Origin of the sequence: Pseudomonas sp. Xaverov 259 (genome assembly GCF_019352915.1) — a bacterium.
GTDB lineage: Bacteria > Pseudomonadota > Gammaproteobacteria > Pseudomonadales > Pseudomonadaceae > Aquipseudomonas.
The window spans coordinates 204,101-260,587 of sequence record NZ_JAAAFV010000033.1 but is presented as its reverse complement, the minus strand read 5'-3'; the positions used below and the strand labels follow the sequence as shown (position 1 = coordinate 260,587).

The 56,487-nt window shown below is 59.0% G+C and carries 57 protein-coding genes (1 of these 57 running past the window's edge); 29 read left to right on the top strand and 28 right to left on the bottom strand.

The genetic code is table 11. The annotated features are described in order from the left end of the window. The 3 genes from phnE to phnC form a co-directional block, all read right to left on the bottom strand. On the bottom strand, window positions 1-49 hold the beginning of the coding sequence (gene phnE, locus K0H48_RS15360) for a phosphonate ABC transporter, permease protein PhnE (protein WP_017136208.1). The gene continues 734 nt to the left of window position 1, outside the view; the window shows 49 of its 783 coding nt (coding positions 1-49); it begins with the start codon at window positions 47-49; its stop codon lies beyond the left edge, outside the window. A 126-nt stretch (window positions 50-175) separates the two neighbouring features. Next, window positions 176-1,177 carry a phosphonate ABC transporter substrate-binding protein gene (gene phnD, locus K0H48_RS15355; RefSeq protein ID WP_219268115.1) on the bottom strand — a complete coding sequence of 334 codons (1,002 nt, stop codon included), beginning with the start codon at window positions 1,175-1,177 and terminating at the stop codon, window positions 176-178. A gap of 32 nt (window positions 1,178-1,209) precedes the next feature. Further along, entirely contained in the window at window positions 1,210-2,043 is an 834-nt protein-coding gene (gene phnC, locus K0H48_RS15350; protein WP_219268114.1) for a phosphonate ABC transporter ATP-binding protein, read from the bottom strand. A 506-nt stretch (window positions 2,044-2,549) separates the two neighbouring features. On the opposite strand from phnC, the gene K0H48_RS15345 reads away from it, so the two are divergent. Together K0H48_RS15345 and K0H48_RS15340 are read left to right on the top strand one after the other, a co-directional pair. After that, the gene (locus K0H48_RS15345) at window positions 2,550-2,966 is read left to right on the top strand and encodes an NUDIX domain-containing protein (RefSeq protein WP_219268113.1); all 417 of its coding nucleotides are present in this window, start codon (window positions 2,550-2,552) and stop codon (window positions 2,964-2,966) included. A gap of 308 nt (window positions 2,967-3,274) precedes the next feature. Next, complete coding sequence (locus tag K0H48_RS15340; RefSeq protein WP_219268112.1) at window positions 3,275-3,550, top strand: DUF6124 family protein; 276 nt, start codon at window positions 3,275-3,277, stop codon at window positions 3,548-3,550. Window positions 3,551-3,847: 297 nt separating this feature from the next. On the opposite strand, the gene K0H48_RS15335 is transcribed toward K0H48_RS15340, so the two are convergent. The 10 genes from K0H48_RS15335 to ccmA all read right to left on the bottom strand — a co-directional run bounded on the left by K0H48_RS15335 (window position 3,848) and on the right by ccmA (window position 11,194). Then, a complete protein-coding gene (locus tag K0H48_RS15335) occupies window positions 3,848-4,240 on the bottom strand; it encodes a hypothetical protein (RefSeq protein ID WP_200432735.1) in 393 nt (130 codons plus the stop codon). 15 nt (window positions 4,241-4,255) lie between these two features. Continuing rightward, window positions 4,256-5,440 (bottom strand): c-type cytochrome biogenesis protein CcmI, encoded by a 1,185-nt coding sequence (ccmI, locus tag K0H48_RS15330; protein WP_219268111.1) that lies wholly within the window; start codon window positions 5,438-5,440, stop codon window positions 4,256-4,258. After that, a complete protein-coding gene (locus K0H48_RS15325; protein WP_017136200.1) occupies window positions 5,433-5,906 on the bottom strand; it encodes a cytochrome c-type biogenesis protein in 474 nt (157 codons plus the stop codon). Before K0H48_RS15325 ends, ccmI begins: the two co-directional genes overlap by 8 nt. Next, window positions 5,903-6,439, bottom strand: a complete 537-nt coding sequence (locus K0H48_RS15320; protein ID WP_219268110.1) for a DsbE family thiol:disulfide interchange protein — start codon at window positions 6,437-6,439, stop codon at window positions 5,903-5,905. The genes K0H48_RS15325 and K0H48_RS15320 overlap by 4 nt, the downstream gene beginning before the upstream one ends. Then, complete coding sequence (locus K0H48_RS15315) at window positions 6,436-8,424, bottom strand: heme lyase CcmF/NrfE family subunit (protein WP_056857148.1); 1,989 nt, start codon at window positions 8,422-8,424, stop codon at window positions 6,436-6,438. Before K0H48_RS15315 ends, K0H48_RS15320 begins: the two co-directional genes overlap by 4 nt. 3 nt (window positions 8,425-8,427) lie before the next feature. Further along, window positions 8,428-8,883 carry a cytochrome c maturation protein CcmE gene (gene ccmE, locus K0H48_RS15310; RefSeq protein ID WP_017136197.1) on the bottom strand — a complete coding sequence of 152 codons (456 nt, stop codon included), beginning with the start codon at window positions 8,881-8,883 and terminating at the stop codon, window positions 8,428-8,430. Then, complete coding sequence (gene ccmD, locus K0H48_RS15305) at window positions 8,880-9,056, bottom strand: heme exporter protein CcmD (protein WP_159955052.1); 177 nt, start codon at window positions 9,054-9,056, stop codon at window positions 8,880-8,882. Before ccmD ends, ccmE begins: the two co-directional genes overlap by 4 nt. Then, window positions 9,053-9,808 (bottom strand): heme ABC transporter permease, encoded by a 756-nt coding sequence (locus tag K0H48_RS15300; RefSeq protein WP_219268109.1) that lies wholly within the window; start codon window positions 9,806-9,808, stop codon window positions 9,053-9,055. Before K0H48_RS15300 ends, ccmD begins: the two co-directional genes overlap by 4 nt. Window positions 9,809-9,893: 85 nt before the next feature. Continuing rightward, window positions 9,894-10,562, bottom strand: coding sequence for a heme exporter protein CcmB (gene ccmB, locus K0H48_RS15295; protein WP_014717701.1), 669 nt, complete (start codon window positions 10,560-10,562; stop codon window positions 9,894-9,896). Then, the gene (gene ccmA, locus K0H48_RS15290; RefSeq protein WP_138451781.1) at window positions 10,559-11,194 is read right to left on the bottom strand and encodes a cytochrome c biogenesis heme-transporting ATPase CcmA; all 636 of its coding nucleotides are present in this window, start codon (window positions 11,192-11,194) and stop codon (window positions 10,559-10,561) included. Before ccmA ends, ccmB begins: the two co-directional genes overlap by 4 nt. Window positions 11,195-11,394: 200 nt before the next feature. Here ccmA and K0H48_RS15285 point away from each other — a divergent pair, with 200 nt between their 5' ends. Both K0H48_RS15285 and K0H48_RS15280 read left to right on the top strand, forming a co-directional pair. Then, the gene (locus tag K0H48_RS15285; protein ID WP_219268108.1) at window positions 11,395-12,972 is read left to right on the top strand and encodes a flagellar hook-length control protein FliK; all 1,578 of its coding nucleotides are present in this window, start codon (window positions 11,395-11,397) and stop codon (window positions 12,970-12,972) included. Further along, window positions 12,969-13,298 (top strand): EscU/YscU/HrcU family type III secretion system export apparatus switch protein, encoded by a 330-nt coding sequence (locus K0H48_RS15280; protein WP_056857152.1) that lies wholly within the window; start codon window positions 12,969-12,971, stop codon window positions 13,296-13,298. Before K0H48_RS15285 ends, K0H48_RS15280 begins: the two co-directional genes overlap by 4 nt. 129 nt (window positions 13,299-13,427) lie before the next feature. On the opposite strand, the gene glp is transcribed toward K0H48_RS15280, so the two are convergent. Both glp and moaB read right to left on the bottom strand, forming a co-directional pair. Continuing rightward, window positions 13,428-14,615 (bottom strand): gephyrin-like molybdotransferase Glp, encoded by a 1,188-nt coding sequence (gene glp, locus K0H48_RS15275; RefSeq protein ID WP_219268107.1) that lies wholly within the window; start codon window positions 14,613-14,615, stop codon window positions 13,428-13,430. Between the two features lie 22 nt (window positions 14,616-14,637). Further along, entirely contained in the window at window positions 14,638-15,177 is a 540-nt protein-coding gene (gene moaB / locus K0H48_RS15270; protein WP_138816073.1) for a molybdenum cofactor biosynthesis protein B, read from the bottom strand. A 76-nt stretch (window positions 15,178-15,253) separates the two neighbouring features. Between moaB and mobA the strand changes: the two genes are divergently transcribed. After that, window positions 15,254-15,856, top strand: coding sequence for a molybdenum cofactor guanylyltransferase MobA (gene mobA, locus K0H48_RS15265; RefSeq protein ID WP_219268106.1), 603 nt, complete (start codon window positions 15,254-15,256; stop codon window positions 15,854-15,856). A gap of 79 nt (window positions 15,857-15,935) precedes the next feature. Next, window positions 15,936-16,157, top strand: a complete 222-nt coding sequence (locus K0H48_RS15260; protein WP_017136187.1) for a YgdI/YgdR family lipoprotein — start codon at window positions 15,936-15,938, stop codon at window positions 16,155-16,157. A 56-nt stretch (window positions 16,158-16,213) separates the two neighbouring features. Here K0H48_RS15260 and K0H48_RS15255 read toward each other — a convergent pair whose 3' ends face one another. The 3 genes from K0H48_RS15255 to K0H48_RS15245 form a co-directional block, all read right to left on the bottom strand. Further along, window positions 16,214-17,104, bottom strand: a complete 891-nt coding sequence (locus K0H48_RS15255) for a pseudouridine synthase (protein WP_219268105.1) — start codon at window positions 17,102-17,104, stop codon at window positions 16,214-16,216. A 71-nt stretch (window positions 17,105-17,175) separates the two neighbouring features. Beyond that, a complete protein-coding gene (locus K0H48_RS15250; protein ID WP_003189932.1) occupies window positions 17,176-17,511 on the bottom strand; it encodes a hypothetical protein in 336 nt (111 codons plus the stop codon). 118 nt (window positions 17,512-17,629) lie between these two features. Continuing rightward, window positions 17,630-18,541 carry a LysR family transcriptional regulator gene (locus tag K0H48_RS15245; protein WP_058422857.1) on the bottom strand — a complete coding sequence of 304 codons (912 nt, stop codon included), beginning with the start codon at window positions 18,539-18,541 and terminating at the stop codon, window positions 17,630-17,632. A 191-nt stretch (window positions 18,542-18,732) separates the two neighbouring features. On the opposite strand from K0H48_RS15245, the gene K0H48_RS15240 reads away from it, so the two are divergent. From K0H48_RS15240 to K0H48_RS15200, 9 genes are all read left to right on the top strand, one after another. Continuing rightward, window positions 18,733-19,716 (top strand): aldo/keto reductase, encoded by a 984-nt coding sequence (locus K0H48_RS15240; RefSeq protein WP_219268104.1) that lies wholly within the window; start codon window positions 18,733-18,735, stop codon window positions 19,714-19,716. A gap of 50 nt (window positions 19,717-19,766) precedes the next feature. Beyond that, window positions 19,767-20,930, top strand: a complete 1,164-nt coding sequence (locus K0H48_RS15235; RefSeq protein WP_219268103.1) for an argininosuccinate synthase domain-containing protein — start codon at window positions 19,767-19,769, stop codon at window positions 20,928-20,930. 55 nt (window positions 20,931-20,985) lie between these two features. Next, on the top strand, window positions 20,986-21,750 hold the full coding sequence (locus K0H48_RS15230; RefSeq protein WP_219268102.1) for a hypothetical protein: 765 nt from the start codon (window positions 20,986-20,988) through the stop codon (window positions 21,748-21,750). Window position 21,751: 1 nt separating this feature from the next. After that, window positions 21,752-22,414, top strand: coding sequence for an adenylyl-sulfate kinase (cysC, locus tag K0H48_RS15225; protein WP_219268101.1), 663 nt, complete (start codon window positions 21,752-21,754; stop codon window positions 22,412-22,414). Between the two features lie 23 nt (window positions 22,415-22,437). Next, on the top strand, window positions 22,438-23,760 hold the full coding sequence (gene lysA, locus K0H48_RS15220) for a diaminopimelate decarboxylase (RefSeq protein ID WP_219268100.1): 1,323 nt from the start codon (window positions 22,438-22,440) through the stop codon (window positions 23,758-23,760). A gap of 34 nt (window positions 23,761-23,794) precedes the next feature. Beyond that, complete coding sequence (locus tag K0H48_RS15215; protein WP_219268099.1) at window positions 23,795-25,066, top strand: ATP-grasp domain-containing protein; 1,272 nt, start codon at window positions 23,795-23,797, stop codon at window positions 25,064-25,066. 138 nt (window positions 25,067-25,204) lie between these two features. Then, window positions 25,205-28,189, top strand: coding sequence for an amino acid adenylation domain-containing protein (locus K0H48_RS15210; RefSeq protein WP_219268098.1), 2,985 nt, complete (start codon window positions 25,205-25,207; stop codon window positions 28,187-28,189). Between the two features lie 81 nt (window positions 28,190-28,270). Continuing rightward, entirely contained in the window at window positions 28,271-29,494 is a 1,224-nt protein-coding gene (locus tag K0H48_RS15205) for an ATP-grasp domain-containing protein (protein WP_219268097.1), read from the top strand. Next, window positions 29,487-30,755 (top strand): MFS transporter, encoded by a 1,269-nt coding sequence (locus tag K0H48_RS15200; protein ID WP_219268096.1) that lies wholly within the window; start codon window positions 29,487-29,489, stop codon window positions 30,753-30,755. Before K0H48_RS15205 ends, K0H48_RS15200 begins: the two co-directional genes overlap by 8 nt. 40 nt (window positions 30,756-30,795) lie before the next feature. Here K0H48_RS15200 and K0H48_RS15195 read toward each other — a convergent pair whose 3' ends face one another. Further along, a complete protein-coding gene (locus K0H48_RS15195) occupies window positions 30,796-31,032 on the bottom strand; it encodes a glutaredoxin family protein (protein WP_219268095.1) in 237 nt (78 codons plus the stop codon). 88 nt (window positions 31,033-31,120) lie between these two features. Continuing rightward, a complete protein-coding gene (locus K0H48_RS15190; RefSeq protein WP_219268094.1) occupies window positions 31,121-32,329 on the bottom strand; it encodes an ammonium transporter in 1,209 nt (402 codons plus the stop codon). A 371-nt stretch (window positions 32,330-32,700) separates the two neighbouring features. Between K0H48_RS15190 and K0H48_RS15185 the strand changes: the two genes are divergently transcribed. The 8 genes from K0H48_RS15185 (at window position 32,701) to K0H48_RS15150 (ending at window position 41,487) form a co-directional block, all read left to right on the top strand. Then, window positions 32,701-33,015 carry a YqjD family protein gene (locus K0H48_RS15185; RefSeq protein WP_017136182.1) on the top strand — a complete coding sequence of 105 codons (315 nt, stop codon included), beginning with the start codon at window positions 32,701-32,703 and terminating at the stop codon, window positions 33,013-33,015. Between the two features lie 5 nt (window positions 33,016-33,020). Then, window positions 33,021-33,410, top strand: a complete 390-nt coding sequence (locus K0H48_RS15180) for a phage holin family protein (RefSeq protein ID WP_017136181.1) — start codon at window positions 33,021-33,023, stop codon at window positions 33,408-33,410. Next, entirely contained in the window at window positions 33,407-33,739 is a 333-nt protein-coding gene (locus K0H48_RS15175) for a hypothetical protein (protein ID WP_017136180.1), read from the top strand. The genes K0H48_RS15180 and K0H48_RS15175 overlap by 4 nt, the downstream gene beginning before the upstream one ends. 92 nt (window positions 33,740-33,831) lie before the next feature. Next, the gene (locus K0H48_RS15170) at window positions 33,832-34,995 is read left to right on the top strand and encodes an EAL domain-containing protein (RefSeq protein WP_219268093.1); all 1,164 of its coding nucleotides are present in this window, start codon (window positions 33,832-33,834) and stop codon (window positions 34,993-34,995) included. Between the two features lie 71 nt (window positions 34,996-35,066). Beyond that, a complete protein-coding gene (locus K0H48_RS15165; RefSeq protein WP_219268092.1) occupies window positions 35,067-36,398 on the top strand; it encodes a deoxyguanosinetriphosphate triphosphohydrolase in 1,332 nt (443 codons plus the stop codon). Window positions 36,399-36,564: 166 nt separating this feature from the next. After that, window positions 36,565-36,960 (top strand): response regulator, encoded by a 396-nt coding sequence (locus tag K0H48_RS15160; RefSeq protein WP_219268091.1) that lies wholly within the window; start codon window positions 36,565-36,567, stop codon window positions 36,958-36,960. A 256-nt stretch (window positions 36,961-37,216) separates the two neighbouring features. Continuing rightward, window positions 37,217-37,843 (top strand): response regulator transcription factor, encoded by a 627-nt coding sequence (locus K0H48_RS15155; protein WP_138817427.1) that lies wholly within the window; start codon window positions 37,217-37,219, stop codon window positions 37,841-37,843. Window positions 37,844-37,851: 8 nt separating this feature from the next. Beyond that, the gene (locus K0H48_RS15150; protein WP_219268090.1) at window positions 37,852-41,487 is read left to right on the top strand and encodes a transporter substrate-binding domain-containing protein; all 3,636 of its coding nucleotides are present in this window, start codon (window positions 37,852-37,854) and stop codon (window positions 41,485-41,487) included. A gap of 25 nt (window positions 41,488-41,512) precedes the next feature. On the opposite strand, the gene K0H48_RS15145 is transcribed toward K0H48_RS15150, so the two are convergent. Then, complete coding sequence (locus tag K0H48_RS15145; RefSeq protein WP_219268089.1) at window positions 41,513-41,995, bottom strand: GAF domain-containing protein; 483 nt, start codon at window positions 41,993-41,995, stop codon at window positions 41,513-41,515. Further along, window positions 41,992-42,882, bottom strand: coding sequence for an ATP-binding protein (locus tag K0H48_RS15140; protein WP_138816083.1), 891 nt, complete (start codon window positions 42,880-42,882; stop codon window positions 41,992-41,994). Before K0H48_RS15140 ends, K0H48_RS15145 begins: the two co-directional genes overlap by 4 nt. 162 nt (window positions 42,883-43,044) lie before the next feature. Here K0H48_RS15140 and K0H48_RS15135 point away from each other — a divergent pair, with 162 nt between their 5' ends. Beyond that, window positions 43,045-45,354 (top strand): response regulator, encoded by a 2,310-nt coding sequence (locus tag K0H48_RS15135; protein WP_219268088.1) that lies wholly within the window; start codon window positions 43,045-43,047, stop codon window positions 45,352-45,354. Here the strand turns inward: K0H48_RS15135 and K0H48_RS15130 are convergent. From K0H48_RS15130 to msrB, 3 genes are all read right to left on the bottom strand, one after another. Beyond that, the gene (locus K0H48_RS15130) at window positions 45,308-45,799 is read right to left on the bottom strand and encodes a MarR family winged helix-turn-helix transcriptional regulator (protein WP_219268087.1); all 492 of its coding nucleotides are present in this window, start codon (window positions 45,797-45,799) and stop codon (window positions 45,308-45,310) included. The two genes, K0H48_RS15135 and K0H48_RS15130, sit on opposite strands and share 47 nt — an antisense overlap. Further along, entirely contained in the window at window positions 45,796-46,281 is a 486-nt protein-coding gene (locus K0H48_RS15125) for a glutathione peroxidase (RefSeq protein WP_219268086.1), read from the bottom strand. The genes K0H48_RS15130 and K0H48_RS15125 overlap by 4 nt, the downstream gene beginning before the upstream one ends. A gap of 204 nt (window positions 46,282-46,485) precedes the next feature. Next, window positions 46,486-46,878 (bottom strand): peptide-methionine (R)-S-oxide reductase MsrB, encoded by a 393-nt coding sequence (gene msrB, locus K0H48_RS15120; RefSeq protein ID WP_200432762.1) that lies wholly within the window; start codon window positions 46,876-46,878, stop codon window positions 46,486-46,488. A 202-nt stretch (window positions 46,879-47,080) separates the two neighbouring features. Here msrB and K0H48_RS15115 point away from each other — a divergent pair, with 202 nt between their 5' ends. Both K0H48_RS15115 and htpX read left to right on the top strand, forming a co-directional pair. Further along, window positions 47,081-48,292, top strand: coding sequence for a pyridoxal phosphate-dependent aminotransferase (locus K0H48_RS15115; RefSeq protein WP_017136168.1), 1,212 nt, complete (start codon window positions 47,081-47,083; stop codon window positions 48,290-48,292). A gap of 305 nt (window positions 48,293-48,597) precedes the next feature. Next, window positions 48,598-49,485 (top strand): protease HtpX, encoded by an 888-nt coding sequence (htpX, locus tag K0H48_RS15110; protein ID WP_138816088.1) that lies wholly within the window; start codon window positions 48,598-48,600, stop codon window positions 49,483-49,485. Between the two features lie 134 nt (window positions 49,486-49,619). Here htpX and K0H48_RS15105 read toward each other — a convergent pair whose 3' ends face one another. Beyond that, window positions 49,620-50,276: a thiopurine S-methyltransferase gene (locus K0H48_RS15105; protein WP_219268085.1), complete on the bottom strand. Its 657-nt coding sequence runs from the start codon at window positions 50,274-50,276 to the stop codon at window positions 49,620-49,622. A 103-nt stretch (window positions 50,277-50,379) separates the two neighbouring features. Between K0H48_RS15105 and K0H48_RS15100 the strand changes: the two genes are divergently transcribed. Continuing rightward, entirely contained in the window at window positions 50,380-51,147 is a 768-nt protein-coding gene (locus K0H48_RS15100; RefSeq protein ID WP_219268084.1) for a class III extradiol ring-cleavage dioxygenase, read from the top strand. Window positions 51,148-51,271: 124 nt separating this feature from the next. Here K0H48_RS15100 and K0H48_RS15095 read toward each other — a convergent pair whose 3' ends face one another. After that, window positions 51,272-52,945, bottom strand: a complete 1,674-nt coding sequence (locus tag K0H48_RS15095; protein WP_027606997.1) for a DEAD/DEAH box helicase — start codon at window positions 52,943-52,945, stop codon at window positions 51,272-51,274. 424 nt (window positions 52,946-53,369) lie between these two features. Here K0H48_RS15095 and K0H48_RS15090 point away from each other — a divergent pair, with 424 nt between their 5' ends. Further along, a complete protein-coding gene (locus K0H48_RS15090) occupies window positions 53,370-54,161 on the top strand; it encodes a crotonase/enoyl-CoA hydratase family protein (RefSeq protein WP_219268083.1) in 792 nt (263 codons plus the stop codon). A 133-nt stretch (window positions 54,162-54,294) separates the two neighbouring features. Here the strand turns inward: K0H48_RS15090 and K0H48_RS15085 are convergent, their stop codons facing one another. Beyond that, entirely contained in the window at window positions 54,295-55,050 is a 756-nt protein-coding gene (locus K0H48_RS15085) for a spermidine synthase (RefSeq protein ID WP_138816092.1), read from the bottom strand. 124 nt (window positions 55,051-55,174) lie between these two features. On the opposite strand from K0H48_RS15085, the gene K0H48_RS15080 reads away from it, so the two are divergent. Then, on the top strand, window positions 55,175-56,487 hold a 1,313-nt coding region (locus K0H48_RS15080), incomplete at its 3' end, for a class II 3-deoxy-7-phosphoheptulonate synthase (protein WP_219268205.1).

The window sequence follows — 56,487 nt, the reverse complement described above, 5'->3', positions numbered from 1 at the left end:
ATTGCGGCCAGGTTCTTTTACCCACTGCTTCGGCATGTAAAGTCGTCATGGTTGTCCTCGATCAAAATGTGGGAGCTGGCTTGTCGGATCGCCGCACCGCTGCGATAGCGGTGTATCAGGCAACACATTGGTAACTGCCAGACCGCTATCGCAGGCAAGCCAGCTCCCACAGGGGTTAGCCGTTTGCCGCGGTCTTCTTGTCCAGCTCGGAGATGCGCTGTTGCAGCTTGGCCAGGTCGGCGTCGATATCGGCGAGCTTCTTGGCTTTGTCGGCCGCCTCAAGCTTGTCGTCTGCATTGATGGTGGTGCGCTGCTTGAACAGTTCAAGCTGGCGGATCGGCAACAGCTGGTCGTCGTTGGAGGCGAGGAACTTGCCCAGTTGCATGTTCTTCAGCACCGCCTTCTCTTCGTCGGTGTCGCCGTAGTGGGCGAAGAAATCACGGATCTTGGTTTTCTCGCTGTCCGTCAGCGCCTTGCTCCACACCATCGGGTCGGCCGGGATCAGCGGCGATTTCCAGATCACCTTGAGCATTGCGGCTTTGTCCGGCTGGGTGACTTCCAGGCGGTCCCAGCTTTCGGTGTTGAAGGTGGCCACGTCCAACTGCCCCTTAGCCACGCTGAGTGCGTTGACTTCATGGCTGGAGTTAAGCGTGCGTTTGAACGCGGTGGCGGCATCCACATGGTTCTTGGCGAACACGTAGTAGCCCGGTACCAGGTAACCCGAGGTGGAGTTCGGGTCACCGTTGCCGAAGGTCAGGTTCTTGGCGTTCTTGAGCATGTCGTCGACGTTGTTGATCGGGCTGTCCTTGCGCACGATCAGCACGCTCCAGTAACCGGCGGCGCCGTTGGCGGCGGCGGTCTGGGCGAAGATTTCGCCGTTGGAACGGTCCACCGCTTCCATCGCCGCCTTGTTACCCAGCCAGGCCACGTCGACTTTGTTAAAGCGCATGCCCTGGATCAACCCGGCGTAGTCGGAGGCGAAGGTGGCGTTGATGATCAGGCCGGTCTTCTTCTGCATGTCATCCAGAAACGGCTGCCACACACTCTTGAGGTTCTGCGAAGACTCGGTGGACATGATGCCGAAGTTGATGGCTTTGTCGGCGGCCTGGGCAGTGCCCATGGCGGCGCCGGCCAGCAACACCGCAGACAGAAACACTTGGCCGATACGGTTCAACATGGACGGGATTCCTGTGGGTCGTGAGTTGGGTTTCAAGCGCGCGCCATGGCCAGCCGAGGCGTGGCGACGGCTGTGCGGGTCTGGTCGGAAAACATCAGGCTGGTGTCGACGTCGGCACCGTACAAATCGTTGAGGAACTGGCTGCTCATGGCGCTGCCCTGCCCGTCGAAATGAATGCGCCCACCTTTAAGGGCCACGGCACGCGGGCAATAACGCATGGCGTAATCGACTTGATGCAGGGTCACCACCACGGTCTTGCCGTCGCGGCGGTTGATGTCAGCGAGGATCTCCATGACCTTGCGCGCCGACTCCGGGTCCAGCGAGGCAATCGGCTCATCGGCGAGGATGACTTCGGCGCGCTGGGTCAATGCACGGGCAATCGCCACACGCTGCTGCTGGCCGCCGGACAAGGTCGAGGCACGCTGCCCGGCCAGGTCGGCCAAGCCCACGCGGGCGAGGGATTCGAGGGCAAACGCCTTTTCCTCGGCATTGAACAAACCCAGGTTGCCGCGCCAGCGCGGCATGCGGCCCAGGCAACCGAGCAGTACGTTGTCGAGCACGCTCAGGCGGTTGACCAGGTTGAACTGCTGGAAGATGTAGCCGATGTCTGCGCGCAACCGCCGCACCTTGCCATTCAAGCGCCCACTGGCCTGCACCTCCCGGCCCAAGACCTTGACGCTGCCGCCGTTGCTCTTGTCGCAACAGGCCAGGCCGGCCAAATGGCGCAACAGCGTGGACTTGCCGGAACCGGAAGCGCCAATCAGCGCGACCATCTCACCGGATGCAATGGTGAGTTCGAGGTCGACCAATGCGGATTTCTTCGCAAAGGTCTTGTTCAAGTGATCGACATGGATAGCGTGAGTCATGGGCTTCTCTGTCTGGTTTGAACAGCCACACAAGGGCTGCGGTTGAGTTCAAACGACAGTAGGCGCGGGAGGTGTCAGTGCTATTACTTGCACATGACTGGCGGGCGGCGGTTTGATGAAGGTTTTGTGAAAGGTTGGATGCGACCCTGAGAGGTCTTGTTGTGGCGAGCAGGCTTGCCCTGCGTTGGGCTGCGCAGCAGCCCCAATAAGACTACCGCGCTTATTCAGGCAGAACGCGTCCTCAGGTTTCAGGGCCGCTTCGCAGCCCAACGCAGGGCAAGCCTGCTCGCCACAGGGGATGGGCTTGCCTTAAGGTATTCAGTGCTCCTGCGATGACCGATCGTTCCCACGCTCTGCGTGGGAATGCCGCCTGGGACGCTCTGCGTCCCGAACCCTGCGCAGGGGTGACGCAGAGCGTCACGGGATGCATTACCACGCGGAGCGTGGGAACGATCTATTGCTTCACGCCCATATAAATTGTCCCAAAACATGGAAGACAAACCTCAATGATCATCGCCAAGGCTTGCCCCATCGTCCTGCGAACAAGACAGACTTTGGAAATCCTGGCCTTCGAACACCCCCTTGCCGGTTTCCAACTGGTCAAGGGCAGCGTAAAGCCAGGCGAAACCACAGAGGCCGCCGCCATCCGAGAACTGCGCGAAGAGTCCGGAATAAACGGCCGCGTAATACGGAGCTTGGGCACCTGGTATTCAGAGAACACCGGCCATACCTGGGCTTTTCACCAATGCCAGGCTTCGGTAGAGCTTGCGGATACCTGGACCCATTTTGCTGAAGATGATGGAGGTCATGAATTTCGATTTTTCTGGCACCCATTGAGCAGTGAACTTACCCATGAATGGCACCCAATCTTTAAGGGCGCGCTGACTACATTGATAAAAAGGCTTGGTGATAACGAAAGCTGAACAAGGCTTTCCCTACGCTTAATCATTTAACCGCTCTGCATTATATGGACCGAGTCATACGCAGGAGGGCCAAGCCCTGCCGGGTTTCCCATTCCCCGGTCGACCAACCTGCGTATGGCTCACCCTCTTTAGCTGCCCTCTTGTTAGGACATGCCCTACAAAGTTTTCGGGTTGCGTCCGAGCAAAGCCCACCGCTAACCTTCTCGAGTCGTTGCAAAATCAACGACCGGGTGTGGAAGCCCGAATGATCCAGGCGCATTAGCGCCCACAGAAGTGAGCGCTTTTTTCATAACTCACGGAGTATCCGTATGAAAAAAGTAACGCCTAATCCAATATCGTCTACCCCGGATGAAACCTCACAAGCCACAAAGAACCTCATCTTCTCCGTCCGCCCCGGCCTCAGCACCGAAGTTGCCTTGAGTAATGCCAGCGAAATGCTGGAATCGGCGACGGTGTGTGCCTACGACTGTGCCGAGCATTTGGATGGATCAAGCCGCAAGCAGGTGCTGGCGGTGGTGCAGATGGTTGAGATTGCGCAGCTGCTGGTGGATCAAGCGCTGAATCGGGAGTGCCCCGTGGCCTGATGGCTGAGGCGATGCTCGTTCCCACGCTCTGCGTGGGAAAGCCGCCTGGGACGCTCTGCGTCCCCAAGTGGGCCTGACGCAGAGCGCCACCGGATGCATTCCTTTGCTGCGCGTGGGAACGATCAAATTCGAACGATCAAAGGGGATCCACTGTGGGAGCTGGCTTGCCTGCGATAGCGGTGGGTCAGTTGGCAGATGGGTAGCGGATACACCGCTATCGCAGGCAAGCCAGCTCCCACAGGGGATTGCGTTTCAAGTTGAGTAATAAAAAAGGCGACCTTTCAAAGGTCGCCTTTTTTATTGCGCGTATTGCTTGCTCAACCCCGGCGGCACGCCGTGTATGTCGGTGTCTTCCCACGGCCCGTTCGGGCTGATGGAGCGGCTCCAGCCGTTGCTCCAGCGGTAGTAGGTGCGCTGGCGGTAGAAGGTGTCGGGCTGTTCGTCCAGCACGTACACCTGCATCTTGCCGTCCCAGTGGCTGGCGGCGCCCGGCGGTGGGGCGAAGGTCGGTGATTTGCTTGGCACCGGCTTCGGCGGCGGCGTTACCGGGCCGGAAGGCTGGGTGCTTGGCTGGGTCGCCGGGCCAGACGGCGGGATAGTCGGGCCGGTGGGCGCGGGAGGCCGATGGACCGCACAAGCGCTCAAGCCGAGTACCAGGCTGAGCAGGGTGATGCGTGCAAATGCGGTCATAGGCGTTTCCTCGAATTATTTGTCCGGAGTGTCAATGGTCAGCTGCTGCAGCGCAGTGGTGCTGCTGGCCAAGGGTTGGCTGCGGCCGATCCACTCGCCAGTGGTCGGTTGACCGGCCCGGGATATGCGCGCAACCAGTTGGACTTCGGGGAAGTTCGACAGTTTCAACTGCGGCATCATTGCGTCCGCATCGCCCAGTTCGACGGTGACCGGCAGTTCAGCCACGGTGACGCGCTTGGCCGCCAACGGCGCCGGTGGGCCGTTTACCGCACGAGCGAAGATAAACACGCTGTCGGTGGGCAGGGCTTTGGCCTTCACCTCAGGTGCCAGGTCCACGCGGACTTTCATCACGGTTTTTGCCGCCACCGTGCCACCGCTTTCCTTGAGCTTCTCGGCCGCGCGGTCGATACCGCCTTGCAGCGCGACCCGGGAGTTGTCTTCCGCTGGCAACTGCGCCAACAGGCGGTTCCAGTAATCGATGGCTTCCTGATAACGCTGGCCTTCAAAGGCGGCGATACCCAGCAGGCCAAGGCTGGTGACTTCTTTGGGGTCGAGCTTCAAGGCTTCATCGGTCAGCGCCTGCACCTTGGGCGACCATTGTTTGTTGTCGGCAAAGTACTGCGCCTGCGCCCATTGGCCGAGCAGTTCGGGCTGGCGCCCGGCGAGTGCGACAGTGCGTTCGAAGATCTTGGCGGCATCGGCCGAACGGTCCTGAGCCATGTAGGCGCGGCCGAGGAAGTACAAGCCTTCCGCCGAGTCCGGCTGGGCGGCGGCGGCGCGCTCCAGGCGGCGGGTCATGTCTTGCATCGACACCGGCGGCTGGGAAAATTCGCGGGTCAGTTCGACCTTGTCGCTCGCCCCGTAATGCAGGTACAGCGCAACGCCCAGGACCGGCACGAGAAACGCGGCCAAAAACGGCAGTGGTTTGCCCAGGCGCGATTCACGCGGCTTTTCTACGCCTTCAGTGTCGGCCAACAATTCACGCGCAGCCTCGGCACGGCCGGTGTCGAGTTGCGCGGCATTCAGCACACCTTCGTCCTGCTGCACTTGCAGCTCAGCCACGCGTTCCTGGTAGAGCGCCACGTTCAGTGCGGTGCGATCCTCTTCACGCTGGGCACGGCGGCCGCGCAGTACAGGGATCAACAGGAAACTCAGGGCAATCAGGAGCAGCAACCCTGCTGCGAGCCAAAAATCAATCATCAGTCTTGGTGTCCAGCAATTGGTCGAGGCGTTTGCGTTCATCCGGGGAGAGCGCATCGGAACCATCAGTAGGCGCGGCGCGGCGGCGGCGCACGATCACGGCCATCACCACCACACCGGCCAGCAACAGCCCGGCGGGGCCGAACCAGAGCAGCGCGGTCTTACCGGTGAGGGCCGGTTTGTAGCGCACGAAATCACCGTAGCGGTCGACCATGAAGTCGATGATCTGCTGGTTGTCCTTGCCCTCCCCCAGCATGCGGAAGATCTCTTTGCGCAGGTCAGCGGCGATCGGGGCGTTGGAGTCGGCGATGTCCTGGTTCTGGCATTTGGGGCAGCGCAGTTCCTTGGTCAGTTCGCGGAAACGCTCGCGGTCACCGTCCTTGGCGAATTCGTAGGTGTCGATGGCCGCATGGGCGACGCCAACCAGTCCAAGCGCCAAAACAGCAGCGGCTAACAGACGCTTCATGGTTTGGCCTCATCGACCAGCGCCTGGTACTTGGCGGCCAGTTGCTCGCGCCAGACCACTTCGTCGATCACGCCGACGTACTTGTCGCGGATCACACCCTTGGCATCGATAAAGAAGGTTTCCGGCGCGCCGTACACGCCGAGGTTGAGGCCCAGGTTGCCGTCCTCATCGCGGATATCCAACTGGTAAGGGTTATGGAACTCGGCCAGCCACTTCAAGGCCGCCGCATTGTCGTCCTTGTAGTTGATGCCGTAGATCACCACGCCCTGCTCGGCCAACTTGTTGAGCACCGGGTGCTCGACGCGGCAGGAGATGCACCAGGTGCCCCACACGTTGACCAGCGCCGGTTTGCCCAGCAGGTCGGCCTGGGTCAGGGTTTTATCGCCCTGTACCGTCGGCAGGCTGAACGCCGGGAAGGGTTTGCCGATCATCGCCGAAGGCAACTCGGCCGGGTCCAGGTACAAGCCACGATACAAAAACACTGCCATCACCAGAAAGGCCGCCAGTGGCAACACCATCAACCAACGCTTCATGCCGCCGCTCCTTGCAGGCCGAGGGCTTCACGCACCCGGCTTTTGACCTTGACCCGATAACGCCGATCCAGCGCGGCGAGTAACCCGCCGAAACCGGTGAGCAAACCGCCGAACCAGATCCAGCGCACGAACGGTTTTACATGCACGCGCACCGCCCAGGCGCCGTCGCCCAACGGCTCACCCAGCGCCACATACAGGTCGCGGGTGAAACCGGCGTCGATACCCGCTTCGGTCATCATCGAACTTTGTACGGTGTACAGGCGTTTTTCCGGGTGCAACACGGCCACTTCCTTGCCGTTGCGCACCACACGCACCGTGCCTTTGTCGGACGTGAAGTTCGGGCCTTCGAAGTGCTTGGCGCCTTCGAAGATAAAGTGGTAACCGGCCAGGTCCATGGACTCACCCGGCGCCAGGCGCAGGTCGCGCTCGGCGCTGTTCTGGCTGGACAGCACCACGCCAAGGGCACACACGGCGATGCCGATGTGGGCGACCTGCATGCCCCAGTAGCTGCGGGTCAATGTTGGCAGACCTTTGATCAGGCCTTTGTGGCGGGTCTTGTCGAAGATATCGCGCACACCGGCCAGCAATACCCAGGCGGCGAGCAGGAAGGTAGCGAGCACCGCCCAGTTGAAATCGCCATAGGCAAACCCGGCGATCACCGCCAAGGCCACGCTGCCCAGCAGCACCGGCATCAGCATGCCGGCCAGCCATTTCACCGGCGTGTCTTTCCAACGCACCAGCACACCCACGGCCATGACCACCATCAACAGGCCCATCAACGGGATAAACAACGCGTTGAAGTACGGCGGGCCGACGGACAGCTTGGCGCCGCTCAGAGCGTCCAGCACCAAGGGGTACAGGGTGCCGAGCAGGATCATCGACGCGGCCACCACCAATACCAGGTTATTGCCCAGCAACAGGGTTTCACGCGACCACAGGTTGAAGCCGACCTGGCTCTTCACCACCGGCGCGCGCAGCGCAAACAGGGTCAGCGAGCCGCCGACTACAAACAGCAGGAAGATCAGGATGAATACGCCGCGCTCCGGGTCGGACGCAAACGCATGCACCGAGGTCAGCACGCCCGAACGCACCAGGAAAGTACCCAGCAGGCTGAGGGAAAATGCGGCGATGGCCAGCAACACCGTCCAGCTTTTGAACACGCCGCGTTTTTCGGTGACCGCCAGCGAGTGAATCAAAGCGGTGCCGACCAGCCAAGGCATGAACGAAGCGTTTTCCACCGGGTCCCAGAACCACCAGCCGCCCCAGCCGAGTTCATAGTAGGCCCACCACGAACCGAGGGTGATACCGATACCGAGGAACGCCCAGGCGACGATGGTCCACGGCCGCGACCAGCGCGCCCAGGCCGCATCGAGGCGCCCGCCGAGCAAGGCGGCGATGGCAAACGCAAAGGCCACGGAGAAACCGACGTAGCCCATGTAGAGCATCGGCGGGTGCACGATCAGGCCAATGTCCTGCAGCAACGGGTTGAGGTCATGCCCGTTCGCCGGGATCTGCGGCAAGATGCGCGTGAACGGGTTGGAGGTCATGATCAAAAACAGCAGGAAGCCGATGCTGATCATGCCCATCACCGCCAACACGCGGGCCAGCATGACTTGCGGCAGTTGGCGCGAGAACACCGACACGGCAAAGGTCCAGCCCCCGAGGATCAACGCCCACAGCAGCAACGAACCTTCGTGGGCGCCCCACACGGCGCTGAACTTGTAGTACCAAGGCAGCGCGCTGTTGGAGTTATTGGCGACGTAGGCGACGGAAAAGTCGTCGGTCATAAAGGCATAGGTCAGGCAGCCAAAGGCGAACACCAAAAAGGCAAACTGGCCCCAGGCGGCCGGCTGCGCCAGGCTCATCCACAGGCGGTCACCGCGCCAGGCACCGAGTAATGGCACCACGGCCTGGACGATGGCGAAGCACAGGGCGAGGATCATCGCCAACTGGCCCAGCTCCGGAATAAACAGTGCGGACGTCATGGCTTAGCCCTCCTTGGCAGGTGCTGGGGCCGATTGGCCGCTGTCTTTCAACGCCTTGGTCACTTCCGGCGGCATGTATTTCTCATCGTGCTTGGCCAGCACTTCATCGGCCACCACCACGCCGTCGGCGTTGAGTTTGCCAAGGGCGACGATGCCCTGGCCTTCGCGGAACAGGTCCGGGAGGATGCCGCGATAGGTGATGGTCACGGCTTTGTTGAAGTCGGTGACCACAAAGGTCACGTCGAGGGAATCACCGGAACGCTTCAAGGAGCCCTTCTCGACCATGCCGCCAGCGCGGATGCGCGTGTCGACAGGCGCTTCGCCATTGGCGATCTGGGTCGGGGTGTAGAACAGGTTGATGTTCTGCTGCAAGGCGCTCAGGGCCAGGGTCACGGCAATGCCGACGCCGGCCATGATGGCAAGGATGATCAACAGACGCTTTCTACGCAGCGGATTCACTTATCGGTCTCCCGGCGCAAACGACGCGCCTCTTGTTGCAGGTAACGCTTGCGGGCCAGGATCGGCGCGGCGACGTTGAGGGCCAGCACCGCCAGGCAGATGCCATAGGCCGTCCAGACATACAGGCCGTGATGGCCCATGGCGAGAAATTCACTGAACGAGTTAAAGCTCATGCGCGGGCTCCCAGGCTGTTTTGCACTTCGGCCTTGACCCAGCTGGTGCGGGCTTCACGCTTGAGCACTTCGAGGCGCATGCGCATCAGCAATACGGCGCCAAAGAAGCAGTAGAACCCCAGCACCATCAGCAGCAGCGGCGCCCACATTTCCACGGGCATCGCCGGTTTTTCGGTGAGAGTAAAGGTGGCGCCCTGGTGCAGGGTGTTCCACCACTCCACCGAGTACTTGATGATCGGGATGTTGATCACGCCGACGATGGCCAGCACCGCGCAGGCCTTGGCCGCGCTGTCGCGGTTGCTGATCGCGTTGCCCAGGGCGATGAGGCCGAAGTACAGGAACAGCAGGATCAGCATGGAAGTGAGCCGCGCGTCCCACACCCACCATGAACCCCAGGTCGGTTTGCCCCAGATCGCGCCGGTGACCAGCGCCACGGCGGTCATCCATGCGCCGATGGGCGCGGCGCATTGCAGGGCTACGTCGGCCAGTTTCATCTTCCACACCAGGCCGACGATGCCGCACACGGCCAGCATCACATAGCAGGATTGGGCCAGCATGGCGGCGGGCACGTGGATATAGATGATGCGAAAGCTGTTGCCTTGCTGGTAGTCCGGCGGCGCGAAGGCCAGGCCCCAGACCAGGCCGATGCCGATCAGCAAAATGGCGGCGACGCTCAACCACGGCAGCAGCTTGCCGCTGATGCCGTAAAACCATTTGGGCGAGCCGAGCTTGTGAAACCAGGTCCAGTTCATTGCTGTTTCCATCACGGTGGCTGTGCGTCATTGCGCAAAGCTCAGGGTCTTTACTGGCCAAGACATAACTCTTGGCCAGACCTCATTATTCGCCGACGCTGATCTTCAGGCCAGCCGCTATAGCAAAGGGTGTCAGGGTTACCGCCAGGGCGGTCAGGCTGCCAAGCCACAGGAGGTAACCGGTCGCCGGCATGCCCATGAGCGCGGCCTGCAAGGCACCGCTGCCCAGGATCAACACCGGGATGTACAAAGGCAGAATCAGCAGGGCCAGCAACAGGCCGCCCCGCTTCAAACCGACGGTCAACGCTGCGCCCACCGCCCCCAACAGGCTGAGCACCGGCGTACCGAGTAACAAGGACAGGAGCAACACCGGCAGGCACTCAACGGGCAAGCCGAGCATCATCGCCAGCAGCGGCGAGAGCAATACTAGCGCCAAGCCGGAAAAAACCCAGTGTGCCAGCACCTTGGCCAGTACCAGAAGTGGCAAGGGGTGCGACGAAAGGACCCACTGTTCGAGGGAGCCGTCTTCGAAATCACTGCGAAACAGCCCGTCCAGCGAGAGCAAGACCGATAAAAGCGCCGCTACCCACACCAATCCTGGGGACAAGGTTTGCAACAGTTTAGTCTCGGGGCCGACTGCCAGCGGGAACAGCGCGATGACGATGGCGAAAAATACCAAAGGGTTGGCCAATTCGGCCGGGCGACGGCACAACAGGCGGGCTTCACGGGCAACTAACAGCGCAAAGACGCTCATGCCGACCACCGCCCTAAATCCAGGTCGCGGTAACCGGCGGGCCTGCGCGCCAGCGTGTGGTGAGTGGTGAGCAGCACCAAGCCACCCTGTTCACAGTGCTGGGCCAAGTGTTCTTCGAGCTGGGCGACGCCCTGCTTGTCGAGCGCGGTGAAGGGTTCGTCGAGAATCCACAGCGGCGGGCCAGGCAGATACAAGCGTGCCAGTGCCACGCGGCGCTGCTGGCCGGCGGACAAGGTATGGCAGGGAACGTCTTCGAAGCCTTTGAGGCCGACCGCGGCGAGTGCCTGCCAGATGGCATCGCGGGGCGCCGGATGATGCAGGGCGCTGAGCCAGCTGAGGTTTTCTTCCGGCGTGAGCACGTCCTTGATGCCGGCGGCGTGGCCGATCCAGATCAGGTTGCGCGCAAGCTCGGTGCGTTGTTCGTTGAGGGGCTTGCCGTTGAGTCGAACCTCACCGGCCGTCGGCTGCATCAAACCGGCCAGCAGGCGCAGCAAACTGGTCTTGCCGCTGCCGTTGGGGCCGCTGATCTGCACCATGTCGCCGCCCGCCAGCCGCAGTTCGAGATGCTCGAACAGCAGGCGCAGGTCGCGTTCACAGGCAAGCGCTACGGCTTCTAGAAGAGGGCTGGTCAAAAGATCGCGGGCCTTTACGGTTCAAGTCGGCGGTGCAGCGGCCGTTATAGAGAAATGCACAATAACGGCTTTGGCGACCGATTTTAGAGAGCTGGATCAAATAGTTGTGAGGTTTTTACCGCTCTCTTTGCAGACGGGCGGCATTATACATGTGATGCCCTACTCTAAAGAGGGCAATTTCCCCAGAGACGACGCGCACGATGACCGGTGAGATCAACCTTCCTACGCTGCCGCCAGCACCGACGCCCGGGCCTGCCCCGCTGCCGCCGACCGGCGAGTTGTTGAAACTGCTGGAGCCGCAGACCGGCCTGATCGACCCTGGGAAAACCGTCAACGCCGAGGTGATTGCGCTTAAACAAGGCGGCGATGCGTTTCAGCTGTTGCTCAAGTTGACCCTCGAAGGCGGCCGCCAGACCTTGGTACAGGCCAGCAGTGCCCAGCCGTTGCCGCTGGGCAGCAACGTGGCCGTCAGCCAGACGCCGACCGGTAACCTGACCATCAGCTTGCAACAAGCCTTGAGCGCCAATGTGGCCGCCCTGACCCGCATCGACACCACGCAAATACCGGTGGGCACGCTGTTGCAGGCCAAGGTGCTGACCACCCAGATGCTGCCGCAAGGCACCGCGCAACCGGCGATCTATCGCTCGCTGGTCAGCGTACTCAATAACGCCCTGGCCGGCACCACGCTGAGCCTGGAAAGCCCGCAGCCGCTGCGGGTCGGCAGCTTGCTCAGCGCCGTAGTGCAGAATGCGCAAAGCCTGAATTTCGTGCCATTGAGCGGGTTCAAGGATCAGTTGGCCGTGACGCAACAACTGTCGACCCAGCAAAGCCGCCAAGGCTCGCTGGATGTGCTGTTCACCGCGCTGCAAAGCCTGCCCGCCGACGACACCACCTCCAGCGACCTGCGCGCCGCCGCCGCGCGCTTGCTCAACGCCCTGCCCGACCTGGCGCAAGTCAGCAACCCCAAGGTGCTGGCGCAGTTGGTACAGAGTAGCGGCGTGTTTCTTGAGGCCAAATTGCTCGCAGGGCAAGACCCGCAAATTCCGCCTCTGGACATGAAGGGCGCCCTGCTGCGCCTGGTTGCCGATCTATTGCCGGCCCTGCCCGCCGCGACGAATCTGAATGCCATCCTCGCCGCCAATACGCTGGCCCAGGTACTGCCCAATTTCGTCCGCAACCCGCTCAGCACCCTCGGCCAGATCGGCGCACGGCAAGCCCCGGCAGGGTTTCCGCTGCCGGACCGGCTGATGGCCAAGCTGGCAGGCGAAGGCGACCTGGAAAACCTGCTGCGCCTGGCCGCCGGGGCTATTTCCCGGCTGCAAAGCCACCAGCTATCGAGCCTGGAGCAAACCGGCACCACCGCCGATGGCCGGCTGCAAACCACCTGGCAGCTGGAAATCCCCATGCGCACCTTGCAGGACATTGTGCCGTTGCAGGTCAAGTTCCAGCGTGAAGAACCGTCGCCGGACAAGGACCAACCGGAGCGCAAGGACAAGAAAGACCCCAAGCAAATGCTCTGGCGCGTCGAGCTGGCCTTCGACATGGAGCCGCTGGGGCCGTTGCAGGTGCAGGCGCAACTGACTCAGGGCAAATTGTCCAGCCAACTGTGGGCCTCGCGCCCGTTTACGGCCAGCCTGATTGAAAGCCACTTGGGCAGCTTGCGCGAGCGTCTGGTGACTTCGGGTATCAATGTCGGCGACCTGGACTGCCACCTCGGCACGCCGCCACGCGGGCCACGAACCGGATTGGAGCAACGCTGGGTGGATGAAACCGCATGAAAAACTCCCTTCCGCCACGCCAGGCGATTGCCCTCAAGTACGACGGCCAGCAAGCGCCGACCCTGACGGCCAAAGGCGACGATGCCTTGGCCGAAGCCATTTTGAAGTTGGCGCGGGAAAATGAAGTGCCGATCTATGAGAATGCCGAACTGGTGAAACTGCTGGCGCGCATGGAATTGGGCGACAGCATCCCCGAGGAGCTGTACCGCACGGTGGCCGAGATTATTGCGTTCGCGTGGACGCTCAAGGGTAAATTCCCGGTGGGCTATGACCCGAATGCCGAGCCGGTGGAGCGGGATGTGACTGAGCGTGGGGATGATTACTGAGTGTTATCAGATGTACACAAATCAAATGTGGGAGCGGGCTTGCTCGCGAAGGCGGTGTGTCAGTCACACCTGGGTTGACTGACACACCGCCTTCGCGAGCAAGCCCGCTCCCACACTTTTGAAAGGTGTCTAGTTCAGGACTTCACTCAAGGGAATGAAATTGACGCGGTCGCCAATCTCGAGTGTCGTGCCCTCCAACACCTCCACAAACCCTTCGGCCCACGCCGCGCTGCGCAGCACGCCGGAGCTCTGGTTGCGGTAGATAATCGCCCGGCCCTGCTCGATACGACCACGCAGGTACTCGCGACGGTTACCCGGCCGGGGCCATACAAACCCCACCGGCACTTCAAACCGCAGCGGCGCCACATCTTGCACGCCCTGGCGGCGCAGCAGATAAGGCCGGGCCAGCAGTGCAAAGGTCACCAGGGTCGACGCCGGGTTGCCGGGCAGGCCGATCACCGGCACACCGCGAAAGTGCCCGAAGGTCAACGGTTTGCCTGGCTTGATCGCAAGTTTCCACAGGGCCAGTTCGCCCTCTTCGCGCAGGGCGATGCCGAGGAAGTCCGCCTCGCCTACCGAGACACCGCCGGTGGACAGGATCAGGTCGACACTGCCCAGGCTGGTCAGGCGTGTGCGGGTCTTTTCCAGGTCATCCGGAAGAATCCCGGCATCGATCACTTCACACCCCATGCGCACAAGCCAACTGCACAACACACGCCGGTTGCTGTTGTAGATCTGCCCCGGCCCCAGCGGCAGGCCGGGTTCGATGAGTTCGTCACCGGTGGACAGCACGGCCACGCGCACGCGGCGCACCACACTTAAACAGGCATGCCCGAGGGAGGCTGCCAGGCCCAGCTCTATCGGGCCCAGGCGGGTGCCGGCGTTTAACACCAACTCGCCGACCGTGGTTTCCTGGCCCTGGGGGCGGATGTTTTGGCCGGCCCGCAAACGCTCGGTGAAGCTCACGCGGTCGTCGGCGTGGACCACGGCGTTTTCCTGCATCTCCACGCAATCGGCGCCTTCGGGCACGGGCGCGCCGGTAAAGATGCGCGCGCAGGTGCCAGCCGCCAGTGGCTGCGGTGCCTGGCCGGCGAAGATGCGCTGGCTGACGGGCAGCGGCTCGCCGGTCCAGTCCGACAGCTGCAAGGCGTAGCCGTCCATGGCGCTGTTGGGCCAAGGCGGCAGGTCGAGGGTGGAGACCAAATCTTGCGCCAATACGCGGCCATCACACTCGGCCAAGGGCTGCACGTCGTGCTCGCGAATCGGTGTTGCTTCAGCCATGTCCAGTAGTTGCTGCAGCGCTTGTTCCACCGGCATCAGTGCACCGGACTTGCCAGGCTTACCCACGTGATTCGCAGGGTTCGGCCTGCTTCAGGTGCGGCACAAAGTTGCACGGGCGGTGACGGTTATCCAGCTGCTCGGCGAGGATCCCGTCCCAACCGGTGCGCACGGCATTAGTCGAGCCCGGCAGGCAGCACACCAGTGTGCCGTTGGCCAAGCCGGCCAGCGCGCGTGATTGCACGGTGGAGGTGCCGATATCGGCCACGGAGATCTGGCGGAACAGTTCGCCAAAACCATCGACGAGCTTGTCTAGCAGGCAGCTGACGGCTTCGGGCGTGCTGTCGCGCCCGGTGAAGCCGGTGCCGCCAGTGATCAGCACCACTTGCACCACGTCTTCGGCGATCCAGTGGGCGACCTGGGCGCGGATTTTGTACAGGTCGTCCTTGAGCAGCACACGCTCGGCCAGGTTGTGACCGGCGGCGGTCAGGCGATCGACGAAGACCTGGCCGGAGGTGTCGGTGTCCAGGGTGCGGGTGTCGCTGACGGTCAGCACAGCGATATTGAGGGGTACGAAGGGCGCATCAGCCTTGGCTTTCATGGCTTGGTCCGGTTGTCGAATGAACAGCCCGATGTTATATCACAGGCCCCTATTTGCCTGCCGCAGCGGAACCACTATGTCGCTTGATTCTTTGCCCCTGCCCTGTTCGATCCTGCTGCTGGCCGGTGGCCGTGGCCAACGTATGGGCGGCCAGGACAAAGGCCTGCTGCCCTGGCACGGCCAACCGCTGGTTGCACATTTGCAGCGCCTGACGCGCCCTCTGACCGATGACCTGATCATCTCGTGCAACCGCAACCATGAGCAGTACGCGCCGTATGCCGACCAGTTGGTGAGCGACGATAGCCCGGACTTCCCCGGCCCGCTGGCGGGCATCCGCGCGGGCCTGGCCGCCGCGCACCATGCGCATTTGCTGATACTGCCGTGTGACGTCCCCAACATCGATGTAGGACTGTTGGGCGATTTGTGTGAGGCGGCACGCCGCAACCCGCAGCTGCCGGTGATGGTTCGCCATGGTGAATTCTGGGAACCCTTGATCTGCATCATCCCCACCCACCTCAAAACCCAGGTAGAACAGGCATGGGACGCCGGTGAGCGCAGCCCGCGCAAGATCTTCCTGCAGTTGGGCGGTGTGGGCCTGGAATGCCAAGCTGGCGACCCACGCCTGGCCAACCTGAATACACCCGAGCTGTTGCACCCTGGGTCCGGCGTGTCAGAATGAACCTCGCACAAGGAACTTTGTCGACGCCATGCGCGTCACAAGGTCAGCAATTTAAAAGAATTCTCTTGGAGACAAACTCATGACTCAACGGACCATCGCCGCTCTCATGCTTGCACTGGGCCTCGCCACTCTTGCCGGTTGCGCTTCGCCTACAGTGATCACCCTGAATGACGGTCGCGAAATCCAGGCCGTCGACACCCCTAAATACGACAAGGCTTCGGGCTTCTACGAGTTCGAACAACTTGACGGCAAGCAGACCCGCATCAACAAGGATCAGGTTCGCACCGTTAAAGACCTGTAAGTCTTAAGCGCTTGCCCACAAGGCCCGCCATGTGCGGGCCTTGTCGTTTCTGGCGGTTACCAGTCGAGGGTGATGCGGCTGCGAAAATCGCGTTGTTCGCCGGTCACCGGGTCGATAAAACGCACGCCCTGGGCCAGCAGTTTGAGCGGGTTGGCGTAGTCGTCCTCTACATCCTTGAGCACGTCGGGGTAGAACGGGTCGTTGCAGATACTCGCCCCCAGTGCGGTCATGTGTACACGCAACTGGTGTTTCTTGCCGGTCACGGGGAACAGGCCATAGCGCCACAGATCGCCATTTTTCTCTCGCACTTCAACCGCCGTTTCGGTGTTGCTGGCGCCCGGCCCTTCCTGCATGCGAAAGAACGGCTCGCCATCGACCAGGCGGCTTTTATGCACCAACGGGAAGGTCAGACTGGGCAAGGCCGGGGCAATGGCTTCGTAGAATTTATCGATGCGCCGCGTGGGGAACAGCTGCTGATACGCCGACCGGGTTTGCGGGTTGGCCGAGAACAGCACCAGCCCCGCCGTGTGCCGATCAATACGATGCAAAGGCACCAGCGCGGGGTTGTCCAGGCGACGAATCAAGCGGCGCAACAGGGTTTGTTCGACGTATTCGCCGGCCGGGGTCACCGGCAGAAAGTGCGGTTTGTCGGCCACCACCAAGTGCTCATCGGCGTACAGGATGGTTTCCTGCGCCGGGATCACCTTCTCATTCGGCACTTCGCGGAAATAATAAATGCACAGGCCTTCCTTGTAGGCGAGGTCCAGGCTGATTGGCTGGCCATTGATGTCCAAGACGCGGCCACGGGCGATGCGGTCCAGCCACTGCTCGCGGCCAATCGCCGGGAAGTGCTCGCACAGGCAATCGAGCACCGTCGCCCAGGGGCCGGGCGGCAGGTACAAGGTGCTGGCTTGATGCTGGGACGCAGAGAAACCGGATGTGGACATGCAATGCTCGAAACCTGAATAAACCGGCTGGCATTATCCCGCATGGAGCACGATTGAGCCTAGGGCGGATCTCAGGCCTTGGCCAATTGCGCCCGCAGTACCGGCGAAGCACTGGCCGCCTCGGTGAACTCCTTGAGCCAACGCAACACATCCACCGCTTCCCAGCGGCCAGGATCATAAAGCGCGTACAACAAGCCCTGATAACCCACCACATCCAGCTGCTTGTGGTAACCGGCGCGCTGGAACAACGCCTCGATTTCAGCAAAGCAGGTATTGAAATGCACTTTGTTAAACGGCGTCTTGCCTTCCGTGACCAGGCCGTCGAGGCGCAGCTCGTTCACCGCGTCGCGCACGACGTCGGCGGACATGCGATTGACGCTGCTTTTCAGTTGTTCAACATTCACCACGGGCGTTCCCTCTATTCAATCGCTGTACAAACATACAGTAACCCAATATTTGGAAACTCGCCATCGCGAAAACGCGCCTGCGCGATCAAGCTCGTCAGAGCACACCCGGCGAGCCTGCTCAGAGGTTCTGCAACTGAGCACTGATGCGCTGACAATTGCTGCGCAGCACCTCCACAAAGTGAACGACGTTGGACGATTCCGGACGGTGCAGCGGCCGCACAACACTCACACAGTAAGAAATCGAATGGGAAAAACGCCGGATCTGCAAACCTCTGCCCACATAGTCCAGGGCGGTGAGTGGGTTGACGATTGCAACGCCGACACCCAGGTTTACGGTCGCGCACACAGCACTGGCGCTATGCGTTTCCACCACCAGCCGTCTTTCAATGCCCGCCTGGTGAAAGATCGCGTCGGTTTTGATCCTGTAGGGGTCATCCGCCGCCAGGTAAACAAAATTTTGCCCATTGAAATCCTCTGGTGTGAGGACCGCTTTTGCATTGAGCACGTGGTGAGACGGCAAGACACACACCACATCAAGGTTTAACAAGGTTTCGCTGTAGGTTCCAGGTGGCGTCTCAAGGGTCTCGGTGAGCCCCAAATGATAACGCTGAGCCGTCAGCGACTCTTCCAGCGCGGGAGACTCCTGCGGCGTGACATTAATGCTGACACCCGGGAATTTATTACAAAAATCCTGGCACACCTGCGGCAGCAAGGCATTCGAAAACGCCGGCTGGCAGGTTAGCGAAATTTGCCCCTGGCGAAAGTGCCGGATCGCCTCAGCAGCGTTCTTGACGCGCGCCAGGCCCACATAGCTGCGCTGAACTTCATCGAAAAGCATCAGGCCATGTTCAGTGGGAACCAGTTTTGCGCCTGCGCGTTTGAACAGCGTCAACTGAGTCAAGGTTTCAAAGCGACTGAGCTCGCGACTGATCGTCGGCTGCGAAGTATGCAGGAGCGCTGCGGCAGCGGTTGCGCTGCCGGTGGTCATGACCGCCCAGAACACTTCCACGTGGCGAAAACTGAAATTCATGGGCAACCCTCACGCTGAATTGAATGACGCAGAGCATATCAGAAATGAATAGATGGCCATCATTTTGATATTTTTCCTTTATTTTTTCGCCATGCATACTTTCCACGTACCCAACGCGTCAGTGATCAGGGTGATCACTGACAGGTGTGCGCGTACCGCCCTGAACACAATAACTAGAGAGCGAGTGGGCAATGGAATACCGGCGATTTGGACGACTGGAATGGAACGTTTCTGAAGTTGGATATGGAATGTGGGGCGTCGCGGGTGGTGAAGGCGGTTGGACCGGTTCTTCGGATATCAGCGGCATGGCAGCACTGGACCATGCGATCAATTCAGGCTGCAACTTTTTCGATACAGCCTGGATTTATGGGCGCGGGCACAGCGAAAAAATGCTCGGTGAAGTACTGCGAAACCATCCAGGTAAAACCTTATACGTTGCGACTAAAGTCCCGCCGAAAAATCGAGAGTGGCCCTCTCGTCGAGGCGACCGCTTAGAGCAGGTTTTTCCGCCGGAGCATATTAAAGAGTATGTCGAAAAAAGTTTGCAGTGCCTGCAGTTAAGCTCGCTTGATTTGTTGCAGTTTCATGTATGGGAAGATGAGTGGGCCAAGGATGAGTCGTGGATGCGGGTGGTGGATGACCTCAAACGTGAAGGCTTGATTCGCGGGATTGGGATCAGCGTCAATCGCTGGGAACCGGACAACGTCGTTGAAACCCTGAAAACCGGCATGATCGACGCGGTACAAGTCATCTACAACATTTTCGATCAGGCACCTGAAGATCTGTTAATGCCGGTATGCCGTGACCTCGACATTGCCGTCATCGCCAGGGTGCCTTTTGACGAAGGTTCATTGACGGGCAGTTTAACGCTCGACTCAAGTTGGCCGGCCGGTGATTGGAGAAACAGCTATTTCGTGCCGGAGAATCTGGCCGCAACGGTTGCACGGGTCGAGTCGTTGAAACAGGCGTTGCCCGCGGATGCAGACCTGGCAGAAATCGCGTTGAGGTTCATTTTGTCTAACGACACCCTGGCGACCACCATTCCCGGCATGCGTTCTATCGCACATGTGGAAGCCAACCTGGCATGTTCGCAGAAGGGCAAGTTGGACGACGCATTAAAAAAACAACTTAGACACCACCGGTGGGATCGTGAACCGACGCAGTGGTCGCAATAACATCTGTGCAGCGCACTATTGATAACACCACCTCTATAAAGGACTGCAGCGTGAACTTCTCGGACTTGAAAGGTAAGAAAGTAGGTATTTGTGCGTCTGGCGGTCTGGTCAGCTTATTCATTGCACAACGCTTGAAAGAAGAAGACGCCGACATTGAACAATTTATTGTCGATATCGGCCAACCCGGTAACGAAGCGCATGCGTTTTGTGCAGACAACATTGAGTTGATGCACGCGGTCAATGTCATTGACCTGAAGGAAGATATTGCCCTTACCTTTCTCCAGGCGGTACGTGCCCAGGCGCAGTATGACGGCGGCTACTGGAACACCACGGGGATCGCCAGAGCGGTAACGGTCAAGGGCCTGGTGGATGCATTGCGGTCGAGAAAGTGCAGTGTATTGGCACACGGCGCTGTGCATGGCGGCAACGATGAGTTCCGCTTCAATTACTACTTGAAAATGTTTGCTCCGGAAATCACGCCCTTCTCCCCATGGGAAGACGCCAGCACCTCCAACCGCTTTCAAACCCGCACGGACATGGGCGATTTCGTCGCCGACGCCGACGAAACCATGATGCGCAATAAAGCCAAGCATTCGGTTGATGCCAATGTGGGCGGTGTCTCACATGAAAACCGCGAAGTGGAGGTGCTCTCAAACTCGCCCGACATGATCACCCCTATCATGGGCGTAAAGGTCATGGACGCGCCTGACGTGCCAGAGAAGTGCAGCATCACCTTCAAACAGGGTATCCCCGTTGAGATTAATGGTCAGGCCGTGAGCCATTACCAAGCGATCGCTGAAGCCAACACCATTGCCGGGCGCAACGGCGTGGTCTTGAAAAACGTGCTGGAAAATAGAATGAATGGCACCAAAGGCCGGGGTTTATACGAATCGCCGGGCCTGGACATGCTGGGTATCGCCGCCAAACACCTACTGCAAGCGACTGTCGATAAGGATTCCTGGGAAGTCCTGCGATTTTTATCGCCCTTTATTGCGCGTCAATCTTATGCCGGTCGTTTATATGATCCGGCCACCCAAGCCGCATTGGCCAATGTGGCGACCTTGACTGAAAGCGCAAACGGCACCGTCGATATGATCGCGTATAAAGGCAACTACATGGTCGACCGTGTTCGAGAGTATTCCAAGTCGCGCTTCACCGCCCAGCAGTTCCGTTTTGCACATGGCGGACAAAAGTGGATTACCGAGTCCGTTTAAGACCTCGGGCTGACCGTTCCGGCAGCGTGCACGTATTCTCGAACCAAGGTGACCTATGCAACACAGACTCATTGTCATGTGGGCCCCTCCACGCTCGCTATCCACGGCGTTTGTACGTGTCATCGCTGCCCGTGGTGATTTCACCGTTGTGCATGAGCCTCTCTGCGACCTGTCGGCGTGTGGTGAATATAAACACCCGCAACAAGAAAACTCATCGCCACCCTTGAACAGCCCCACGGCGCTATTCGATTACATACAGACGCTGCGATCTCACAGTGCGGTATTTATCAAGGACACCTGTGAGTTTGACTACCGTCATCTACTGGCAGGTACGCCGTATTTACGTGAGGCGCAGCACGTCTTTATGTTACGCAACCCGGAAAAGGTCATTAATTCGCACTATCACGTTAACCCCCAGCTCACCTGTAATGAAGTCGGGTATCAAAACCTGGCTCAACTTTATGATTCAGTGAAGGCTGAGTCGATACACGCCCCCTTGTTTGTTGATGCGGACGACCTGCTCGATAATCCAGACGCTGCGATATCGCAGTTCTGCAGTGAGGCCAACTTGCAGCATTTACCCACCGCCTTGCAGTGGGAGAGTGGGCACCTGGATGTGTGGGAGAGAACCCGGCATTGGCATCTGGATGCTGCCAACAGCACACGTATCGCGCCTATCGAAAGGCAATACAGCACGCGTGTCGACAACCACCCAATGCTCAATGAGTTCTACCTGGAAAACATGCCGTATTACCAATACCTGAAACATCAAAGGGAGACTGTGAAGAACAACACTTCGTCCCTCGCGGGTGACTGCTGATATGTCTACAACTGATGTGTCTTCTGACCTGACATGGCAATTGTTTCCGGTGGAGCAATCGATGCGCACCGCTAGATTGAAACAACAACCCTGTGTGCTTTGGTTCACCGGTTTGAGTGGCGCCGGCAAGAGTACCGTTGCGGGTTTAGTTGAGTCGTTATTATTCCAGAAAGGCTACCTGACTTACGTATTGGATGGCGACAACGTGCGCCACGGGCTCTGTCGCGACCTGGACTTCACCCCTCAAGGGCGAAGTGAAAATATTCGTCGCGTGGGCGAGGTCAGCAAACTGCTGGTGGACGCCGGTTTAATCGTGATAACAGCCTTCATATCTCCTTTTCGACAGGACCGTGCACGGGTACGCCAGTTGATGGGCGATGCGCATTACGTAGAAATCTTTATCAATGCCTCTTTCGATGTTTGTGAAGCCCGTGATCCGAAAGGGCTCTACAAGAAGGCCAGGAAAAATCAGGTTGCCGCGTTTACCGGGATAAATTCCCCCTACGAACCACCGCTGTGCCCAGAACTCATTATCAACACTGACACCGAAACCGCTATTGCCTGCGCTGAGAAGATCGTCAAACACCTGTACAGCACGGGCCGACTTTTACTGGAATCAACCGATGATGCCCTCCGCCGCGAGCCTGTCTGTGCGCTGAGTTGAAGTCATCCAATCGAGGTAGCAAGATGGACCATTTTAATTTTATCGACGGTCATTTACATGTGGAGCAGGTTGATGTGCGTGCCATTGTGGAACAGCACGGCAGCCCTGTTTATATCTATTCAGCCCAGACGCTGAAGAACCACTACGCCGTACTAAAAAGTGCATTTTCTGCCTTGTCACCCTTGATTTGTTTCTCGGTTAAAAGTTGCAGCAACCTCAGCGTCCTCAAGCTGTTGGTCGATCAAGGATCTGGCCTCGATGTGGTGAGTGGCGGTGAGCTCTACCGGGCACTGATGGCAGGCGTGACGGCAGACAAGATAGTGTTCGCAGGTGTCGGCAAGTCTCATGAAGAAATCAGCTATGCCGTTGATGCAGGCGTATTCCTTTTTAATGTGGAGTCCGAAGCCGAATTGCTGCGCCTGGATGCGATTGCATCGGCAGCCGGCAAGCGTGTAAAGGTGGCCATTCGTATCAATCCGGATGTGGCCGATGCGGGTACCCATGAAAAAACGGCAACCGGCGGTCGTCAGACAAAGTTTGGCATACCGATTGAACGCGCCTATGAACTGTTTACACCCGCGCGTTACAGCAGCGTAGATGTCGTTGGCATACACGTTCATCTTGGTTCACCGATTCCATCGGCCAGCACCTACTTGTCTGCCATCGACAAGATTGAGGAAATGGTCAACCGGCTTGCGGCCGCTGACTGCACGATTGAGTTCATTAATATTGGCGGCGGGTTTCCTGCGCAATACGGCACCGAAAGCAACCCCGTGTGTTCACTCACTGAAACGGGTGCGCTTATTTGCGAGCGCCTTCAAGAGCTGAAACGCCGTGGCCTGCACTTCATCATTGAGCCAGGTCGTTCGATCAGCGCGAACGCAGGCGTTTTACTCACCACCATCGAGTACACCAAACAAGGCTGGGATCGCAAGATAGCCATTGTGGATGCGGGTATGAACGTCCTGCTGCGCCCCACTTTGTATGGTGCGAATCACGTTATTTGGCCAACCCGTTTTGGCGACTTTTCTGGCCACTGGACGGCGTTAACCGAGCATGTCCGTGAAGCAGGTGCCGCGCCTCTTGAAGCGATAGATATTGTCGGCCCCATCTGTGAAACCGGCGATCACTTTGCATTGAGTCGCCCCTTGCCCGTGCTGGAAGACGGTGACTTATTGGCGATTTTCTCATGTGGCGCTTATGGGATGAGCATGGCCAGCCAATACAACTCGCGTGGGCGCCCTGCAGAAGTGCTGGTTGATGGGGCGCACGCCAGGTTGATACGGCGTCGTGAGTCCCACGATGATTTAGTCGCGCATGAACGTTGTGGCCTAGAGAACATTTAAGGCTGCCCCACGCTAAATACACTGGAATGTGACAATGGCTAACAAGTTTGCTGTGATCGTCGACGCGTATTCCACTGGCGCGAAACTGGCCTCCAAGTTTCAGGCTGAGGGCATCTCTGTTCTGCATGTACAGAGTGCCGCACCGATCATTGATTTTTACGTCAACGACTTCAGGCCCGACGACTTTATCGCCAACGTGATTTTCACGGGGCTGGCCGAATGTGTTGCTGACATCGACCAAGCGTTGAATGGCGCCAAACCGATGTGTGTTTTGGCCGGCGCCGAGACAGGTATCGAACTCGCCGACCTGCTGGCAGCCGAATTGGGCCTGCCAGGGAACGCCACAAACAGCTCACGTGTTCGCCGCGATAAGTACGCAATGGCCAGTGCGTTGCAGGCGGCTGATTTGGCGACGCCGCACTTTCTGCGCACAGACAGTCTGGATGCGCTGAACCAATGGGCCGCCGACCACTGTTGGCCGCTTGTTCTGAAGCCTTTGGCCAGCGCCGGTAATGACAGTGTTTTCTTCTGCTATGACTCGACTGAACTGAAAACCGCCTTTCAATCCATCTATAACAAAGCCAACCGGTTTGGCGGGCATAATAATCATGTGTTGGCGCAAACCCTGTTGAAGGGTACGCAATACGTTATTAACAGTGTCTCTATCGACGGCCAACACTATATTTCTGACATGTGGGTAGATCGGCGCAAATTTATCCTGGGCGCCTCGAATATCTATGACTGCGAAGAACTCCTGGCCTATGAAGGTGACGTACAGGGTGACTTGATCACTTACATCAAAAAAGCATTGGATGCACTGGGTGTGTGCAATGGGCCCGCTCATTCTGAAATCATGATGACCGCTGAGGGGCCGGTATTAATTGAAACCGGTGCTCGCCTGCAAGGGGCGATGCTTGAAGAGCCGGTTGTTGAGGCGCTTGGAGAGAGCCAGATCACCCTGACGATCGAACGTTATTGCCACCCGGAGCGGTTCAAGCGTCGTTTGGGCCAGCAGTATGTGTTATCCCGGCATGTGATGTGCGTAGCGATGATCTCCGACCAGGAAGGTGTCGTCGTTGACACCACAGGTTTTGAGCAAGTGTGCTCACTGCCCTCCTATGCCTGTCATTTCCATTTGCCCGAAAAGGGCGATGACATTGTGCGCACCATCGACTTGTTCTCGATCCCTGGCGTTGTTTATCTAAGCCATAAAGACCGCCACGTGCTGCAGCGTGACTACCAGACTATCCGTCAGCTTGAGCAAGCACATCAAGTGTTCACCGTGCACGAAAAAATTCGCGCATAACGTTGGCGCACGCGGCTCAACCAGGCTTGAACGCGTGCACTAACTTCAGGCCGTTAGCCAGTTGACCGTCCTTGGCATTCTCGGACTAAAGCCCCCTAGCACAGATTATTTATACATTTCTATTTACAGGAGTATTAGATGATTATTGGTCACGTTGAGCACTCATGGCTGAGTGAGGGGCAAACTGATAGGCCAAGTGTATTGGCGATGGTTGAGGCAGCTGCACAAACGCATGGAAACGCAACAGCAGTCGTCTGTGGTGAACACCGTCTTACCTACAATAATCTGATCATGTCGGCGCGTGCCAATGCAGCGCGCTTGCGCGCACAAGGTGTGGTCAACAAAGACATCGTGCTCTGTGCGCTGGCGACCGGAGTTGAACTGCCCATTGCCTGGCTGTCCGTGATGATGGCCAACGCCGTCATTATTCCGATCGATATTAGATGGCCAGAGAGCAGACTGCGCGCAGTTGTCGAGGCCAGCCAGGCCAGGCTGGTCATCACCAATGGAGATGAGCCTGCATTAAGGAATGCAGGTTTGAGCCAGTTGGAAATCCTGCTCGACAAGGGTACTGACCTGCACACCAAAGAGTACGCCAGTTGTACCGCTGCCGATGTGCTCTACGGCTTCTTCACCTCAGGGTCGACTGGCCATCCTAAGTGCGCCCTGAACCACCACGCTGGATTGGTTAATCGCTTTAGCTACATGACCAAGCGCTTCGGTAGCGGCCACACTGTCTATCAAAACAGCGCCCCTTTATTTGATTCCTCGATTTGGCAAATGCTCTGGCCACTGACCCAGGGTGGCGTGGCAGTCCTGCCTGAGCAACGCGATCACTGGAGCGTTGAGTCGCTGGTAGACGAAATTGAGCACCATCAAATCAGCATGACTGATTTCGTACCGACAACGTTCAAATTACTGGTACGCGCTTTAGAAAACCAAACGATTGCCGCACACCGATTAAACAGCCTGCGACACGTGCTGATTGGCGGAGAGGAAATCGACGCCGCCTCCGTGCACAGCTTCAGACGCCTGTTTCCTGGCTGTACGATCATCAATACCTACGGCCATACCGAAGCATCAATCGGAATGGTATTTCATGAGGTGCGCGATGAAGATGAGGACAGGATTCCACTAGGACTGGCGATTGATAACACCTTTGTCAAAATAGTCGACGATCAGCGGCTGCCGGTGGCTGATGGCGCCTTTGGTGAAATTGTTGTCGCCGGCATTTGCGTGGGCGCAGGCTATCTGAACGCTCCAGAACTGAGCGCACAATCGTTTATACCCAACCCCTTCCCGGACTTGCCCGGTGAGACCGTTTACTTGACCGGGGACATCGGCCGGTTGCGGCCCGATGGGTTGCTGGAATATGGCGGCAGGGCCGACGACCAGGTAAAGGTGCGTGGCGTTCGCATCGAGCTCTGTGAAATAGCGTCGGCAATGAAAGCCAGCTTCCCCGCCGTCAAGGATGCCTTGGCGATTGTCTTGCCCAATGAGCAAGGCGACGCTGGCCTGGCGTTGGTTTATGTGGCTTCACACGCATTGGAGTTACAGCAGGTGCGACGCGAGCTGGCGCGACATCTGCCGGCCACCCACATGCCTCAGTTAGTGCACCACTTGAAGCGCTTCCCGGTGTCACCGAATGGCAAGGTCGATCGTAAAAACATCTTGAATGACTTGGAAAAGCACTGTTTGGATGCGGTGCAACCTTGTATCAGCGGGACACTCCTGGAAAAAATCCTGGCCTGCTATCGCGCCGTCCTGCTGAACAGCCAAATTGGAATTGATGACGACTTTTTTGAGAGTGGCGGCGATTCGTTAGCGGCCGCTAATTTGTCACTCACGCTGGGCAAGCACCTTTCAGTCAGTGTGCCAATGACCGCTATCTATCAATACTCCACGCCGCTGCGGCTTACGGATTTCATCACAGGTTGCCAACTGAAGAACGACGCCACGCCGACCTATAGCTCTGCCATCGCGCCCTTCACTAATCACCAGCCCACCGCCTTAATCAGCTCAACGCTTTTGCTCACGGGTGCAAGCGGTTTTGTAGGCATTCATATTCTTGCGCACTTATTGGCAACGACACGCGTTGCAATCACCGTGCTGCTGCGCGGCAGCAATAAAGAGAGTGCTTTACGGCGACTGGAAGCAGTGTTTTCAAAGGCATTCCCAGACAAAGTACTGCAACGCAACCGTATCACTGTCGTGCTTGGAGACCTTGCCCTGCCCTCCTGGGGGTTGGATAACGATGAATGGCAACATCAATGTGCTCATATTGATGAGGTGATTCATTGCGGTGCCGCGGTCAACTTCCTGTTTCACGCCTCGCAATTGTACTCAGCCAATGTGGGGGGCACGCAGGAGCTTATCCGGTTCTGTAATGAAGGTAAGGCGAAGCGATTGCATCACGTGTCCTCTTTGGCCGCAAAGTTGCCGGAAAGCGCGCACCGTGGGCAGGAAGATATTGTGTCAGCCGTCGAGGCCCAAGCGCTGGGCGTTACTGGGTATGGGTACACCAAATATCTGGCAGACAAACTCGTGGCGGCTGCACAAAAACAAGGGCTGCACGCCAGGATTTATCGTGTCGACGATGTACTGCCGTCCATGAGTACCGGCTACTCGAATGGTCAGTCTCTATTTCATTTACTCCTCAAACAATGCGTTCAGATGGGGGTTGCACCGGCGGGCTGCGGAAGCCTTGGACTGTTGTCTGCTGACGCTTTGGCCGATTGGTTATGCACCTTTGTCGGCAGCCAGGAACGTTTCCGCGGCGGGGCGGCGTTGATTGATGTTGTCGGTCAACAATACGTCGGCTTTGACGACATTGTGCACTACACGGCGCAAAAAACCGGCCGGGATGCAACGTCAGCGTCCTACACAGAGTTTTTATCGATGCTCACTCACTTTGATCAAAGTGAAGCAACGCTTATTCATCAAATATTACCGCCGGCGGACGCGGACAAAGTGGCCTTCACAAAAGAAACGCAATGTTTGCCCACAGACATCCCACATGCGCATCTGCTGTCCGGCGGTCTAAACAGCTTTGACGCGTTCATCAACCTGTTTGATATCGAACTCGGAGAAAGTTTCAAGCACCGGCGCAAAGCACTGAGTTAACGCGCGAGCGACAAAACAAGCATGGTTAACGCTGCTGACGCACGTTAACTACTTACCTACATTGTTCGGGAAAAACCTGTGATGCGTCGTTTAATTATGATCGGTGGCTGGACTGAAATATATAAAAAGGCCAAGGCGTGCGGCTTTCACCTGACTGTCGTCCAGCAGAAGGAAGATATCCAGTTTGAAGACTTCTTGATCGTGGATCAGATTATTTCCTCGCCCATGGGGGAAAAAGTTGTAGTCGATTTGGTCGAAACGCTGCATCGACGCACGCCCTTTCACGCAGTCGTTTCCTTTCAAGAGTTTGGTCTTTTGAATGCAGCATTGATTCAGGATCGCCTGGGAATAATGGGCAACCCGCTGGGCCCAGTGCTGTTAACGCGTGACAAAGGCCATATGCGCACTCACATGAAAGAAAACGGGATACCGTCGATCCCATTTGCGACCGTCACCAGCCCTGAAGAGGTGATCGTTTTTGCGCGCCAATGCGGATGGCCCATCATCATCAAACCGGTGAACGGTGCAGGCAGTCTGCAGGTACACAAATTGTTTTCTGAAGATCAAGTGGCCGCCGCCTACCGTTCGATCAAGCAAGACTTCCTGACCACCGATTTAATTAAATACGACTTTCCCGAGATCGGGATTATCGCCGAGAAGTTTATCGAGGGTCCGGAAGTCAGCGTCGAAGCGATTTCCTGGGAGGGTCAACACACGATCGTGGGGGTCACCGACAAGCTCACCACCGGCCACCCTGGATTTGTTGAAACCGGTCACAGCATGCCTTCGGCGTTGGCACCGGAGAAAATTGAAGCGATCAAGCAATTAACCGCTGCTTTCCTGGCCTCTATAGGGCACCTGTACGGCCCCTCACACACCGAGGTGATTTTTTCCGAAACCGGGCCGGTTATCGTTGAATCACATACGCGTACCGGTGGTGACCGTATTTTTGAAATGACCCAGTTGACCTATGGTGTCGACATGTTTACCGCCACGCTTCAGGGTCTGGCTGGGGCATTTCCAGACATTCAAATTGATACAACCAAAGGCGCGGCTATTCGCTATCTGTCTTTGTCTACAGGGCGAGTGGCGAACATTTCAGGGCTTGAGAGCGCCCGTCAATCTGCCGGTGTCGTCAGATGCGACATCACCGTCAACGTTGGAGATAAGTGCAAACACCCGCAAAACTCAGATGAACGCGCAGGCTATATTCTTGCGAATGGAGACAACGGCCCCGACGCTATCGACAATGTCATGCGCGCATTAACCAGGGTCAATATTGAAGTGGAGCCTGTTAATGCTTAGCCTGCTCTCACTTATTGCGAGCCGAGAGTTCAGCAAATATATTGCTGCTTCGATATTGACCGCGATTGGCAGCGGCATGTATTTCGTCGCTATTTCCTGGTACATCTACAAAACATCCGGCTCGGCAATGGCGGTTGGCTGGGTACTGATTTTCTCTTCGTTACCGGGCTTGCTGTTTTCACCCTGGATTGGTGTATTGGTTGACCGATGGAATGTGCGCGTTATTTGCATCGTCACCGACTTTGCCCGCGCACTTATCTTGATCTGCGTTGCTGTTTCAATGTACTACGAAGTACTCGGTCTTGAATTAATATACTTGGCGACATTCCTGATTGCGTTGTGTGAAAACTTTTTCCAGCCCGCTGTCGGAGCGCTGATACGCGATATCGTGCCTAAGGAGCGTCTGCTTGAGGCCAATGTTTCAAGCAGTATGAGCATGCAGGTTGGGCTGCTCATGGGTGCCAGTATCGGCGGCTTCCTGGTGGCTGTTTTTGGTACGCAGTATGTTGTTGTCATTAACGTTATTTCATTTTCCATTTCCGGCTTGCTGACCCTGTGGATCAAACACACTCCCGCCTTGAAACAGATTATTCATACCGTCGACGCGCCCGGCGCTCTTAAGGAGTTTTACCAGGCGATTCACTATGCGATTGGCACCCGTTTCGTGGTCGGACTCGCGATCCAGCAAATGTTCATCTATGTCACCCTGTCGGTGTGTAATACGCTCCTGCCTATTTTTGCCGACAAGGAACTGTCCGCCGGCGCTCAGGGGTTTGGCTTGATTGACGCGGCATGGGGAGTCGGCGCAATCGCCGGAGGGTTTTCCCTGACCTACCTTGTGAAAAAGATAAGCCCTGAGTGGTTTGGGATAGTTGGCTTGGGCGGGATTGCTTTATTGCTCTTCATGTTCTTGAGCGCCAACGGTGTTCCCCAGGCAGCGATGGCCTACTTTCTATTGGGCGGCTTCGTGGTCATGATTCGGGTCAATTCAGACACCCTGATCGCCACCGGCGTCGACCCTGCTCAGTTCGGAAAGGTCAAGGCGGCCATTTCGATGCTGATTTCATACATGAGTCTTATTGCCTATGCAGGTGTGGGTTACCTGGGCGATATTATCTCTGTTCGATGGATTTATCTGGCATTGAGCGCGGTGATTCTATGCTCGGCGCTTGGGATGCTTTGGATAACCCTGTCGAAAAAACCTCTGGTGTCGGGAATCGGTAAAGTCGACGGGGTTACTCAAGCCATTGAGGATGCTTGAACAACCAAAGCCTGGTGGTCAGCAAGCCACCGGGCTCACGCTATTGAAGGAAGTTGACCACCTGTTCGGTCTCGAACGGCCAATCCAGCTCCGCCCCCGTATCCAAGCGCCGAAGCACCGGGATGCGCAGACCGTAAACTTCGGTGAGATCGGCGGGGTCGGTGATATCCACCAACTCCACCAGCAAACCGTGTTCGACGAGCGGCATGATTTGGTCTTCGGCCACCTCACAAAGATGGCAGCCCAGGGTGCCGAACAACTGGCATTCAGGAAGCATGGCGAATGGACCCGATCAAAAACAGGCAACCATTCTAAGCCCACCCACCTGGCTGAGGCGAGCGGGCAGCCGGTTGCCAGGCAGCCGATCAATCCTGGCTGACCGCACCAATCTTGTGGATTGACAGATCAGCGCCGTAATACTCCTGTTCCTGGCTCAGGCGCAGCCCATACACACGCTTGATCACGCCATACACCAGCAAACCACCGACCAGCGCCACGGCCACGCCCAGCGCGGTGCCGATCAACTGGCTGATCAGGCTGACGCCGCCCAGGCCACCGAGTGCGGTCTGGCCAAAAATGCCGCAGGCAATGCCGCCCCACACGCCACACAGGCCATGCAGCGGCCATACGCCCAGCACGTCGTCGATCTTCCAGCGATCCTGGGCGGCGATAAAGCACCACACGAACAACCCACCGGCGACCACACCGGTGACCAGCGCGCCCACCGGGTGCATCAGGTCGGAGCCGGCACAGATTGCTACCAGCCCGGCCAACGGGCCGTTGTGCAGGAAGCCTGGGTCATTGCGGCCGATCACCAAGGCCGCGACCGTACCGCCGACCATCGCCATCAGCGAGTTGACGGCGACGAGACCGCTGACACCGTTGAGGGTTTGCGCGCTCATCACGTTAAAGCCGAACCAGCCGACGATCAGAATCCACGAACCCAACGCCAGGAACGGAATGCTCGACGGCGCAAATGCGACCAGCCGCCCTTCCCTGTAGCGCCCATTACGCGGGCCTAACAGCAGCACCGCCGCCAGCGCCAGCCAACCGCCCATGGCGTGCACCACCACGGAACCGGCAAAATCATGGAAGCTGGCGCCAAAGCGCGCGAGCAACCAGGTTTGCAGGCCGAAATTGCCGTTCCACACCATGCCTTCGAAAAACGGATAGATAAACGCCACGATCAGCGCGGTGGCACACAACTGCGGGGCAAACTTGGCCCGTTCGGCAATGCCCCCGGAAATGATCGCCGGGATCGCGGCGGCGAAGGTCAACAGAAAAAAGAACTTCACCAGGCCATAGCCGTGGTCGGCGCTGATCACCGCCGCCGGTTGCATAAAGCTCACGCCGTAGGAGATCCAATAGCCTATAAAGAAATAAGCCAGGGTTGAGATCGCGAAGTCACTGAGGATTTTCGACAGGGCGTTGACCTGGTTTTTCTGGCGCACGGTGCCGACTTCGAGGAACGCGAAGCCAGCGTGCATGGCCAGGACCATGACCGCACCGATCAGGATAAACAGGGTGTTGGAGCTGTGGACGAGGGTGTCCACTGCGCTTTGCAAATTTTCCATGGAGGTTGGCAGGCCTGCATTCAAGGCAAAAAGCACCAAAGCGGTTCAAGTCAGGGTTGCGCGCACTAAATTGGCACCACCGGCCCCACCCCTCTTCAGAGGGCATGAACCGTTTTAGCGCAGCGATCAACACAATGGCCTTGGCCGACAGGGTTTTTCCGCGAGTTTGTGTGATTTAGGGTAAGGTTTTTCCAGGCATTGACCTCGATCCGCCCTGACTCGGCGCAAGCCCAGGGCCTGCGCACCAAGGCAAAGCAAAAGCTGTACCAGGCAATTGAACTGAACCTTCACCGAAGTCGGTGACTCGAAAACTCATCTACACAAACCACGCACACTCAGACATACAGAATCAGCCAATCACGGAGATACCCATGGCCAGAAGAACTGCTAAGACTGCTCAAGAAATACTGATGGCGGATTTTCAAACCCTGGTCAGCGACACCGAAAAGTTGCTCGACGACACCGCCGTGCTGGCGGGTGACCAGGCGGATGAGCTGCGCAGCAAGATCCACGAGAGCCTGCTCAAAGCACGCGAAACCCTGCAACTGACCGAAGACTCCCTGCGTGAACGCGGCCAGGCGGCGGTTACGGCCACCGAAGATTACGTGCAGGCCAACCCTTGGCAGTCGGTCGGCATTGCCGCCGGTGTGGGCTTTCTGATCGGTCTGCTGGCCACAAGGCGCTAACTATCATGTCTATCGGCGAAACCGGCTCGTCCACGGGCACCAGTTCCACTTCACGACGCCTGGGCGCAGCCGTTCTGGGCTTGCTGCACAGCCACGTCGAATTATTTGGCATCGAGTTGCAGGAACAGAAGGCCCGCACCGTGAGCCTGCTGCTGTTTGCAGGCCTGGCACTGGTGTTTGCGCTGTTATTGCTGGTGGGGTTGTCGACCTTGGTGATGATTCTGGTGTGGGACACCGGCTATCGTCTCACCGGGATCATCTGCCTCTGCGTGTTCTACAGCCTGGCTGCGGCCTTCTGCGGGGTGCGCTTGAAAGCGGCGGTGTTCGATGAGTCCACGCCCTTCCACGCCACCCTTGAAGAGCTGGCCAATGATCGGGAGCGCCTGCTGCCATGAGCATGACTGAAATCCCGCAAAACACCTCGCGCCGGGAAATGCGCAAGGCGTTGATTCGCCTGCGTATGGAAATGCATCGCCAGGAGATTCGTCACGAGTCCCAGCAACTGATGGCGCCGTTGAACAAAATGCGCGACATGCGCCACAACTGGCAAGACAGCCTGGGCATCAAGCACGCGCCGCTGTGGGGCGTGGCAGCGGTGACACTGATGGGCTTTTTCACCGGCAAGGGCGCCAAGGGCGGCGGTATCAGCAGCCTGACGCGCCTGGTGCGGCTGGGCGCTGGTTTGATCCCGCTGATCAAATTGGCCATGCAGCGTAAGGGCTGAACCTGGCTGGCTGCATTCTTGCAAACAGAATCGGCCCGGCCCTCGTTACTGAGGGCCGGGCCTTTTTTCGCCAGCTCTCTTAAGGAGGCCCCGTGATCGACGGGCAACCGCTCGCCTGTTTCCAGCCCTTCATCGATACTGCCACCGGGCGCATTGCCGGCGTCGAGGCGCTGGGCCGTTTACGTCAGGCCGATGGCCGCCTGCAATCGGTGGGGCCGCTGTTTGCCGACCCGCGCACACCCGGCGTGGCCCTGCGCCGCCTCGACCGGCAGATCCGCGAAAACGCCCTGAGCCGCCTGCATGAAGCACCCGCCGACTGGTTTCTGAGCCTGAACATCTCACCCCGCTGGATCAACCGCCTGCGCCCTGGCCAAGCCCTGCCCAGCCTGAAACAAGTGCAGGCCCACCACGTCGACCCACGGCGCATTGTGTTTGAAATCACCGAACTGGGCGGCGATATCCAACGCCTGGCCGACGTGGTCGCGCGCTACCGCGAGGCCGGCGCACGCATTGCCATCGATGACTTCGGCGCCGGCTATTCGCAACTCGACCGCGTACTGGCGCTGCAGCCGGATATTCTCAAACTCGACATGCGCCTGTTCCAGGAAGCCGCTAAAGGCGGGCCGAGCAGTGAAGTGGTACGGGCACTGGCGCAAATGGCCGAAAAAACCGGATGCTGGATCATCGCCGAGGGCGTGGAAACCGAGGCGCAACTGAATTTTGCCCTGGAGTGCGGCGCGCGTTATGTGCAGGGCTATCTGTTTGCCCAGGCCCAACTGGACTGGTTTGCAACTGATGCGTTCGTTGCGCGTTTTGCCCAACTGCGCAGCGTTTACGTGCAGCACAAACTCGCCGAACGTGGCCGTGTGATGCAGTTGCGGGTGCAATTGGCCGAGCTGATGAACATCCTGCAAAGTTGGGCACAGGGCCGCGCGCCGCTTGATCAACTGCCCCAATTGCCGGACTTCCCGTGGCTGCTGCGTTTTTACCAGTGCGACCGCCATGGCACCCAGCTGACGCCCAACTTCGAGTGGCGCCAGGATGCCTGGCAGGCCGACAGCCGCTACCTGGGCCACAACTGGTCGTGGCGGCCGTACTTCTATCACCTGCTCGCCGAAGGCTGGGAGGAGCGGCGCCTGACGCTGTCGTCGACCTACCGCGATGCCACCACCAACCAGTACTGCCTCACCGCCGGGCAGTTCTTCGATAACGGTCAGCGTTTGCTGTTAATCGATATCGATGCGGCGGGCCTGTAGATTTTTGCTTGCCGATGCCGCGCTGAACCGGGAAGCTGGGAGGGTCATTCACCGCACGGAGAGTAACCGCCTTGGATTGGCCCACCCTGCTTACCCGCGAACGTCTTGGAAAGCCCCTGCACAGCCCGGAAGAACTCGGCCGTAGCCCGTTCCACAAAGACCACGATCGGATTATTTTCTCCGGCGCGTTCCGCCGCCTGGGCCGCAAGACCCAGGTGCACCCGGTGTCCAGTAACGACCATATCCACACGCGCCTGACCCATTCCCTGGAAGTCAGTTGCGTCGGCCGCTCCCTTGGCATGCGCGTCGGCGAAACCCTGCGCAGCGCCCTGCCCGACTGGTGTGAGCCAAGCGATCTGGGCATGGTGGTGCAATCGGCTTGCCTGGCCCATGACATCGGCAACCCGCCGTTCGGGCACTCGGGTGAAGATGCCATTCGCCACTGGTTCCAACAGGCCGCGGGACGCGGCTGGCTGGATGACATGAGCAGCGCCGAACGCAACGACTTCCTGAATTTCGAAGGTAATGCCCAAGGTTTCCGGGTGCTCACCCAACTGGAATACCATCAGTTCGACGGCGGCACACGCCTGACTTACGCCACCCTCGGCACTTACCTCAAATACCCCTGGACTGCCCGCCACGCGGACTCGTTGGGCTACAAGAAGCACAAGTTCGGCTGTTATCAGAGCGAGTTGCCGATCCTTGAGCAGATCGCCCATAAGCTCGGCCTGCCGCAACTGGAAGAGCAACGCTGGGCGCGTCACCCGCTGGTCTACCTGATGGAGGCGGCTGACGATATCTGCTACGCCTTGATCGACCTCGAAGACGGCCTGGAAATGGAGCTGCTCGACTATGCCGAAGTAGAGTCGCTGCTGCTCGACCTGGTGGGTGACGATTTGCCTCAGACCTACCGGCAACTGGGCCCGGCGGATTCACGTCGGCGCAAGCTGGCGATCCTGCGCGGCAAGGCCATCGAGCACCTGACCAATGCGGCGGCACGCGCCTTCGTCGAGCAGCAGGACGCCTTGCTCGCCGGCACGCTGCAAGGCGACTTGGTGGAACACATGCATGGCCCGGCCAAGCGCTGCGTACTGGACGCCAAGGACATGGCGCGCAAGAAAATCTTCCAGGACAAGCGCAAGACCCTGCACGAAATCGGCGCCTATACCACCCTGGAAATCCTGCTGAACGCCTTTTGCGGCGCCGCCCTGGAGCAGCATGGCGGGCGCACGCCGTCGTTCAAGAACCGCCGCATTCTCGACTTGCTGGGCAACAGTGCGCCCGACCCTGCGTGGCCCCTGCACGCATCGTTTCTGCGCATGATCGACTTTATCGCCGGCATGACCGACAGTTACGCCACCGAAATGGCAAGGGAGATGACCGGGCGTTCCAGCCCCCAGTGAAACATCAGGTCATGCCGCCTGCGTCCCGTACAGACTTTACCTACGACGGGAACAGAGCGGCCTGATCGAATTCGCACATCCGCTCGAGGAATAATCGCGCACGCTTCTTGCGAACCTGACACGCAATTCCTACGTCACGTCCCTCTGACTGAGCCATGTGCCTTCTATGCCCATACCCCATCTTCGAATCCTATTGGTGGAGGATCATCCCTTTCAGCTCCTGGCCACTCAGTGCCTGCTCAAAAGCTTCGGTTTCGAGCAACTGACCCTTGCGGAAAATGCCGAGCAGGCAATCCGCTGGATGTCTTGCGCCACCCACCCCTTTGATTTGATGTTGTGCGATCAATGCCTGCCTGATCTGCCCGGGCTGGAACTGATAGACATTGCCAGCCGCCAACACTTCATCACCGGCGCCATCCTGTTGAGCGGGCTGCCCGCAACAGAGTTGTCCAACCTGACACTCCAGGCACGGCAGCGCGGCCTGCCATTGCTGGGTTACTTATTGAAGCCCCTGAATAAAGACGCACTGACAGAATTGATTGCGCCACTGCTCTCGTTATAAATGCAGGACTATAAACACTGCTCACGGGTAAACAATCGCCGCAAGAACAGGGTTGGATCCCTGACACCGCTCCAGGGCTTACTGATTCAACTACTGCTTACATCCGACGACACGAAGCCTTATCGAACGGTAGGTCGTTACCTTTTATTATGTAGGAATTCTCCTGTTTTATATCTACTCCCCCCAACGCTCGTCCTCCTCCCTCATCTTCTGAGCTAATGTGCCCGCTTTATTTGCACTTGCATGGAATATGATTATGAACACGGTTTTTATCATTGATGACCACCCGGTTATCCGGCTGGCGATTCGCATGTTGCTGGAACACGAGGGTTATAAAATCGTTGGCGAAACGGACAACGGTTGTGACGCGATACAAATGGTTCGCGAGTGCCTGCCCGACCTGATCATCCTGGACATCAGCATTCCGAAACTCGACGGCCTCGAAGTGCTCTGCCGATTCAACGCGATGAACACCTCGATGAAAACCTTGATCCTGACGGCCCAGAGTCCGACGTTGTTCGCCACCCGCTGCATGCGCTCGGGCGCAGACGGTTATGTGTGCAAGGAAGGCGACCTGAGTGAATTGCTGAGTGCCATTCGTGCGGTGCTGTCTGGCTACAATTACTTCCCCAGTCAGGCACTCAATTCCAATGGCGCCGACAGCAAGGACGCACAGGAACTTGAACTGTTCAAGGCCGTGAACGACCGGGAACTGATGGTATTGCAACTTTTTGCACAAGGCCGCACGAACAAAGAAATCGCCAAAGGTATGTTTCTAAGTAACAAAACAGTAAGCACTTACAAAAAAAGATTGATGCAAAAACTTAAAGCCAAGTCCTTGGTAGAACTTATCGAGATGGCAAAACGAAACGCGCTAGTGTGAGAAAGCGGATGCCCAGGCGTATAAAGGACTATCTGATTATATTATTGGCCGGCATGTGCTTGAGCACGACCGTGCCCGCGGCCCTTCAAATCGGACCGGAACACTTCACCTTATTGAGCCGCGCGGGTACCGTTCAACTCGATATTCAACTGGATAAGACCCAGCGCCAATGGCTACAGTCCAAGCGCGAGCTGGTACTGGGCACTTCGGCACCCGACTACCCGCCCTTCGACCTCACCTCCAGCGGTCGCGACTATGAGGGCCTGACCGCCGATTATGCAGGGCTACTGGCCAAAGCCATGGCCTTGCCCGTCAAGGTGTTGCGTTACCCGACACGTGAGGCTGCGATAAACGCGCTGGAAGCCGGCGAAATCGACCTGCTGGGCTCCTCCAATGGCTTTGAGGCCGCCAACCCTGAACTCATCCTCTCGCGACCTTATGCGGTAGACCAGCCGGTGCTGGTGACCCGCGAAGGCGAAACACGCAGCTTGAGCGAGGGCCTGGCTGGCCTGCGCCTGAGCCTTGTCTACCACTACCTGCCGCTGAGCGAAGTCGAAAAGTTGTACCCGCAGGCGGACATCCGCGCGTTCCCTTCTTATCAAAACGCGCTGAATGCCGTGGCTTTCGAGCAGGCGGACGTGTTCCTGGGGGACACTATTTCCACCCATTACATGATCAACAAGGGCTACCTCAAAAATGTCCACATGGCCAACTTCGGCAAGCATGAAGCCTATGGGTTCACCTTCGCGTTGCGCCACGATCAAGCTGTCTTACTGAGCATCGTCGACGCGGTGCTGAGCGCCGTCCCCATCAATGAGCGGGACAACATCGCCAAGCGCTGGAGCGCCGGCAGCGACATCTTGCTGACCGACAAGAAACTGCAACTGACCCAACGTGAAGAGCGCTGGCTCAAAGACCATCCGGTGGTCAAAGTCGTGGTCAATGAGACATTCGCGCCGTTGACGTTCTTCGATGCCGACGGCAATTTTCGCGGCATCACCGCCGACCTGCTGGAACTGATCCGCCTGCGCACCGGCCTGCGTTTTGAAGTGCAGCGCAGTCGCGAAATCAGCACAATGATCGAGCAGCTCACCGAGGGTAAAGCCGATGTCATCGGGGCCATTGTCCCCAGCGCCGAACGCGAAACTCAGCTCAGTTTCAGCCGGCCCTATCTGGAAAACTCCTATGTCCTGCTGACTCGCAAGGAGCCCGATGCGGCCGCGAACCTGGAGCAGATGGCAGGCAAGCGCCTGGCAATCACCCTGGGCAACCCGCTGGAAAAAACCTTGCAAGAGGACTTCCCGCAGATTCGCCTGGTGGAAGTCAGTGATACCTTCAAGGCCTCGGAAATGCTGGCCCAAGGGAGTGTGGACGGCGCGGTGAACTCACTGGTCATTGCCAACTATTTCCTTGCCTCCCAGGTGTTCCAGGACAAACTGCAGATCAGCGCCAGCATCGGCACCCTGCCCGCCACTTTCTCCATGGCGACGCCACGCAGCGCCGTCGAGCTGAGCTCAATCCTGGACAAAGCGCTGCTGAGCATCGCCCCTGAGGAAATGGGCGTGATCAACAGCCGCTGGCGCGGTTACACGCCCGCCTCCGACAGCTACTGGCGCAATTACCACCAACTGATTGCGCAGATCATCATTGGCACCGGCTTGTTGTTGCTGATCTCCCTGACCTGGAACGCCTATATGCGTCGCCAGATCAAACATCGCAAGATGGCCGAGCGTGCCCTCAATGACCAGTTCGAGTTCATGCGCGCACTGGTCAATGAAACGCCGCACCCGATCTATGTGCGTGATCGCAAGGGCCTGTTGCAGACCTGTAATGACAGCTACCTGCAAGCGTTCGGGGTCAAGCGCGAAGAGGTCATCGGCAAGAGTGTGGTGCAAATGGACATGGCCCTGGCCCCCGAGGCCGCGCAGTACCACGCCGACTACCAACGGGTAGTGGTGGAAGGCACTCCACTGATCCTTGATCGCACCCTGCACATTCATGGCAAAAAACTCACGATCTACCACTGGATCCTGCCTTATCGCGACTCGGACGGCGAAGTCCAGGGCATCATCGGTGGCTGGATCGATATCAGTGACCGGCGCCAACTGTTCGACGAGTTGCGCACCGCCAAGGAACGCGCCGATGAAGCCAACCGGGCCAAAAGCACGTTCCTGGCCACCATGAGCCATGAAATCCGCACGCCGATGAATGCCGTGATCGGGATGCTGGAGCTGACCCTCAAGCGCGCCGACCAGGGCCATCTCGACCGCCCGGCGATCGAAGTGGCCTACAACTCGGCCAAGGACTTGCTGGAGCTGATCGGCGATATCCTCGACATTGCACGCATCGAATCGGGCCGCCTGAGCCTGGCTCCCGAGCGCGTTAACCTGCGCGAAGTGATCGAATCGGTGGTGCGCGTGTTTGACGGCCTCGCCCGCCAGAAGACCCTCAGCCTGTTGCTCGAATTCGACCCCAACTTCGACAACACCGCCGTGCTGATAGACCCGCTGCGCTTCAAGCAGGTGCTGTCCAACCTGGTCAGCAACGCGATCAAGTTTACCGAGCGCGGGCAGGTCAAGATCAAGGTGCAAGTGCAAGCCACCGAGCACCCCCAAGAGGTGCAGATGAAGCTGGTGGTCGAGGACACGGGCATCGGCATCAGCCGGGAGGACCAATCGCGCCTGTTCGAACCCTTTGCCCAGGCGGACAACTCCGGGCACCTGGCCAGGAGCGGAGCGGGCCTGGGGCTGGTGATCTGTCGCAGCCTGTGCGAGATGATGGGTGGGCAACTGAGCCTGAGCAGCGTGCCCATGGTGGGCACTCAGGTACAGGTCAGCTTGAGGATGACCTGCCTCAAGCCCATAGAAGCGTTGGACGAGCTCAAGTCTCAGGCGCCGACCGCCGCGGCGGTACTTAATGTACTGGTGGTGGACGATCATCCGGCGAACCGCTTGCTGATGTGCCAGCAATTGGGCTACCTGGGGCACCAGTTCACGGCGGCCCAGCATGGCGCCGCCGGGTTTCAGGCGTGGCGCCAGGAACACTTCGATCTGGTGATTGCCGACTGCAACATGCCCGTGATGAATGGCTATGAGTTGAGCCGTTCGATCCGTGAATACGAGCAGCGAGAGCAACAGGTGCCCTGCGTGATCCTCGGTTTTACCGCGAATGCCCAACCCGAGGAAAAACTCCGCTGTGCGCAGGCGGGCATGAACGACTGCCTGTTCAAACCCATCAGCCTCACTGCACTGGAGCAGCATCTGGCGCAGATCAAACCGCAATCCAGCGGCCAGCGGCTGGACCTCGATTGCCTGGACGCACTGACCGGAGGCGACCCGCACCTGAGCCGCCGCCTGCTGGAGGAGCTGCTGAGCAGCAGCCGTCAGGACCGCGAGGAGCTGGTGGCCTTGATGGCCCGCCAGGCGGCGCCCCAGGCCATCATTGAGCAAGCCCACAAGATCAAGGGCGCCGCGCGCATCGTCCAGGCAAGTTCATTGGCCGCGCAATGCGAAGCGCTGGAGCAAGCCTGTGCCCGCAACGAAGAGCGCCCCACACTCGACGCGGGGGTCAAGGCCCTGGAAAAACTCATGCTGGAGCTGGAGAGGACCCTGCAAGTGCAGCTCCATAAGCTGGACAGCCAATAACGGTGGCCAGCCCTCTCCTGCAAGGTCAGCAGTCGGTCAACCGCAGGAAAATCGCCGCCAACTGCTCGATGCCCGCCTGGTCCTGCTCGCTGAAACGGGCCAGCGATGGGCTGTCCAGATCAAGGACACCCACCAGCAGGCCATCCTTGACCAAGGGCACCACCAGTTCGCTGTTGGAAGCGCTGTCACACGCAATATGGCCCGCGAATGCATGCACATCTTCCACCCGCTGGGTTTGCCGCGATGCCGCCGCCGCGCCGCACACGCCACGGCCGAAGGGGATACGCACGCAAGCGATCTGGCCCTGGAACGGGCCAAGCACCAGTTCTTCATTGCGATTGAGGTAGAAGCCCGCCCAGTTCAAGTCGTCCAACTGGTTGAACAGGAACGCCGAGAACTGCGCACTGTTGGCGATAAAGTCACGCTCATCGGCGAGCAGCGATTCCAGCTGCGCGCAGAGCATGGCATAGCCATCGAGGCCGGTGCCGGCCTGTTGCAAATCGATCATGGTTGACGCTCCAACAACTTCAGACCCACCCAGTAACGGGCAAATTGATACGCGCATCGGCCGTTGCGGTTGCCACGCCCGGTGGCCCAGCGCACGGCCAGAATGTCGAGGGCTTCATCACGCTGCCACTGCAAGCCGGCCTTGCTGGCCAGTTCGCCGATCCAGTGCTCAACCACATCCAGGAAGTGTTCCTGGCTGAACGGGTAGAACGACAACCACAGGCCAAAACGGTCGGACAAGGCGATTTTGTCTTCCACTGCCTCGCTGGGGTGCAACTCACCGTCCACGCGCTTCCAATTGTCATTGTCGCTCTGGTTTTCCGGCACCAGGTGACGACGGTTGGAGGTGGCATACAGCAACACGTTTTCCGGCGCTTGCTCAAGGGAGCCGTCCAGTACGCTCTTGAGTACGCGATAATCGCCCTCACCCGCTTCGAAAGACAGGTCGTCACAGAACAGGATAAACCGCTGCGGCAGCTTGAGCAGTTGCTCGACCACGCGCGGCAGGTCTGCCAGGTGATCGCGCTCGATTTCAATCAGGCGCAAACCGGCCTTGGCATGCTGGGCCAGCAAAGCGCGCACCATGGAGGATTTGCCGGTACCGCGCGAGCCCCACAGCAACGCGTGGTTGGCGGGCAGGCCATCGAGAAACTGCTGAGTGTTGCGCGCCAGTTGCTCACGTTGCTTGTCCACGCCGATAAGGTCGGACAGGCGCATGTCCAGGCTCACTTCCAACGGCAGCAAAAAGCCGCTGCGGCCCTCGCGCTGCCAACGGGCGGCGAGGCAATTATTCCAGTCGATGGCTTGGCGCGGTGCCGGTAACAGCGGTTCCAGGCGAGCCAGAACCGCATCGGCCCGCTCAAGAAAGGCATTCAATCGAGAATCCACGATTATTCCTCTGGCAAGTTCTTGCAAAAGATGGCGTATTGGCAACCCTGTGGCAGACCCACGAGGCTGCGTATAAAACGATTCATGCCGGCCAAGCCAAAGCCTGTGGATGTTCAGCTATGCTTGCCGGGCGAAGGGAAACGTGAAGTGGTTCAACACCCGATGGATATCAAGTTCGCCCACCGCTTGTCTTATAAACAAGCTCGATTGACTGTGCTGGTCGGTTTCGTCTTGGGAACCTTGCTCAGCCTGATCCAGATCGGCATTGATTATGCCAGCGAAGACGCCTCGATCAACCGTGAAATACGCTCGCTGATCGAAATCAGCCATAACCCTGCCTCACGAATCGCTTACAACATTGATGCCGAACTGGCCCAGGAACTGACCCTGGGCCTGTTGCACTCGCCGGCCATCACCCATGCGCAATTGGTCGATAACAATGGCGTGGTACTGGCGGATGTGAACCGGCCACGCAAAGAGAGCGCCTACCGGCCCATCAGTGACTTTCTGTTTGGCGCCAACCGCTTGTTTGAAGACCGGCTGTTCCTGAGCCACATGCCCAACGATTCCCTCGGCGTGCTGCGCCTGGACGTCGACACCTATGCGTTTGGCAGCCGTTTCCTGCACCGCGCCGAGATCACCTTGCTCAACGGGTTCGCCCGCAGCCTGTTGCTGACCGGCATTCTGCTGGGGCTGTTTTACGTGATGCTGACGCAACCGCTGGTGCGCATTATCCGTGCTCTCAGCACCAGCAAGCAGGCGCGCCTGGATTGCCCACCAGGCCATGAAAACGATGAAATCGGCGTGCTGGTGAACGTCGCCAACCAGCAATTCGAAAACATGGAGACCGAAATCCAGCAACGGCGGCACGCCGAGGACCGCCTCACCGAGTACCTGGGTCAACTGGAAGATATCGTCTCGGCACGCACCCTGGAGCTCAAGGCGAGCAACCAGCGTTTGAGCCAATCCAACGATGAACTCGAAGCCGCCAAATTGACCGCCCTGGCCATGGCCCAGGCACGCGCCGCATTCCTGGCCAATATGAGCCATGAGATCCGCACGCCGCTCAATGGCTTGCTGGGCATGATCGCGCTGTCGCTGGACAGCCCGCTGAACGCCGAACAGCGTCAGCAACTGTCCATCGCCCACGATTCGGGCAAAGTGCTGGTGGAACTGCTCAACGATATCCTCGACCTGTCGAAGTTCGACGCCGGCCAGTTGGAGCTCGAACGCATACCGTTCGACCTCGGCTCATTGGTGGAAGACACCGCCAACCTGCTGTCGCAGAACGCCGCGCCGAGTGTCGAGTTGACCTGCCTGATCGACCCGCTGTTTCCTGCGCAGGTGATTGGCGACCCAACACGGGTACGGCAAATCGTCAGCAACCTGCTGTCCAATGCCTTGAAGTTCACCCGCTTCGGCCGCGTGGATGTGCGCCTCAGTGCCGGGGATGGCCGGGTAAAAATCGAAGTCTGTGACACCGGCATCGGCATTGCTCAGGAAGCGCAGGTGAAGATATTCCAGCCGTTTACCCAGGCCGGTGCGGGTATCACCCGCCAGTTCGGCGGCACCGGGCTGGGGTTGGCGTTGACGCATAACCTGTGTGAAGCGATGAAGGGCCGCTTGAGCATCAGCTCGGAAGTCGGTTTTGGCAGCCAGTTCTGCGCCGAACTGCCACTGCCCACACATTTGCCGGGCGCACCACAAGCGCCACTGCTGGGCGAAGTCATCGCCATCACCAGCACCGGCAGTGGCCTGGCGGAATTGCTCGGCACCTTGCTGCCGACTTGGGGGTTGGCGCTGCGCTGCTATTCCCAGGACGACGACCTGACCGGGCTGAACCCCGACCTGCTGATCACCGATTGCCCGGAGTGCCTGTTCCGCCTGCGCCCCGGGATCAGCGCGCCGATCCTGCTGGTGACCGCCTATGGCAACTTCATGCCCAGCGAAGAAGTCGCGGCCCTGATGCCGCTGCAGCAACAGGCACGCCCGTTGAGCCGCAATGCGCTGTACCAGATTCTGCAACGCAACCTGCGCAGCGAGGCGCAACTAATCCTCGACCCTGTCCAGATGGAGGCCGTGCCCCTCGCCCATCGCGCGCGCATCCTTTTGGTGGAGGACAACCCGGTCAATCAATTGGTCGCCAAGGGCATGCTCAGCAAGCTTGGCTGCGCAGTGATTGTGGCTGCCCATGGTGGCGAGGCGCTCAAGTTGCTGGAGGAGCAGCGCTTCGACCTGGTGCTGATGGACTGCAATATGCCGGTGATGGACGGCTACGAGGCCAGCCGGCAGATTCGCCGTAGCGGGCGCTGGCCGGAGCTTCCGATCGTGGCCTTGACCGCCAACGCCCTGGCGGAAGAACGCGAGCGCTGCCGGGCGGCGGGAATGGATGATTACCTGGCCAAACCGTTTCGCCGCGAAGAGCTCAAGGCCCTGCTGGACCTGTGGGTGCCGACCTCGACAAGCCTTTGATCTGGGCCAGCAACTGGTCCAGGCCATCGCGCAAGGCGTCGGCCTGATTCAGGTCGACGCCGCTGTCGCATAACAGCCGGGTTTTCAACGCATGAGCCTGGTCTCTCAGCTGCAAACCCGCCTTGCTCAAACTCAGGTGCATCTCACGCTCGTCCAACGTGCTGCGCTGACGCTTGACCAGCGCCAGCTGTTCCAGGCGCTTGAGCAGCGGCGTCAGCGTGCCAGAGTCGAGCATCAGGCGCTCGCCCAAGGCTTTGACCGTGGGTTGTGGCGGGAGGGCGGCGTGCCACTCCCACAACACCAGCATCGCCAGGTATTGCGGGTAGGTGAGGCCCAACTGATCGAGCATCGGCTTGTAAGCTCGCGTCACTGCGCGGGACGCGGCATAGAGCTTGAAACACAGCTGGTCGTCCAGGGCCAGGGACACGTGGGGCAAGTCGGTCATTTGAGCAGGGCTTCGATCTCTTGGGTCAGGGCTTCAGGCTTGGTGGTCGGGGCAAAACGCTTGACCAACTTGCCATCACGGCCGATCAGGAACTTGGTGAAGTTCCACTTGATGCGTTGGGAGCCCAGCAGCCCCGGCGCTTGTTTTTTCAGTTGCACGAAGAGTGGGTGGGCGTCGCCGCCATTCACGTCGATCTTTTTGAACAGCGGGAAGCTGACGCCGAAGTTCAGCTCGCAGAACTCGGCAATCGCCCCTTCGTTGCCGGGCTCCTGTTTGCCGAACTGATTGCAGGGAAAGCCCAGCACCACCAGACCTTGGTCCTTGTACTGCTGCCACACCTGCTCCAGGCCCTTGTATTGCGGGGTGAAGCCACATTTGCTGGCGGTATTGACCACCAAAATGGCCTTGCCGGCAAAGTCGGCCAAGGTCTTTTGCTCACCCTTGATGGTGGTGCACGGGATGCTCAGCAAGTTGTCGCTCATGGCAGCGTCTCGGATACGGGAAAGAACTGCAAAGATAGTAGGCAATTCAATTGTGTGCAATTTAATTGACCGCAGTGATGCTTGCGCATAGATCGTTCCCACGCTCTGCGTGGGAATGCAGCCCAGAACGCTCTGCGTTCCCTTTAAAGTCGTGACGCGGAGCGTCACAGGAGGCATTCCCACGCGGAGCTTGGGAACGATCAGTCAGCGTGGAACGAGGTCCAGGCACACCGAGTTGATGCAGTAACGCAGGCCGGTCGGCGGTGGGCCGTCCGGGAACACATGCCCCAGGTGCGCGTCGCACTTGGCGCAGGTGACTTCGGTGCGGATCATGCCGTGGCTGACGTCACGGATCTCGATCATCGCGCTGTCGGCAATCGGCGCATAGAAACTCGGCCAGCCGCAGCCGGAATCAAACTTGGTGGTGGAATCGAACAGCGGCTCATTGCAGCAAATGCAGTGGTACACGCCATCGGTCTTGGTGGCATTGTATTTGCCGCTGAAAGGTCGCTCGGTGCCTTTGAGACGGCACACGTTGTACTGCTCCGGATCGAGCATCGCCTTCCATTCTTCAACGGTTTTCTGCAACTTATCCATCGATACACCTCGGCAACTGAAAAACCCTGATCTGTGTCTTTTCCATGGATCAGGCGGCACGTATGATTGCGCCTCTTCAAAACGCCAGTCTGGCACCCGCGCTACCGGCATTCAAACGTATTTATGGGTGCGGGCCCCGCAGGTTTCGCAGTACGGTAGTGTCCACGCCGTCTGGATCGTTCATTTTCAGGATCACATCGCCATGCAGGTCAGCAAATCGAACAAGCTCGCCAACGTCTGCTACGACATTCGCGGCCCAGTGCTCAAGCACGCCAAACGCCTGGAAGAGGAAGGCCATCGCATCCTCAAGCTGAACATTGGCAACCCGGCGCCTTTTGGTTTCGAAGCGCCGGACGAAATCCTCCAGGACGTGATCCGCAACCTGCCGACTGCCCAGGGCTACAGCGACTCCAAAGGCCTGTTCAGTGCGCGCAAGGCGGTGATGCAGTACTACCAGCAAAAACAGGTTGAAGGTGTCGGCATCGAAGACATCTACCTGGGCAATGGCGTGTCCGAGCTGATCGTGATGTCCATGCAGGCGTTGCTCAACAACGGCGACGAAGTGCTGGTACCGGCGCCCGACTACCCGCTGTGGACCGCTGCCGTGACTCTGGCCGGCGGCCATCCGGTGCACTACCTGTGCGATGAAGGCGCCGACTGGTTCCCGGACCTGGCCGACATCAAGGCCAAGATCACCCCGAACACCAAGGCCCTGGTGATCATCAACCCGAACAACCCCACCGGCGCCGTGTATTCCAAGGAAGTGCTGCTGGGCATGCTCGAACTGGCGCGCCAGCACAACCTGGTAGTGTTCTCCGACGAGATCTACGACAAGATCCTCTACGACGACGCCGTGCACATTTGCACCGGCTCCCTGGCACCGGACCTGCTGTGCCTGACCTTCAATGGCCTGTCCAAGTCCTACCGGGTGGCGGGTTTCCGCTCCGGCTGGATCGCCATCTCCGGCCCCAAGCACAACGCCCAGAGCTACATTGAAGGTATCGACATGCTGGCCAATATGCGCCTGTGCGCCAACGTGCCGAGCCAGCATGCTATCCAGACCGCCCTCGGCGGCTACCAGAGCATCAACGATCTGGTCCTGCCCCAGGGCCGTCTATTGGAACAACGCAACCGCACCTGGGAACTGCTCAACGCGATCCCGGGCGTCAGCTGCGTGAAACCCATGGGCGCGCTGTATGCCTTCCCGCGCATCGACCCGAAAGTCTGCCCGATCCTCAACGACGAGAAATTCGTGCTCGACCTGCTGCTGTCGGAAAAGCTGCTGGTGGTGCAGGGAACGGCGTTCAACTGGCCGTGGCCGGATCACTTCCGCGTGGTGACCTTGCCGCGTGTGGATGACCTGGACATGGCCATTGGTCGCATCGGCAACTTCCTCAAGTCCTATCGCCAGTAATGTAAAAGTCGCTGTACGACCGCCATTCGGTCGTACAGCGAGTATCTGGCAACACTTCTCTAGCCTGCCTCCCCTCCTCGCTTGCCGCTGCACACCACGGACCGGTCAGCCCCCTGTAACCACAGGGCGCGAAGGCATGAGCGTGGTGATCACGAACGCCTTTTCAGATCAGAAATTCCCTTCAGGGCTCTACATTGATGCTGTAGGACACAGTTTGAAATAGTCGCTCGGTTGAATCACCCCAGGCCGCACCTTATATACCCCGCAGTACGCGACATATTAAGCATGAGGAGAATTCTACAACCATGATGCGCATCCTGCTGTTCTTGGCCACTAACCTGGCGGTCGTGCTGATTGCCAGCATCACCCTGAGCCTTTTCGGCTTCAACGGGTTCATGGCGGCCAACGGGGTTGATCTGAACCTCAATCAGCTGTTGGTTTTCTGTGCGGTCTTTGGTTTTGCCGGCTCGCTGTTTTCGCTGTTCATCTCCAAATGGATGGCGAAGATGAGCACCAGCACCCAGGTCATCACCCAGCCACGCACCCGGCATGAGCAATGGTTGCTGCAAACCGTTGAAGAGCTGTCCCGCGAGGCCGGCATCAAGATGCCTGAGGTCGGGATCTTCCCAGCCTATGAAGCCAACGCCTTCGCCACCGGCTGGAACAAGAACGACGCACTCGTTGCGGTGAGCCAAGGCATGCTCGAACGCTTCTCCTATGAAGAAGTGAAGGCCGTGCTGGCCCACGAGATCGGCCACGTGGCCAATGGCGACATGGTTACCCTGGCGCTGGTACAAGGCGTAGTGAACACCTTCGTGATGTTCTTCGCACGGATCATCGGCAACTTTGTCGACAAGGTGATCTTCAAGAACGAAGGCGGCCGCGGTATCGCCTACTTCGTGGCGACCATCTTCGCTGAAGTGGTGCTGGGCTTCCTGGCCAGCGCGATCACCATGTGGTTCTCGCGCAAACGCGAATTCCGCGCAGACGAAGCCGGCGCCCGTCTGGCCGGCACCGGGGCGATGATCGCAGCGCTGCAACACCTGCGCTCCGAACAGGGCCTGCCGGTGCACATGCCGGACAGCCTGACTGCGTTTGGCATCAACGGTGGCATCAAGCAAGGCTTTGCCCGCTTCTTCATGAGCCACCCGCCGCTGGAGGAACGCATCGACGCGCTGCGTCGTCGGGGCTGATGTGACACAGAAAGGGGCGATTTGATCGCCCCTTTTTTGTGGTTGCTGATAACGCCATCGCGGGCAAGCCCGGCTCCCACATTGGAACGCGTTCACTGTGGGAGCCGGGCTTGCCCGCGATGGCGATGCAATAGTCAACGCAGAGTCAGTTGATACACACGCTCCTCCAGCCGCGTCACGCCGTCCTGCACAAACTTCCAGCTCTCGCCCAGGATGTCTTGCTCTTCAAGTACAGTCAGGCTCCAACGCAAGCCCAGCAATACCCTGACTTCTTCGTCAGTCACCGCAAACGGCGGTCCAGCCTTCTGCGTCTGATCATAGTCCAGGGTGATCAGCAGCCCCTTGCAACCTGGACGTAAAAGCCTATTGAGATGCGCAGCGTATTGCGCCCGCATCAGTGGCGGCAAAGCGATCAACGCCGCGCGGTCATAGAGTGCAGTGCAATCGCTCACGGCATCGGCGTCGAGGGCGAAGAAGTCGCCGCACCACACCTCGATCAAGCCGGACGTATACACCTTGAACGCGCCCTGCTGGCGGATATGCGGCGTCAACGACTGTTCACTGAAGAAAGATTCCACCGCCTGCTGCGACAACTCCACGCCCAACACCCGATACCCAAGGCTCGCCAACCAGATCAAATCCAGGCTTTTGCCACACAACGGCACCAGCACTTTCGCGCCATCCGGCAATGCCAGTTTCGGCCAATGCCGCTGCAGGTAAGGGTTGACGTCAGGCAGGTGAAAGCCAATCTGATTGCGCGCCCAACGCTCTTGCCAAAACTTAGGCTCCATAAATCACCCTGAAAATTCGATCAAAAGGCGCTAAAACTTATATTAGATTTAGATCAATGATCTGATTGAAGATGGCCCCATGTTAACCCTCAGGACCCGACTTATGCTCCCCAGCCTGTTTATCTCCCACGGCTCGCCCATGCTTGCCCTGCAACCCGGTGCCAGTGGCCCGGCGCTGCGCCGCTTGGCGGCTGAACTGCCACGGCCAAAGGCGATTGTGGTGGTATCGGCACACTGGGAAAGCCACGAATTATTGGTCACTGGCAAAGCCGCGCCTGAAACCTGGCACGACTTCGGCGGTTTCCCCCCCGAGCTGTTTGCCGTGCAATATCCGGCGCCGGGTAGCCCGCAGTTGGCCGCGCAGATCGTCGAGCTGCTGCAAGCCGATGGGCTGGATGCGCAACTTGATGAGCGCCGCCCTTTTGATCACGGCACTTGGGTGCCGCTGTCACTGATGTACCCGGCGGCGGATATTCCGGTGGTGCAGGTCTCCTTGCCTAGCCGCATGGGGCCAGCGCTGCAAACCCGAGTCGGACAGGCCCTGGCCAGCCTGCGTGAACAAGGCGTGTTGTTGATCGGCTCCGGCAGCATTACCCATAACCTGGGTGAACTGAACTGGCGTGCCGGCCCTGAGAGCATAGAGCCGTGGGCCCGGGATTTTCGCGATTGGGTGGTGGATAAACTTGCCGCCAACGATGAGACGGCCCTGCATGACTACCGCCGCCAGGCGCCGCATGCCGTGCGCAGCCATCCCAGCGATGAGCATTTGTTGCCGTTGTACTTTGCACGGGGCGCCGGGGGTGATTTCAGCGTGGCGCATCAGGGGTTCACCTTGGGCGCGCTGGGGATGGACATCTATCGTTTCGGGTAAGGCAGGACGCGGAGCGTCCGGGGCGGCATTCCCACGCAGAGCGTGGGAACGATCATGCCAGGCAAAAAAAATCCCCGAACCAGTCGGGGATTTTTTATCTGCGATCAATCAGCCCAAGGGCGGATCAATCTTCGCGGTAGCGACGCAGCTTCAGCTGCTTACCGGCAACGCGAGTGTCTTTGAGCTTGGTCAGCAGTTTTTCCAGACCGTCTTCCGGCAGCTCCACCAGGGAGAAGCTGTCACGCACCTGGATGCGACCGATGGCTTCACGTGCCAGGCCACCCTCATTGAGGATAGCGCCCAGCAGGTTCTTGGCGGCGATACCATCACGCGCGCCCAGCGCGGTACGGCAACGAGCACGACCTTCAGCCAATGGAACCGGAGCGCGACGCTCACGATCACCACGGTCTGGACGGTCGCCAGTACGCTCTGGACGATCACCGCGTGGCGCGTTGTTCGGTACCAGTGGGCGTTCTTTCTCGATGGCTGCCAGGGTCAGGGCCTGACCGTTGGTAGCTTTACGCAGCAGGGCTGCAGCCAGGGCACGTGGGGTGCAACCGATATCGGCAGTCAGGCGGTCCAGCAGGTCGCCGTGGGTCGATTCAGCGTCAGCCACCAGCGGCGACAAGCTGTTGGTCAGTTTCTTGATGCGGGCATCGAGAACGGCCTGGGCATCCGGCAGGCGGACTTCGGCAACTTTCTGACCGGTTACACGCTCGATCACTTGCAGCATGCGGCGCTCACGTGGAGTTACCAGCAGCAGTGCGCGACCTTCGCGACCCGCACGGCCGGTACGGCCGATACGGTGAACGTAGGACTCTGGATCGTAAGGCATGTCAACGTTGAACACGTGGGTGATACGTGGAACGTCGAGGCCACGGGCAGCAACGTCGGTTGCCACAACGATGTCCAGACGGCCATCCTTGAGGGAGTCGATTACACGCTCACGTTGGTTCTGGGCAATGTCACCGTTCAGCGCAGCGGCTTTGTAGCCTTTGGCTTCCAGGGCGCTAGCCAGGTCCAGGGTCGCTTGCTTGGTGCGCACGAACATGATCAGGGCGTCGAAGTCTTCGACTTCCAGCAGGCTCAATACAGCCGAGGTCTTCTGGTCAGCGTGAACCAACAGGTGAGCCTGTTCGATCGCGGTAACGGTCTGAGTCTTGGTCTGGATCTTCACGTGTTGCGGATCGCGCAGGTGGCGTTCGGCAATGGCACGGATCGACTGTGGCAAGGTGGCCGAGAACAGTACGGTCTGACGGGTCGGTGGCAGCGCTTTAAAGATGACTTCCAGGTCATCCATGAAGCCCAGCTTCAACATTTCGTCAGCTTCGTCCAGAACCAGGTGGTTCACGGTCGACAGCACTTTCTCGTCACGACGCAGGTGGTCGCACAGACGGCCCGGTGTGGCGACAACGATCTGTGCGCCGTTACGGATTGCTTTCAGTTGTGGGCCCATAGGCGCGCCGCCGTAAACGGCCACAACGGTTACGCCTGGCATTTGCTTGGCGTAGGTTTCAAAAGCGGTTGCTACTTGCAGCGCCAACTCACGGGTTGGCGCCAGGATCAGGGCTTGCGGCTCGCGCTTGGCAGGATCGATGCAGTGCAGGATAGGCAGGGCGAACGCGGCGGTTTTACCGGTACCGGTTTGCGCCTGGCCAATCATGTCCTGGCCGGCCATGATGATCGGGATCGATTGCTGCTGAATAGCCGAAGGTTCTTCGTAGCCGGTCGCGATGACGGCAGCAAGAATGTTCGGGTTAAGATTAAAAGCGGCGAAGCCGCCGGTTTCCTGGGTCATGGGTCTGCCTCTAAGTGCATCCGCAAAGACCCATGCTCCAAAGCTGCGCATGCCGTGTTGAGACTCAAGAGTCGCCCTGGCTGCTTTGTCGGCGGGGATTTGCGAAAACGAATGAATGAAAAAGATTCGTCAAGGGAGAGTCCGCTGTGCGGACGTGCAGCCGAAGCTGACTTCGGGGAATTGCGCTACCTAAACGCGGCCCGGTTAAAGGCCGGCGCGCACTATACCGGAAATAGCTGAAAAAGGGAGCTTTTTTTATCCGAAAGTGCCGATATACCGCGCTGCGTCACAGTCTTTGCGCATACCCGCGCCAAGGTCTATTTTTCAAAGGCCCGGCCCTGTTGGTCATAACACTTAAACGGTTCACCTGTGCATTAAGACCCATTGGTCTAAAACCCTACCCAAGCCCCCGAGGCCACACCCGATGAATCAAGCCAGCAGCAGTCGCGTCAGCCGTGAATTACAGGGTCATGTCCTGCTGTTGGGGCTGGATCGAGTGGCCAAGCGCAATGCCTTTGACCTGGACCTGCTCAATGAGCTGAGCCTGGCCTATGGCGAATTTGATCGAAACGACGCCGCTCGCGTGGCCGTGGTATTCGCCCACGGCGAGCACTTTACCGCAGGGCTTGACCTGGCCAATGTCAGTGGCGTGATGTCGGGAGGCTGGCAACCACCCTTGGGCGGGTGCGATCCGTGGGGCGTGTTTGCCGGCCCTCGCGTCAATAAACCGGTGATCGTCGCAGCCCAGGGTTACTGCCTGACCATCGGCATCGAGTTGATGCTGGCGGCGGATATCAACCTATGCGCCAGCAACACGCGTTTTGCGCAGATGGAAGTGCAGCGCGGGATTTTCCCGTTTGGCGGCGCGACCCTGCGCTTCCACCAGATTGCCGGCTGGGGCAACGCGATGCGCTGGCTATTGACCGGCGATGAATTCGACGCCCATGAGGCGCTGCGCCTGGGGCTGGTGCAAGAAGTGATGGCCAGTGAAGACCTGCTGCCGCGCGCCATCGAGTTGGCCAACCGCATTGCCCGCCAGGCACCGCTGGGCGTGCAGGCGACGTTGATGTCGGCGCGCCAGGCGCGCATGGAAGGTGAAGCCGTGGCGGCGGCCGGGTTGCAAGTGGTGGTGGAGAAATTGCTGAACAGTGAGGATGCCAAAGAAGGTGTGCGGGCGATGGTTGAGAAGCGGCCGGGGGTGTTCAAGGGCATTTGAACACTTTGAACTAGCCGTCGGCAGTGATGGCCTCTTCGCGAGCAAGCCCGCTCCCACATTTATACGCGTACATCCTTTGGAATGCGGTCGAATGTGGGAGCGGGCTTGCTCGCGAAGGCGTCGGTACAGGCGCCTAAGTCGCCGGCCGAATAGCCTTGATGAGCTGCTGCAACGAATACCCCAACCGCGGCGCCAACGCCTCGGCGCGCGCCGTGAGGGCACCCAGATCAAGCTCTTGATCCAGCTCCGAAGGCACCAGCAAAATCACATTGCCCTCCTTCACCGGCAGTTCCCAGTAATGCCGGTGATACAACCCGCGCAGCAACGCTGCACCCAGCGGCTTGCCGTCGTCAGTCGCCCACTGGTTGATCACCAGCCAGCCGCCGGGGTTGAGCTTCTTCTGGCAGTTCTCCAGGAACGTCCAGGCCAGATGCCCCACGCCAGGGCCGACATCGGTGTACAGGTCGACAAAGATCAGGTCGGCCGACTCGGCGGTATCGAGCAATTGCAGCGCGTCACCGATGCGGATGTACAGGCGCGGGTCGTCATCCAGCCCCAGATACTCGATGGCCAGGCGCGGCACATCCGGGCGCAGCTCAATGGCCTCGACGTCTTCCAACGGCAGGAACTTGAGGCACGCCTGGGTCAGCGTACCGGCGCCCAGCCCGAGGAACAGCGCGCTCTCCGGCTGTTCATGGCACAACGCGCCAATCAACATCGCGCGGGTGTAGTCGTACTCGAGCCAGCTCGGGTCGGCGGTAAACACGCAGCTTTGCTCGATGGCATCGCCAAACTCGAGAAAACGGTAATCGGCCACTTCGAGCACGCGGATCATGCCGAAATCATCATGGACTTCGGCCAGCAGGCGCTCGACACGCTCCTCGCTCATCACTACTCCTAAAGGGTTTACCGCACGGCAAAGGCGCGATTGTCGGCCAAGCGGCGGCAACAGGTCACGCACTAATTGCTGCTAACATTGGCGCCCGACCGTCAATCAACCTATCGAGTTCATGATGAGCCAACCCTGGAGCCCCGACAGCTGGCGCGCCCTGCCGATCCAGCAACAACCCCAGTACCCGGACGCTGCGCACTTGCTGCAAGTGGAGCAGAACCTGGCCAGCTACCCGCCGCTGGTGTTTGCCGGGGAAGCCCGCGAGCTGCGCCGTCAGTTTGCCGAAGTGACCCAGGGCCGCGCTTTCCTGTTGCAGGGCGGCGACTGCGCCGAGAGCTTTGCCGAATTCTCCGCCGCAAAAATCCGCGACACCTTCAAGGTGCTGCTGCAGATGGCGATTGTGATGACCTTCGCCGCCGGTTGCCCGGTGGTCAAGGTCGGACGCATGGCCGGCCAGTTCGCCAAGCCACGCTCGGCCAACGATGAAACCATCGACGGCGTCACCCTGCCCGCCTACCGTGGCGACATCGTCAACGGCATCGGCTTCGACGAAAAAAGCCGTGTGCCGGACCCGGACCGCTTGCTGCAGTCCTACCATCAGTCCACTGCCACCCTGAATTTGCTGCGCGCGTTTGCCCAGGGCGGGTTTGCCGACCTGCACCAGGTACACAAGTGGAACCTGGACTTTATTGCTAACTCCGCGCTGGCCGAAAAGTACAGCCAACTGGCCGACCGCATCGACGAAACCCTGGCGTTCATGCGCGCCTGCGGCATGGACAGCTCGCCACAATTGCGCGAAACCAGCTTCTTCACCGCCCACGAAGCGCTGCTGCTGAACTATGAACAGGCCTTCGTACGCCGCGACAGCCTGACCAACGACTATTACGACTGCTCGGCGCACATGCTCTGGATCGGCGACCGCACGCGGCAGTTGGACGGCGCCCACGTCGAGTTCCTGCGCGGGGTCAACAACCCGATCGGGGTCAAGGTCGGCCCGAGCATGAAACCTGAGGACCTGATCCGCCTGATCGACATCCTCAACCCGGACAACGACCCAGGCCGCCTCAACCTGATTGCGCGCATGGGCGCCGGCAAGGTCGGCGACCACCTGCCCAACCTGATTCGTGCGGTACAGCGCGAGGGCAAGCAGGTGCTGTGGAGTTCGGACCCGATGCACGGCAACACCATCAAGGCCAGCAGCGGCTACAAGACCCGCGACTTTGCACAGATTCTTGGCGAGGTGAAGGAGTTCTTCCAGGTGCACCAGGCCGAGGGCAGCTATGCCGGCGGGATTCATATCGAGATGACCGGGCAGAACGTCACCGAATGCATCGGCGGCGCGCGGCCGATTACGGAAGATGGCTTGTCGGACCGTTATCACACCCATTGCGACCCACGGATGAATGCCGACCAGTCGCTGGAATTGGCGTTTCT

Bases quoted from the DNA above. Each gene is read 5' to 3' on its own strand.
- phnD (WP_219268115.1), bottom strand. From the start codon at position 1,177: ATGTTGAACCGTATCGGCCAAGTGTTTCTGTCTGCGGTGTTGCTGGCC.
- phnC (WP_219268114.1), bottom strand. From the start codon at position 2,043: ATGACTCACGCTATCCATGTCGATCACTTGAACAAGACCTTTGCGAAG.
- K0H48_RS15345 (WP_219268113.1), top strand. From the start codon at position 2,550: ATGATCATCGCCAAGGCTTGCCCCATCGTCCTGCGAACAAGACAGACT.
- K0H48_RS15340 (WP_219268112.1), top strand. From the start codon at position 3,275: ATGAAAAAAGTAACGCCTAATCCAATATCGTCTACCCCGGATGAAACC.
- K0H48_RS15335 (WP_200432735.1), bottom strand. From the start codon at position 4,240: ATGACCGCATTTGCACGCATCACCCTGCTCAGCCTGGTACTCGGCTTG.
- ccmI (WP_219268111.1), bottom strand. From the start codon at position 5,440: ATGATTGATTTTTGGCTCGCAGCAGGGTTGCTGCTCCTGATTGCCCTG.
- K0H48_RS15325 (WP_017136200.1), bottom strand. From the start codon at position 5,906: ATGAAGCGTCTGTTAGCCGCTGCTGTTTTGGCGCTTGGACTGGTTGGC.
- K0H48_RS15320 (WP_219268110.1), bottom strand. From the start codon at position 6,439: ATGAAGCGTTGGTTGATGGTGTTGCCACTGGCGGCCTTTCTGGTGATG.
- K0H48_RS15315 (WP_056857148.1), bottom strand. From the start codon at position 8,424: ATGACGTCCGCACTGTTTATTCCGGAGCTGGGCCAGTTGGCGATGATC.
- ccmD (WP_159955052.1), bottom strand. From the start codon at position 9,056: ATGAGCTTTAACTCGTTCAGTGAATTTCTCGCCATGGGCCATCACGGC.
- K0H48_RS15300 (WP_219268109.1), bottom strand. From the start codon at position 9,808: ATGAACTGGACCTGGTTTCACAAGCTCGGCTCGCCCAAATGGTTTTAC.
- ccmB (WP_014717701.1), bottom strand. From the start codon at position 10,562: ATGAGCGTCTTTGCGCTGTTAGTTGCCCGTGAAGCCCGCCTGTTGTGC.
- K0H48_RS15285 (WP_219268108.1), top strand. From the start codon at position 11,395: ATGACCGGTGAGATCAACCTTCCTACGCTGCCGCCAGCACCGACGCCC.
- K0H48_RS15280 (WP_056857152.1), top strand. From the start codon at position 12,969: ATGAAAAACTCCCTTCCGCCACGCCAGGCGATTGCCCTCAAGTACGAC.
- glp (WP_219268107.1), bottom strand. From the start codon at position 14,615: ATGCCGGTGGAACAAGCGCTGCAGCAACTACTGGACATGGCTGAAGCA.
- moaB (WP_138816073.1), bottom strand. From the start codon at position 15,177: ATGAAAGCCAAGGCTGATGCGCCCTTCGTACCCCTCAATATCGCTGTG.
- mobA (WP_219268106.1), top strand. From the start codon at position 15,254: ATGTCGCTTGATTCTTTGCCCCTGCCCTGTTCGATCCTGCTGCTGGCC.
- K0H48_RS15260 (WP_017136187.1), top strand. From the start codon at position 15,936: ATGACTCAACGGACCATCGCCGCTCTCATGCTTGCACTGGGCCTCGCC.
- K0H48_RS15255 (WP_219268105.1), bottom strand. From the start codon at position 17,104: ATGTCCACATCCGGTTTCTCTGCGTCCCAGCATCAAGCCAGCACCTTG.
- K0H48_RS15245 (WP_058422857.1), bottom strand. From the start codon at position 18,541: ATGAATTTCAGTTTTCGCCACGTGGAAGTGTTCTGGGCGGTCATGACC.
- K0H48_RS15240 (WP_219268104.1), top strand. From the start codon at position 18,733: ATGGAATACCGGCGATTTGGACGACTGGAATGGAACGTTTCTGAAGTT.
- K0H48_RS15230 (WP_219268102.1), top strand. From the start codon at position 20,986: ATGCAACACAGACTCATTGTCATGTGGGCCCCTCCACGCTCGCTATCC.
- cysC (WP_219268101.1), top strand. From the start codon at position 21,752: ATGTCTACAACTGATGTGTCTTCTGACCTGACATGGCAATTGTTTCCG.
- lysA (WP_219268100.1), top strand. From the start codon at position 22,438: ATGGACCATTTTAATTTTATCGACGGTCATTTACATGTGGAGCAGGTT.
- K0H48_RS15215 (WP_219268099.1), top strand. From the start codon at position 23,795: ATGGCTAACAAGTTTGCTGTGATCGTCGACGCGTATTCCACTGGCGCG.
- K0H48_RS15210 (WP_219268098.1), top strand. From the start codon at position 25,205: ATGATTATTGGTCACGTTGAGCACTCATGGCTGAGTGAGGGGCAAACT.
- K0H48_RS15205 (WP_219268097.1), top strand. From the start codon at position 28,271: ATGCGTCGTTTAATTATGATCGGTGGCTGGACTGAAATATATAAAAAG.
- K0H48_RS15200 (WP_219268096.1), top strand. From the start codon at position 29,487: ATGCTTAGCCTGCTCTCACTTATTGCGAGCCGAGAGTTCAGCAAATAT.
- K0H48_RS15195 (WP_219268095.1), bottom strand. From the start codon at position 31,032: ATGCTTCCTGAATGCCAGTTGTTCGGCACCCTGGGCTGCCATCTTTGT.
- K0H48_RS15190 (WP_219268094.1), bottom strand. From the start codon at position 32,329: ATGGAAAATTTGCAAAGCGCAGTGGACACCCTCGTCCACAGCTCCAAC.
- K0H48_RS15185 (WP_017136182.1), top strand. From the start codon at position 32,701: ATGGCCAGAAGAACTGCTAAGACTGCTCAAGAAATACTGATGGCGGAT.
- K0H48_RS15180 (WP_017136181.1), top strand. From the start codon at position 33,021: ATGTCTATCGGCGAAACCGGCTCGTCCACGGGCACCAGTTCCACTTCA.
- K0H48_RS15175 (WP_017136180.1), top strand. From the start codon at position 33,407: ATGAGCATGACTGAAATCCCGCAAAACACCTCGCGCCGGGAAATGCGC.
- K0H48_RS15160 (WP_219268091.1), top strand. From the start codon at position 36,565: ATGCCCATACCCCATCTTCGAATCCTATTGGTGGAGGATCATCCCTTT.
- K0H48_RS15155 (WP_138817427.1), top strand. From the start codon at position 37,217: ATGAACACGGTTTTTATCATTGATGACCACCCGGTTATCCGGCTGGCG.
- K0H48_RS15150 (WP_219268090.1), top strand. From the start codon at position 37,852: ATGCCCAGGCGTATAAAGGACTATCTGATTATATTATTGGCCGGCATG.
- K0H48_RS15145 (WP_219268089.1), bottom strand. From the start codon at position 41,995: ATGATCGATTTGCAACAGGCCGGCACCGGCCTCGATGGCTATGCCATG.
- K0H48_RS15135 (WP_219268088.1), top strand. From the start codon at position 43,045: ATGGATATCAAGTTCGCCCACCGCTTGTCTTATAAACAAGCTCGATTG.
- K0H48_RS15130 (WP_219268087.1), bottom strand. From the start codon at position 45,799: ATGACCGACTTGCCCCACGTGTCCCTGGCCCTGGACGACCAGCTGTGT.
- K0H48_RS15125 (WP_219268086.1), bottom strand. From the start codon at position 46,281: ATGAGCGACAACTTGCTGAGCATCCCGTGCACCACCATCAAGGGTGAG.
- msrB (WP_200432762.1), bottom strand. From the start codon at position 46,878: ATGGATAAGTTGCAGAAAACCGTTGAAGAATGGAAGGCGATGCTCGAT.
- K0H48_RS15115 (WP_017136168.1), top strand. From the start codon at position 47,081: ATGCAGGTCAGCAAATCGAACAAGCTCGCCAACGTCTGCTACGACATT.
- htpX (WP_138816088.1), top strand. From the start codon at position 48,598: ATGATGCGCATCCTGCTGTTCTTGGCCACTAACCTGGCGGTCGTGCTG.
- K0H48_RS15105 (WP_219268085.1), bottom strand. From the start codon at position 50,276: ATGGAGCCTAAGTTTTGGCAAGAGCGTTGGGCGCGCAATCAGATTGGC.
- K0H48_RS15100 (WP_219268084.1), top strand. From the start codon at position 50,380: ATGCTCCCCAGCCTGTTTATCTCCCACGGCTCGCCCATGCTTGCCCTG.
- K0H48_RS15095 (WP_027606997.1), bottom strand. From the start codon at position 52,945: ATGACCCAGGAAACCGGCGGCTTCGCCGCTTTTAATCTTAACCCGAAC.
- K0H48_RS15090 (WP_219268083.1), top strand. From the start codon at position 53,370: ATGAATCAAGCCAGCAGCAGTCGCGTCAGCCGTGAATTACAGGGTCAT.
- K0H48_RS15085 (WP_138816092.1), bottom strand. From the start codon at position 55,050: ATGAGCGAGGAGCGTGTCGAGCGCCTGCTGGCCGAAGTCCATGATGAT.